The 57,671-nt window shown below is 48.4% G+C and carries 41 protein-coding genes (2 of these 41 running past the window's edge); 11 read left to right on the forward strand and 30 right to left on the reverse strand.

What is annotated here, in order from left to right; genetic code table 11:
* Positions 1 to 464 carry the 5' end (the start) of a glycosyltransferase family 2 protein gene (locus AC1S8V_RS24095; RefSeq protein WP_482071081.1) on the reverse strand. 532 nt of this gene lie to the left of the window's left edge, so the window shows 464 of its 996 coding nt (coding positions 1-464); its start codon is at positions 462 to 464; its stop codon lies off the left edge, out of view.
* A gap of 511 nt (positions 465 to 975) precedes the next feature.
* Entirely contained in the window at positions 976 to 1,164 is a 189-nt protein-coding gene (locus AC1S8V_RS24100; protein WP_482071082.1) for a hypothetical protein, read from the reverse strand.
* A gap of 33 nt (positions 1,165 to 1,197) precedes the next feature.
* Between AC1S8V_RS24100 and AC1S8V_RS24105 the strand changes: the two genes are divergently transcribed.
* The gene (locus tag AC1S8V_RS24105) at positions 1,198 to 2,763 is read left to right on the forward strand and encodes a M4 family metallopeptidase (RefSeq protein WP_482071083.1); all 1,566 of its coding nucleotides are present in this window, start codon (positions 1,198 to 1,200) and stop codon (positions 2,761 to 2,763) included.
* A gap of 181 nt (positions 2,764 to 2,944) precedes the next feature.
* Here AC1S8V_RS24105 and AC1S8V_RS24110 read toward each other — a convergent pair whose 3' ends face one another.
* On the reverse strand, positions 2,945 to 8,143 hold the full coding sequence (locus AC1S8V_RS24110) for a WIAG-tail domain (RefSeq protein ID WP_482071084.1): 5,199 nt from the start codon (positions 8,141 to 8,143) through the stop codon (positions 2,945 to 2,947).
* Between the two features lie 345 nt (positions 8,144 to 8,488).
* On the opposite strand from AC1S8V_RS24110, the gene AC1S8V_RS24115 reads away from it, so the two are divergent.
* Both AC1S8V_RS24115 and asd read left to right on the forward strand, forming a co-directional pair.
* A complete protein-coding gene (locus tag AC1S8V_RS24115) occupies positions 8,489 to 9,619 on the forward strand; it encodes a YheC/YheD family endospore coat-associated protein (RefSeq protein ID WP_482071085.1) in 1,131 nt (376 codons plus the stop codon).
* 85 nt (positions 9,620 to 9,704) lie between these two features.
* Entirely contained in the window at positions 9,705 to 10,496 is a 792-nt protein-coding gene (asd, locus tag AC1S8V_RS24120; RefSeq protein ID WP_336764666.1) for an archaetidylserine decarboxylase, read from the forward strand.
* 346 nt (positions 10,497 to 10,842) lie between these two features.
* Here asd and AC1S8V_RS24125 read toward each other — a convergent pair whose 3' ends face one another.
* On the reverse strand, positions 10,843 to 11,628 hold the full coding sequence (locus AC1S8V_RS24125) for an AraC family transcriptional regulator (protein ID WP_036605807.1): 786 nt from the start codon (positions 11,626 to 11,628) through the stop codon (positions 10,843 to 10,845).
* Between the two features lie 178 nt (positions 11,629 to 11,806).
* Positions 11,807 to 13,264, reverse strand: coding sequence for a MocR-like pyridoxine biosynthesis transcription factor PdxR (gene pdxR, locus AC1S8V_RS24130; RefSeq protein ID WP_482071086.1), 1,458 nt, complete (start codon positions 13,262 to 13,264; stop codon positions 11,807 to 11,809).
* Between the two features lie 156 nt (positions 13,265 to 13,420).
* Here pdxR and AC1S8V_RS24135 point away from each other — a divergent pair, with 156 nt between their 5' ends.
* The 3 genes from AC1S8V_RS24135 (at position 13,421) to AC1S8V_RS24145 (ending at position 15,903) form a co-directional block, all read left to right on the forward strand.
* Complete coding sequence (locus AC1S8V_RS24135; protein ID WP_482071087.1) at positions 13,421 to 14,038, forward strand: pyridoxamine 5'-phosphate oxidase family protein; 618 nt, start codon at positions 13,421 to 13,423, stop codon at positions 14,036 to 14,038.
* Between the two features lie 178 nt (positions 14,039 to 14,216).
* On the forward strand, positions 14,217 to 15,515 hold the full coding sequence (locus AC1S8V_RS24140) for an aminotransferase class I/II-fold pyridoxal phosphate-dependent enzyme (RefSeq protein WP_482074573.1): 1,299 nt from the start codon (positions 14,217 to 14,219) through the stop codon (positions 15,513 to 15,515).
* Between the two features lie 262 nt (positions 15,516 to 15,777).
* A complete protein-coding gene (locus AC1S8V_RS24145) occupies positions 15,778 to 15,903 on the forward strand; it encodes a YjcZ family sporulation protein (RefSeq protein WP_206759599.1) in 126 nt (41 codons plus the stop codon).
* Positions 15,904 to 16,073: 170 nt separating this feature from the next.
* On the opposite strand, the gene AC1S8V_RS24150 is transcribed toward AC1S8V_RS24145, so the two are convergent.
* The 5 genes from AC1S8V_RS24150 to AC1S8V_RS24170 form a co-directional block, all read right to left on the reverse strand.
* Positions 16,074 to 17,291, reverse strand: coding sequence for an ABC transporter permease (locus tag AC1S8V_RS24150; RefSeq protein WP_482071088.1), 1,218 nt, complete (start codon positions 17,289 to 17,291; stop codon positions 16,074 to 16,076).
* 2 nt (positions 17,292 to 17,293) lie between these two features.
* Positions 17,294 to 18,046: an ABC transporter ATP-binding protein gene (locus tag AC1S8V_RS24155; protein WP_062837910.1), complete on the reverse strand. Its 753-nt coding sequence runs from the start codon at positions 18,044 to 18,046 to the stop codon at positions 17,294 to 17,296.
* A 27-nt stretch (positions 18,047 to 18,073) separates the two neighbouring features.
* Positions 18,074 to 19,447, reverse strand: coding sequence for a DEAD/DEAH box helicase (locus AC1S8V_RS24160; RefSeq protein WP_482071089.1), 1,374 nt, complete (start codon positions 19,445 to 19,447; stop codon positions 18,074 to 18,076).
* Between the two features lie 212 nt (positions 19,448 to 19,659).
* Positions 19,660 to 20,433, reverse strand: coding sequence for an SDR family NAD(P)-dependent oxidoreductase (locus tag AC1S8V_RS24165; RefSeq protein ID WP_482071090.1), 774 nt, complete (start codon positions 20,431 to 20,433; stop codon positions 19,660 to 19,662).
* Between the two features lie 56 nt (positions 20,434 to 20,489).
* Positions 20,490 to 20,948, reverse strand: coding sequence for a chemotaxis protein CheX (locus AC1S8V_RS24170; RefSeq protein WP_036605799.1), 459 nt, complete (start codon positions 20,946 to 20,948; stop codon positions 20,490 to 20,492).
* Positions 20,949 to 21,405: 457 nt separating this feature from the next.
* Between AC1S8V_RS24170 and AC1S8V_RS24175 the strand changes: the two genes are divergently transcribed.
* Positions 21,406 to 22,308, forward strand: a complete 903-nt coding sequence (locus AC1S8V_RS24175) for a LysR family transcriptional regulator (RefSeq protein ID WP_482071091.1) — start codon at positions 21,406 to 21,408, stop codon at positions 22,306 to 22,308.
* Between the two features lie 30 nt (positions 22,309 to 22,338).
* The gene (locus AC1S8V_RS24180) at positions 22,339 to 23,148 is read left to right on the forward strand and encodes a histidinol-phosphatase (protein WP_482071092.1); all 810 of its coding nucleotides are present in this window, start codon (positions 22,339 to 22,341) and stop codon (positions 23,146 to 23,148) included.
* Between the two features lie 451 nt (positions 23,149 to 23,599).
* Here the strand turns inward: AC1S8V_RS24180 and AC1S8V_RS24185 are convergent, their stop codons facing one another.
* The 6 genes from AC1S8V_RS24185 to AC1S8V_RS24210 all read right to left on the reverse strand — a co-directional run bounded on the left by AC1S8V_RS24185 (position 23,600) and on the right by AC1S8V_RS24210 (position 30,034).
* Positions 23,600 to 24,232, reverse strand: a complete 633-nt coding sequence (locus tag AC1S8V_RS24185; RefSeq protein ID WP_482071093.1) for a GNAT family N-acetyltransferase — start codon at positions 24,230 to 24,232, stop codon at positions 23,600 to 23,602.
* Between the two features lie 166 nt (positions 24,233 to 24,398).
* Positions 24,399 to 25,130 (reverse strand): metallophosphoesterase family protein, encoded by a 732-nt coding sequence (locus tag AC1S8V_RS24190; protein ID WP_482071094.1) that lies wholly within the window; start codon positions 25,128 to 25,130, stop codon positions 24,399 to 24,401.
* Between the two features lie 60 nt (positions 25,131 to 25,190).
* Positions 25,191 to 26,165, reverse strand: a complete 975-nt coding sequence (locus AC1S8V_RS24195) for a metallophosphoesterase (protein WP_482071095.1) — start codon at positions 26,163 to 26,165, stop codon at positions 25,191 to 25,193.
* A 179-nt stretch (positions 26,166 to 26,344) separates the two neighbouring features.
* On the reverse strand, positions 26,345 to 27,109 hold the full coding sequence (sdhB, locus tag AC1S8V_RS24200; RefSeq protein WP_440112400.1) for a succinate dehydrogenase iron-sulfur subunit: 765 nt from the start codon (positions 27,107 to 27,109) through the stop codon (positions 26,345 to 26,347).
* A gap of 470 nt (positions 27,110 to 27,579) precedes the next feature.
* Positions 27,580 to 29,322, reverse strand: coding sequence for a succinate dehydrogenase flavoprotein subunit (sdhA, locus tag AC1S8V_RS24205; RefSeq protein WP_215075709.1), 1,743 nt, complete (start codon positions 29,320 to 29,322; stop codon positions 27,580 to 27,582).
* A 43-nt stretch (positions 29,323 to 29,365) separates the two neighbouring features.
* Positions 29,366 to 30,034: a succinate dehydrogenase cytochrome b558 subunit gene (locus tag AC1S8V_RS24210; RefSeq protein WP_482071096.1), complete on the reverse strand. Its 669-nt coding sequence runs from the start codon at positions 30,032 to 30,034 to the stop codon at positions 29,366 to 29,368.
* Between the two features lie 295 nt (positions 30,035 to 30,329).
* Between AC1S8V_RS24210 and AC1S8V_RS24215 the strand changes: the two genes are divergently transcribed.
* A complete protein-coding gene (locus tag AC1S8V_RS24215) occupies positions 30,330 to 31,253 on the forward strand; it encodes a LysR family transcriptional regulator (protein ID WP_482071097.1) in 924 nt (307 codons plus the stop codon).
* A 58-nt stretch (positions 31,254 to 31,311) separates the two neighbouring features.
* Here the strand turns inward: AC1S8V_RS24215 and AC1S8V_RS24220 are convergent, their stop codons facing one another.
* A complete protein-coding gene (locus tag AC1S8V_RS24220) occupies positions 31,312 to 31,983 on the reverse strand; it encodes a potassium channel family protein (RefSeq protein WP_482071098.1) in 672 nt (223 codons plus the stop codon).
* Positions 31,984 to 32,122: 139 nt separating this feature from the next.
* Complete coding sequence (locus AC1S8V_RS24225; RefSeq protein WP_482074574.1) at positions 32,123 to 33,442, reverse strand: TrkH family potassium uptake protein; 1,320 nt, start codon at positions 33,440 to 33,442, stop codon at positions 32,123 to 32,125.
* 442 nt (positions 33,443 to 33,884) lie between these two features.
* On the opposite strand from AC1S8V_RS24225, the gene AC1S8V_RS24230 reads away from it, so the two are divergent.
* Positions 33,885 to 35,582, forward strand: a complete 1,698-nt coding sequence (locus AC1S8V_RS24230) for a CPBP family glutamic-type intramembrane protease (RefSeq protein WP_482071099.1) — start codon at positions 33,885 to 33,887, stop codon at positions 35,580 to 35,582.
* Here the strand turns inward: AC1S8V_RS24230 and uvrC are convergent.
* Both uvrC and trxA read right to left on the reverse strand, forming a co-directional pair.
* A complete protein-coding gene (gene uvrC, locus AC1S8V_RS24235) occupies positions 35,551 to 37,638 on the reverse strand; it encodes an excinuclease ABC subunit UvrC (protein ID WP_482071100.1) in 2,088 nt (695 codons plus the stop codon). The genes AC1S8V_RS24230 and uvrC overlap by 32 nt on opposite strands.
* Before the next feature lie 342 nt (positions 37,639 to 37,980).
* Complete coding sequence (gene trxA, locus AC1S8V_RS24240) at positions 37,981 to 38,298, reverse strand: thioredoxin (RefSeq protein ID WP_017692451.1); 318 nt, start codon at positions 38,296 to 38,298, stop codon at positions 37,981 to 37,983.
* A gap of 263 nt (positions 38,299 to 38,561) precedes the next feature.
* Between trxA and AC1S8V_RS24245 the strand changes: the two genes are divergently transcribed.
* Positions 38,562 to 38,717 carry a hypothetical protein gene (locus tag AC1S8V_RS24245; RefSeq protein ID WP_017692450.1) on the forward strand — a complete coding sequence of 52 codons (156 nt, stop codon included), beginning with the start codon at positions 38,562 to 38,564 and terminating at the stop codon, positions 38,715 to 38,717.
* A 181-nt stretch (positions 38,718 to 38,898) separates the two neighbouring features.
* On the opposite strand, the gene dnaI is transcribed toward AC1S8V_RS24245, so the two are convergent.
* The 10 genes from dnaI to AC1S8V_RS24295 all read right to left on the reverse strand — a co-directional run.
* Complete coding sequence (dnaI, locus tag AC1S8V_RS24250; protein WP_076319793.1) at positions 38,899 to 39,849, reverse strand: primosomal protein DnaI; 951 nt, start codon at positions 39,847 to 39,849, stop codon at positions 38,899 to 38,901.
* A gap of 265 nt (positions 39,850 to 40,114) precedes the next feature.
* On the reverse strand, positions 40,115 to 42,898 hold the full coding sequence (locus AC1S8V_RS24255; protein WP_482071101.1) for an alpha-mannosidase: 2,784 nt from the start codon (positions 42,896 to 42,898) through the stop codon (positions 40,115 to 40,117).
* Positions 42,895 to 46,074 (reverse strand): beta-galactosidase, encoded by a 3,180-nt coding sequence (locus AC1S8V_RS24260; protein ID WP_482071102.1) that lies wholly within the window; start codon positions 46,072 to 46,074, stop codon positions 42,895 to 42,897. Before AC1S8V_RS24260 ends, AC1S8V_RS24255 begins: the two co-directional genes overlap by 4 nt.
* Complete coding sequence (locus tag AC1S8V_RS24265) at positions 46,071 to 47,390, reverse strand: glycoside hydrolase family 125 protein (protein WP_482071103.1); 1,320 nt, start codon at positions 47,388 to 47,390, stop codon at positions 46,071 to 46,073. Before AC1S8V_RS24265 ends, AC1S8V_RS24260 begins: the two co-directional genes overlap by 4 nt.
* A gap of 254 nt (positions 47,391 to 47,644) precedes the next feature.
* Positions 47,645 to 50,878 (reverse strand): alpha-mannosidase, encoded by a 3,234-nt coding sequence (locus tag AC1S8V_RS24270; protein WP_482071104.1) that lies wholly within the window; start codon positions 50,876 to 50,878, stop codon positions 47,645 to 47,647.
* 4 nt (positions 50,879 to 50,882) lie between these two features.
* Positions 50,883 to 53,240, reverse strand: a complete 2,358-nt coding sequence (locus AC1S8V_RS24275; RefSeq protein WP_482071105.1) for a glycoside hydrolase family 3 N-terminal domain-containing protein — start codon at positions 53,238 to 53,240, stop codon at positions 50,883 to 50,885.
* 32 nt (positions 53,241 to 53,272) lie between these two features.
* Positions 53,273 to 54,193, reverse strand: coding sequence for a carbohydrate ABC transporter permease (locus AC1S8V_RS24280; protein WP_062837930.1), 921 nt, complete (start codon positions 54,191 to 54,193; stop codon positions 53,273 to 53,275).
* A gap of 23 nt (positions 54,194 to 54,216) precedes the next feature.
* The gene (locus AC1S8V_RS24285) at positions 54,217 to 55,146 is read right to left on the reverse strand and encodes an ABC transporter permease (RefSeq protein ID WP_091037846.1); all 930 of its coding nucleotides are present in this window, start codon (positions 55,144 to 55,146) and stop codon (positions 54,217 to 54,219) included.
* Positions 55,147 to 55,223: 77 nt separating this feature from the next.
* The gene (locus AC1S8V_RS24290; RefSeq protein WP_482071106.1) at positions 55,224 to 56,696 is read right to left on the reverse strand and encodes an ABC transporter substrate-binding protein; all 1,473 of its coding nucleotides are present in this window, start codon (positions 56,694 to 56,696) and stop codon (positions 55,224 to 55,226) included.
* Between the two features lie 281 nt (positions 56,697 to 56,977).
* Positions 56,978 to 57,671: the end of a response regulator gene (locus tag AC1S8V_RS24295; RefSeq protein WP_482071107.1), read on the reverse strand. It continues 821 nt past the right edge of the window; only the last 694 of its 1,515 coding nucleotides appear in the window; its start codon lies beyond the right edge, outside the window; the stop codon is at positions 56,978 to 56,980.

The raw sequence follows: 57,671 nt of genomic DNA on the forward strand, positions 1-57,671 counted from the left end.
CCTCCATCATGCCCCAGCGCTTCTGCATACGTGATCACTCGTGCTCCAGCCCGTTTGGCTGCGTTAGCCGTACCGTCTGTCGAACCATTCACGATGACAAGCACTTCAGCGTCACGGCATATCCGCAGTGCCTCCCTAACGACTGCACCAATCGTTTTCTCCTCATTCATGGCAGGAATAATGACCGAGAGCATCGGCCACTGAGAATCGTCCCCGTGTGGAGAATCATCTCTCATGCCATGTTCAGTCCCATTTTCGGCTCCATTCTTAGCCCCATCCTTTGCCTGTGGCCTCTGGTGTCTGGATGGAATAACGAACGTATAGGCCTTTGTACCCCTTTTCTGTCCAGGCTTCCATCTTCGTTTCTTCAGCACTGTTTTTCTTCGTGTCACTTTTGATTGAGTTGCATAATGTGCTGTGGGACGGGTTTTACGCAACACTTTCACCTCCCGCATTTCAATCATCGGCATGCCAAGGGAGTACACGTTATTCTATGTATTCGTGGAGCAGTGGAAACGGCGTATGTCCTTGCACCAAGCAGGTTCTCTCTGTGTATACGAGGGTACAAGCCTTCCTTTTAGACAAAATACGTCAAAATATGTGAAAAACGCTACCTCTCCCCTACTTCAGACACAATTTTAGAAAAAAACCAAATTTGCATCTTTTCCAAAGTTTTACACTGTGATAACATACGTTCCAAGCAGTTTTATTTACAAAAATAACCTCGTAAGGAACAAAAGTTCCCAAATGGTCTCTTTTACTGTTTATTGACCTTAGGTTAATTTTGATGATGGCATTCGCAAAGCATATTTCAGTTGATTGCATTCTGATCTTGAGAGGAGTGATGCTGTTCAGAATATATTGCCATCGTCACTTACGTAAACCCGGCCTGAACAACCCGGTTTTCCGTGAACACACCTTCTACCTGCGCAATTGGACAACCTCCGGCTTCTGAAAGAGGAACACAATGGACGATTAAGCCTTCGGACTGAAATGAATAAACGGTAATCCTTTGGGTGGTTTTGTTACTTCCCGGGCCAAGGTCAAGCCGATTTCATTCCAATCGTTTCTTGTCTCATTCCACGCTTCAGGTTCAGCCCCACGCTCCGCGCTGCCCAAGTTGCAGACGGAATCCCAACCGAGATAGGCATGATATTTTTCCAAAAAAAAATAAGTTTAAGAATAGGAGAGTTTACGATGAAATTTGCCAAAGTTATGCCAACAATTCTTGGAGGAGCTCTTTTGCTCGCTTCCGTATCTTCTGCTACTGCAGCTCCATTGTCTGATCAATCCATTCCACTTCAGGCCCCTTATGCCTCAGAGGAGGGTATTCCATTGAACAGTGGAACAGATGACACCATCTTCAACTACCTTGGACAACAGGAACAATTCCTGAATTCCGATGTGAGATCCCAGCTCAAAATTGTTAAAAGAAACACAGATACATCTGGCGTAAGACACTTCCGCCTGAAACAGTATATTAAAGGCATCCCGGTCTATGGTGCAGAACAGACAATCCACCTGGACAAAACCGGAGCCGTGAGTTCCGCGCTTGGCGATCTTCCACCGATTGAAGAGCAAGCTATTCCGAATGATGGTGTAGCCGAGATCAGCGGAGAAGACGCAATCCGTATTGCAACCGAAGAAGCAACCTCCCGCATTGGAGAGCTTGGTGCCGCGGAAATAACGCCTCAAGCTGAATTGAACATCTATCATCATGAAGAAGACGGCCAGACTTACCTGGTTTACATTACGGAAGTTAACGTGCTTGAACCAGCCCCTCTGCGGACCAAGTATTTCGTAAATGCAGTGGATGGCAGTATCGTATCCCAGTTTGACCTCATTAACTTCGCCACCGGAACAGGTACAGGTGTGCTTGGTGATACCAAAACCCTGACAACCACCCAATCCGGCAGCACCTTCCAACTGAAAGATACCACTCGCGGCAATGGCATCCAAACGTACACGGCGAACAATCGCTCCACGCTGCCGGGTACCCTGCTCACGGATTCGGACAATGTATGGACCGATCGCGCAGGTGTAGATGCTCACGCTTATGCTGCTGCCACGTATGATTTCTACAAAAACAAATTCAACCGTAACGGGATTAATGGTAACGGATTGCTGATCAGATCCACCGTTCACTACGGCTCCAATTACAATAACGCCTTCTGGAACGGGACACAGATTGTCTTTGGTGACGGAGACGGAACAACTTTCCGATCCCTGTCTGGTGACCTCGATGTTGTGGGTCACGAATTGACGCATGGTGTTATTGAGTACACAGCCAATCTGGAATATCGCAATGAACCAGGTGCGCTGAACGAAGCATTTGCCGATATTATGGGCAATACGATCCAAAGTAAAAACTGGTTAATCGGTGATGATATCTACACACCTAACATTCCAGGGGATGCGCTGCGCTCCATGTCCAACCCTACACTGTATGGTCAACCTGACAAATACAGCGATCGCTACACAGGTACACAGGACAACGGCGGTGTCCATATCAACAGTGGTATTATTAACAAAGCCTATTTCCTTGCAGCTCAAGGCGGGACGCACAACGGTGTGACTGTAACCGGAATCGGACGGGATAAAGCTGTACAGATTTTCTACAGCACACTGGTGAACTACCTGACACCAACGTCCAAATTTGCCGCTGCCAAGACAGCAACCATTCAAGCAGCCAAAGATCTGTACGGAGCCAATTCCGCTGAAGCTACTGCCATTACCAAAGCATATCAAGCTGTAGGCCTGTAAATCTTACTTTAATCTTGTAAATCTTACTATAATGTAGATGAACTTATAATAAACTCATTTTAAATTGTAACGAAACGTTCAGACACCCCTCACCGTCCGAACGGATCAAGCTTAGTTCAACCAAAAGCGGTGTCCAGGACAACTATGGACACCGCTTTTGTCTTTTTACTGATATGCTGCACTATCCTTGCGAAGGCCCTGCCGCAATCCATGATAACAAGCCGTACGTATGCTTGCAGTCTGGAGTACGCGACACTTCAAGTACTGCTTCATCCTCACTCTGCGAGAGAAGGGATACCTGAAATCCCCGATCATTGCTCATGGCCACAATCACATAATGCTCTGAAGCAAATGATTCTTCAAAAACAACAGTTACCTCCGTGCAATCTTCACTCTCTGGCAGTACAAAAGCTTCCATCCCGAATTGTTGTACCACAGGTTGTTTGCTTACGCTGCGAACAGGTTGAAATGCCAGATGTTTGGCCTGAACTGCACCTGATTGCAGCTGGCTGCTGCCCACGGCATTATCACATAGATGCTCCTGTGTAATGGATTGTTCACTAAACATAAACTCCGTAGTTCCACCGATCTCCTGTGACAGTTCAAGCTGTGGTTGCTGAGCCTGAACAGCCTCCTCTGTCGTGTATGAAGCTGCCAATGGTACTCCATGCTGGTCTGTTGGGGATAGCAGCTCTTGTTGTTCCTTTAGACTGGCACTCGGCAATGCCTCGACGATTGCCTGCTGTGATAGCTGTACAGCCTCACTGTTTGCTTGAAGAAATGCTTCTTTCCTTTTGATCGCTGCCAGCTGTTCCAGCGTTTCTCCACTGAACTGACGAATCGCATTCCAGATCTCTACACTTAAATGGGCAGGACCAACAATTCCCGCATTCAAGTGATTGGAGGTAATGCTTTGGTCACCCAGTTTGCTGCCAGTTACACTGCCGTCAGCTAGTTTGGCGCTCGTTACGGATCCATTCTGCAGATGAATTCCGCTTACCAATTCCTCTTCCAGATGGACTGTGCGAATACTGTGTTCCTGAATATGATCAGCAAGGATCGTTCCATCCTGAATGTGCCCGGAATGTACACTTTTGTCTGCCAAGTGGATTGCCGATACCGTACCTTCAAGCAATTTATTGCCGTTTACACTGCCATCAGCCAGTTTCGCGCTCGTTATCGAACCATTGTGCAGGTGAATCGCACTTACCGATTCCGCTTTCAGGTGAGAGATCCCGATGCTACGCTCTTGAATATGGTCCGCATGAATGGCTTTCTCTTGGATATGGCGGGATTGCACACTACCATTTGCGATATGAAGATCTGACACCGCATTTTCAAGCAATTTGCTGCCGTTTACGCTGCCATCGGCCAGTTTGGCACTCGTTACAGATCCATTTTGGAGATGAACCGCACTTATTGCTTCCTCTTCCAGATGTGACGTGCCGATACTGTTCTCCTGAATATGGTCGGCAAGGATCGCGCCTTCCTGGATATGCCGGCTTTGCACACTTTCCGTTGCGATATGAATTCCCGATACGGTATCTTCAAGCAACTTGCTGCCGTTTATGCTGCCATCGGCCAGTTTGGCACTCGTTATAGCCCCATTTTGCAAATGGATTGCACTTACGGAATCTTCTTCCAGATGGATTGTGCCAATGCTGCGCTCCTGAATATGATCAGCATGGATGGCATCTGTCTGAATATGCCCGGATTGCACACTTTCCGCTGCGATATGAATCCCGGATATCGTACCTTCGAGCAACTTGCTGCCATTTATGCTGCCGTCGGCCAGTTTGGCACTCGTTACAGCCCCATTTTGCAAATGGATTGCACTTACCGACTCTTCTTCCAGATGTGCAGTGCCAATGCTGCGCTCTTGAATATGATTAGCAAGGATGGCTCCCTCCTGAATATGACGGGATTGCACACTATCCTCTGCAATGTGGATATCCGATACCGCACCTTCAAGCAACTTGCTTCCATTCACGCTGTCGTCAGCCAATTTGGCACTTGTTACGGACCCATTTTGCAGATGAATTGCACTTACTGCTTCCTCTTCCAGATGAGGTGTGCCGATGCTCCGCTCCTGAATATGGTCAGCAAGGATCGCTCCTTCTTGAATATGGCGGGACTGCACACTTTCGGATGCAATATGAATTCCCGATACCGCATCTTCGAGCAGCTTACTTCCAATTACGCTGCCATCAGCCAATTTGGCACTTGTTACGGACCCATTTTGCAGATGAATTGCACTTACCGCGTCCTCTTCCAAATGGAATGTGCCGATGCTCCGCTCCTGAATATGATCAGTATGGACGGCACCTTCCTGAATATGCCCGGAGTGCACACTTGCGGATGCAATATGGCTCCCTGATACCGTACCTTCGAGCAATTTGCTGCCGTTTATACTACCGTCCGCCAGCTTGGCATTTGTTACAGATCCATTTTGCAAATGGAACTCACTTACCGACTCCTCTTCAAGATGAGTTGTGCCAATACTGCTCTCTTGAATATGATCAGCATGGATGGCTCCCTCCTGGATATGACGGGACTGCACACTTTCGTCTGCAATGTGGATCGCATACACCGTTCCTGCGGCTAATTTGCTGCCATCAACACTACCACCGGCCAGTTTGGAGCGTGTTACAGATTCATCCTGCAATATAATCGTACTTACCGCTTCTTCTTCCAGATGTAACGTTCCGATGCTACGTTCATGGATATGATGAGGAAGAATCTCACCATCTTGAATATGACGGGAATGTACAGCTCCTTGCTGCAGGTGAACAGCACTCGTCGACTCTGCCTGAAGATGCAAACCACTGATCAAGCCTGGTTGAAGATGGGCTGCAGTGATGGATAAAGGTGCCAGATGGTCTGTTTCGACAGATCCAGGTGCCAAGTGATGGGATGTAATGACCTGTTCGGCAATATGCTCCTCATGAATAATGTCTGGCTTCAGATGCTGTGAGTTCACAACGTGATCACCCAAATGGTCAGACTTCACACTACGGTCGGCCAGATGCTCGGATTGCACAACGGATGGCTGAAGGTGCTCACTGCTTATGGCTGCCTTTTGCAACTCTGTCCCTGATACGGAATCTGCTGCCAAATGGTCCGCAGTGACCGACCCATGCCGCAGTTTGTTGCCTGTAATACTGCCATCGGCGAATAACTCCGGTGAACGTATTTCCTCCGACAAATGTTCCAGGGATACGGCATGCTGTTTCAGGTGATAGCCGCGTATGGTTCCTGCTGGAATATGTTTGGCATTAATGCTTTCAGCCATGATCTTGGAAGAAGTCACGCTGCCGTCGGCCAGTTTGGCTGACGTGACAGCAAAATCCGCCAGTTTATCCGTAGCAACACTTTCTGGTGAGAGCTTAGGAGAGGTAACCGAATGATCTGTCAGATGAGGCGGAAAAATGGACCCTCCGGCCAGCTGGGCCGAAGTTATACTACCGGGAGCTAATTTGTCCGTTGTGACCGCCGCCCTTGCAATGGCCTCTGTTTCAACACTGCCCGGTTGAAGGTGAGGGACACCCACGGTATGTTCTGTGAGGTGCTCCGATTTCACGGCATAAGGTCTCAGGGCCTCGGACCCCACGCTGCCTGGAGCCAGATGTGTACCCGTGACACCACCACCCGCAAGATGCGAGGATGCGACACTTCCCGGAGCGAGTGCTCTGCTACTAACCGATGCCGTTCCAAGTTTTTCTTCTGTCACACTTCCGTCTGCGAGCTTGACGTCTGTCACTGCAGCATCCTGTAACTCAAACGTACCCACCGCCGCCTCAGCCAGATGCCGCTCGGATACTACGCCATCTGCAAGCGCTTCTCCGGATACACTACCGGTTGACAGATGTGTTGCCTCGATGCTTCCACTTGCAATGTGAATGGAGTGAATTGCAGCATTGTCTACATGTACCGGCGTAATTCCCCGATTGACAATATGTTCCGCACGAATGGATCCTTTGGCAAGATGTTTCCCCTGCACAGCTTCATCTGCAATTTTGGAAGCAATGACACTTTGGTCTGAAATCTTTGAAGCCGTAATCGACTGTTCCAACAATTTTGCTGTTCCAACCGACTGGTCTGCGAGTTTACTGCTGGTTACCGCTCCCTCGGCCAAATGCTCACTGCCCACTTCACCTTTGCCTAGCTGCTCTTTCCCCACGGCCTGAGCGCGAATCTGGTTCGAACCGATTGAACCGTCCAACAAGTGTTTTCCACTGAGTGAACCCTCAGCCAAATGTCTGGTTTGTATGGATCCATCCTCAATCTGATCACTACCAATACTGCCCAAAGACAGTTGTGAACGACCGACAGCCCCTTCTGCCAGATGCTCCTGTTGAACTGCACCTGCCTGAATATGATGAGACTCAATGGAGTATTCATGGATTTTGCTGCCTGTGACAGCAGCTTCACGAATTTTGGATGTAGTCACCGCATCGTCGGCCAATTTGGACGTGTGCACAGCCCCTCCCGTGAGATGCCGTGTATCCACGCCGCTAATCGCAATTTTGTCTCCAGTTACAGAATGATTCTTGATTAAATCTTCCGTGACCAACATGCGGCTGAGATGTCTCGTGCCGATGGAACCATCGGCAATTTTGGCTGAATCGATGACCTGGTTGCCCAGCTTCTGCGAAGTAATACTGCCATCTCTGATTTTCTCACCAGCAATAGAAGCATTGCGTAACTTATGACCGGACACGGAGCCGTCAATGAGATGCTCATCGGATACAGACGCTTCTGCCAGTTTGGCAGAAACAATCGCCCCATCTGCAATGTGAATGCTGGTCACTGCATAATCCTGCAATGCTTCACTCCCGACCGCACCCGGTTTCAGCTTGGAGTCATCCACAGAGAACGGAGCCAGTTTGCTCTGCGTAACTGCAAAATCACTCAGATCATCTGAATAGATATAGTGTCCGGTATGACCCGGCATCTGGTTCTGGTTCAGGACCTCCAACCGGTCCTTGCCTGTTGTCTCCTCCTTGTTGGTGCTCTGCTCTTCTTCCAGAGCAAGCGGGGCCACGCTGCTGACCTGAATCTGCTTTTCCAGGCTATCTTGCGTCTCGACTGCCTTGCTATCAGACTCAACGAGTTCCGGATTACTGATTTTGGCTACGCTCTCTAGCTCTTCCAGCTCGTTCGTTGTAGCAGGTAGTTCTGTTGATTCGGATAGGGATTCTTCTGATGCCTGAATGGCCCTCGAATCCCGTTTATTTGTATTCAAGCGTTCTTCCCTATTCAGAGTGAAACCTGAGTTCATTGTGTCTGACCGGCGATTAGTCAGATCCAATTCCTTGAATTTCGGGCTCACATGCCGCAGTTTCGGCGTTAGAACCTTCTTTTTGCCTTTTTTACTCATGCAGCTTGCTCCTTCCTCTAACGTTCATCTCCGGCATCATATGCTCCCATATGGGCATCTGCCACTTTATTCATGACTTTTGCAGATTCCAGAGCACGGATGTACAGGCGTCAAGAGAGGAATGTTCAACGATCTTCGTGGAAATAGGCGTGTCAGGATGATAGAGGAAAGGCGGCTGTCCACGCCCCCGTCCCAGTCATGTCATAGGATATTGTGTCTAGGTCGTGTCTGACGATGCATCTACACACCGGTCTGCGTTATCGCGATGTCTGAGCCATGCGGTGACAGGCCGGCATTCCATGAATGGACGATTCATGTCGCGATAACATCGAAGGAGGAACGGTCATGCTCCAAGAAACGATCGGCATTATGTTCGATTCACGCATGTACCGGGGGATACCGGCCGGAAGGACCGGTCAGGAATCACTCGCAAATTATGAACAGGCAGCAGCCAGTTACGGATTAACTCCCTGCTTTTTGCGACTGGAAGATATTGATTCGAATCGGAAAACATGTCTTGCTTATGTAAAAAAGGACGGCAGATATGTTCGCGAGCGTATGCCATTGCCCTCTGTCATTCATAACCGATCACTCCAGCTTCGTCGGTCGGAACAGCATCAGATCACCAAGCTGATGTTGCAGGGTATTCAGGTATTCAACGTTCGCAACCGGTACCGCAAAGATCACATTCATGACATGCTTCATCAAGACCTCGCATTGAGAGAACACCTGCCCCATGCAGTTAAAGCTACGCCAGAGTCTCTGGCCTATATGATGGAACATTATGATGACCTCGTTATCAAACCGTGCAGCGGTAGTATCGGTCATGGCATTATGCGTGTCTTTCAGCAAGATGGACAGTGGAAGCTAACCTGTGAGACGAAGGCTTCACGAAAAGGATGGGCTACCTTCCGATTGAGCAAAGGACAGCTCCCTTCCTCCACCCTGCGGCGGATCTTTCGCCATGCCTACCTCATCGAAGAGCGTATTAAGTTGGTTCGTTATGAGGGCAGGCCAGTGGATCTGAGGGTATCCGTGCAGCGGGGTAGCGAGGGTCTGTGGGGAATTACAGGCATGTTTGCCAAAGCAGCTCCTGCCCACACGTTTGTTACCAACATCGCCCAGGGCGGTAGAGTCATGACGCTCGCGGAGGCACTTGGAACAGCAGAATCCGAATTCGACCTGGCTCGACTGGAACACAGAATCGGATTCGTTGCGCTCCGAATTGCCCAGACGCTGGCTTCCAGTTTGCCACATCTGGCTGACCTGGGTCTTGATCTCGGTGTAACTCGCAGCGGTCAGATTTATTTTATTGAATGCAATGGACGAGATCAGCGCTACGGTTTTCGTAAGGCCGGAATGTCGGAACATTGGAAGAGAACGTACAGCAAACCGATGGCCTATGGCCGTCTTCTGCTGGAACAGAATTCAAGGATCCCGAGACAACCGCAGACGTACGATAGGGGATTATATTGATTTCGTGTGCATTCTGTGTCAATATTATGCAGAACGGCCGGTCTTGCCGGCCTTGAAGTTCGCATTAACCCTAAGGGGGATATTCATGGCAAAAACGCTGTTGCGATTAATGACCGAGCTTTCTTCGCGCAAATGGATCTCCCGGACTGTGGGAGCCTTCTCCAAAAGCCGGGGAAGTAAGGCATTTATCCCTTATTTTGTCCGGACCTACGACATCCCTGTTCAGGAGGCCGAGAAAGACTGGAAGGAATACCGTTCACTGAACGATTTCTTTACCCGCAAATTGAAACCGGGCATGCGCCCGTTGGAACTTTCAGAGCATGCACTGATCAGCCCCGTAGATGCCAAGATTACGGCAGCCGGTCCGATATCTGCAGGGACACTCCTGAATGTTAAGGGACAAAATTATACACTTGCTGAATTATTAAACCATTCTCCCCATCTGGAGAAGTACAAGCACGGGTACGGGTTCGTCCTCTATCTCAGCCCTCGCGACTATCACCGCATTCATGCACCAGTCAGCGGTCGCAAAATAGAGAGCGAACACATCAAGGGCAAAGTTTATCCCGTGAATGATTTTGGCCTGACCCATATGAGATCCGTGCTTAGTCGAAATGAACGGCTCATTACGTATATCGCACACGATTACGGTGAAGTGGCGGTTGTCAAAGTAGGTGCAATGAACGTAAGTAGCATACAATATGCGAACACGGACACAAGTACCTGGGCACAAGGGGATGATCTGGCATATTTTGAATTCGGTTCCACTGTCGTTCTGCTGACGCAGAGTGGCACATTTGAACCGAAACCGGGCTTACAGCCAGGCGATTCCGTCAAAATGGGTGCATTGCTTGGTCGTTTGAAACCGAAGCAATAATGGGTCACACACCAATAAAGAGGATGGCGCAGCACCTGTAACCAGGTATTGCGCCATCCTCTTTATGCATTCATTTTCATCCATGTATACATGCAATACGAAGCTTTGCTCCGTCGTTATTGGTCTGCTGAGTTCTCCTCAAAACCATACATCTTGCAAGTCCTCTGCCGGTTTGAATCGGCGCAGACGGTTCCGGAAAATATTGCATCCCTTCGTTGAGCATCCCCGGTTGCGGACCCGACGTTTTCCGTTCATCACAAGTTCCCCCTTTTGGTCATCTGGAATGCTAGATCATTACCCTTGCTTCCCAGACTTGAAACGGTGTCATGTTCTTCCATTCACAATTTTAACGAATCTCGGACGGGCTTTTGCCTGTATACTGTTTGAACTGACGACTGAAGAAGAAAATATCCCGGTACCCCAGAGCATCAGCCACTTCGGTCACATTCATGCCAGTATGCACCAGCAGATGTTCTGCCCGTTCAATACGCATGCGGATAATATAAGATTGCACCGATGATCCGACCAGTTCCTTGAACTTGATCGAGAAATATCGGGGCGATAAGCCTGCTCGGGCAGCCAGATCTTCCACCCGATGCGTAATCCCCGGATGCTGACGCACATAATTGGCGACCTCCTGGATCACATCGGATAGCTGATTGCTTACTTTTTTCTCCACAGGTTCTTCCGTATCGGCGCGAAGCAAATGAATCATCAGCTGTTTCAGAATCAATCGACTCTCTTCATCACGTCCATACACATCCGATAAGAACAGTCTTACATAACGTGCCAGCAAATGCTCAAATTCCACGGTCTCCTGTACTTCACGATAAGACTGAGGAACATCAGCAACAGGCACGTCCACATCAAAATGAATATACGTCAGAACCAATGGTTTTTGCTTATTATGTGTTGCAGTAGGATGATCGCCTGGCCTGAACAGAAAACAACTACCCTTGCCAACTTCATACGACTGGTCATTCAGTACAAGCGTCCCTTCACCACTCCATACATAGAATAGATCATAGTTTTGCATCGGTTTTTCCCGTTTCTGCCACTTCCAGCCCGGTTCACAGACAATTTTGGCGACAGCGGGCAAAATAACAAATGATGACGGCGATGCCTGCAGCATGTCGCCACTCCCCCTTGATAGTTAATCTCTCTGCATATGGCATCTTGCTGATCTGAATCTCACTTCTTCAATCCAGGCCATATGTATTTCAGTATCTTGCATCACTTAATCCAAGTTGCTCATATATGATCTCTGCTCCTACAGGAGCGAAACGACTTATCCCATTATACAGCGGAATTCACCGAAACGAAAATGTGCACTTCTCCCAGGCTAGCCGCATTCGCCGAATTCCCTCTATCATCTCTTCTTTCTCCAGATGTGCAAAAGCGAAACAGACCGCCGGATGACCTGAAGTCAACCGGTATCGCTCTGCATCCCGGAACAGTATGCCATCCTCCTCAGCGAGCTTTTTAAACCGCTGATAACTGTCCATATCACCATTCCAGGTAGCGTAGATATGCAGTCCAGCATCACCAAGCTGCATCGTGAATGCCTCCGGCAACTGTAGCTGCATCTCTCGGACAAAAAAATCATGCCGTTCCCCGTATAACCGGGTTAACCTCCGTAAGTGCTTCAGGTAACCTCCTCTGGTCATAAATTTCGCCAGTGCGCGTTGCTCTAACAGCGCCGGAGGCACCGGTTCATACAGCGCCTTGGCGGCAATGAGAGGTTCTACCAGACCAGGTGGCAGTACGGCATAGCCAAGTCGGAACGAAGCAACCATCGTTTGTGAAAATGAACCAACGTAGATGACACGCTGTTCACGATCAAGCACTTTGAGGGGTTCAATGGGTCTTCCGCCCCATCGGAATTCACTATCATAATCATCTTCAATAATGACCGCATTCCGCTTCGAAGCCCAGTCAAGCAAGGCACGTCTTCTGTCCAAGCCCAGCACGGCTCCGGTTGGAAACTGCCGGGTAGGGGTGACAAATAACGTCTGTGCCTCCCATGACTGAGGAATAATGCCTGCGGTATCCACATCTGCCGGGATGATATTTCCACCACAGGATTGGACGGCATGGGCAATGCCCGGATACCCAGGGTTCTCCAATACAACTGCTGTATTCTCCGTAATCAGCAGTTGAGATAGCAGGGTGATACCTTGCATTGAACCGCTGAACAATACAATCTGAGATGATTCAGCCTGGATGCCACGTGTCCATCTGAGATGGGAGGCGATGGCCTCACGCAGTTCCGGATCACCGGCTGCACCACTAGGTTCTCGCCAACCACTGCGATGAACAGCAGCGAGTGCACTCTTCCACTCCGCCAGCGGGAAATGTTCTGCAGGCATACGCTGCATTTGAAAATTAATGACGGACGGCTTCGGTGAAGACATCTGAGTCCGCAGGACTTCGTGTTGCGTATTCAACATCTGTACTCGTTCACCCCAGGGAGACAGCCTGAGAACGGCTTCCTGTTTTTCATTTTCCTGAGTGGATAATGTTTCCGTTACAAATGTACCTCTTCCCCGATGTGCATGGACATAACCATCCGCAAGCAGCATGTCGTATACCTGAGCTACCGAACCACGTGACATCTCATATTGCCTTGCCAACTCACGGGTGGAAGGAAGTCTCGTGCCCCCCACCAATGTGCCTGCATGAATGGCATCACGTAACGCATGGTACAATGCCTCATACTTGTATCGATGCTGAAGTTCATAGGTATCCATCGGCAGCCACAATTCCATCGTGCACCTCTCTTCATCCTTCTTCATTCGTGACCCCTAACCAATTGGCCTACTAAAGTGAATGTAAATTGGATCTATTTCATTGTCAATGTATGAACTATTGTAATCCATAAGATATGGCGTTCTATTATACATTTCAATGATGGGGGAATACACATGAGACGGAAAGAATTCACAGTAGATGAAGAACAGGAGATTACCGAATTTCTGGATCAGTGCTCCTTCGGGTTTCTGGGAACGGTCAGTCCGGATGGACAACCACGGGTTACACCATTAAATTTCGTGTATATGGACGGTTGCTTTTATTTCCACGGCAGTCTTGCTGGCGAGAAGATGAAACAGATCAAACAGGATTCATCGGTCAGTTTCACGGTAGCTGAAGAGTTCTCCCTGATTCCATCCTATTTCAATGATCCCGAGCTTGCTTGTCCGGCGACTTCTTTCTTCAAAAGTGTCATGGCCTTCGGTCAGGCAGAACCGGTTAAAGATCTGGACATCAAAGGTAAGGTACTGCAACGATTCATGGAGAAACTCCAACCGCAAGGCGGATATGTGCCCATTGACGCTACTGACTCGCGTTACACAGGGAACCTCAAAGCTGTAGCCGTCATAAGAATCGTGCCAGAACGAATAAGCGCCAAGTTTAAATTCGGACAAAATCTCTCCAGTGAACGATTCGACCATATCAGTGGTCAGTTGGAACAGCGCAATGAAGGAAGAGATGCCGAAACTGCTGAAATGATGCGGAAATACTGTCCATTTCATCAGCAATAAGTTTCATTTTCTGAGGATTCATCCAAGGATAAATTCAGCTAATTCCCACCTCAAAACCCTCTGCAACAACGCGGTAAAGCGATATAACTGTCATGTTACGTAATTTCCGTGACGGGGCCATGTCAAGGTGATATAATGTTAGGCAGTTGAATCACAAAGACTTGGAAGGATGAAAAGAATGAATCCACTGGCTGAACAGTTGAACGAAAGTATTCAGACAGGCAGCAGTCACGTCTACTCCATGCTGTCACAGCTTGGCAAAGAAATTTATTTTCCTAAAGAGGGGATCTTGAGTCAATCTGCTGAAGCAGCAAGCTTGGCCAAGACCCATAATGCAACGATTGGTATCGCCCTGGAGGGTGGTGTGCCGATGCATCTTCCGGTTATTCAGGAGAAGCTCTCTGCATTCCAGCCGAAAGATCTGTACCCTTACGCTCCGCCTGCAGGCAAACCTGAACTGCGGACCGTCTGGAGAGACAAGATGCTGAAGGAAACGCCTTCGCTTGAAGGTAAAACGTTCGGTAACCCGATTGTAACCAATGCATTAACCCATGGACTAAGTATCGTAGCCGACCTGTTTGTCGATGAAGGGGACGCTGTCATATATCCGGATAAAAACTGGGAAAATTACGAGCTGACCTTCGGAATTCGTCGTCATGGCCAGTTGGTTCATTATCCCCTGTTCGATGATCAATTGAACTTCAACAGTGATGGTCTGCTTCAGGCTTTGCTTGATCAGAAGGACAAAGGTAAAGCAATTGTGCTGCTCAACTTCCCGAATAACCCTACAGGTTATACGCCTGGAGCCGAAGAAGCAGATGCGATTGTGAACACCATTCTTCAGGCAGCTGAAGCCGGCGTCAACGTGGTTGCCGTAACAGATGATGCTTATTTCGGACTGTTCTTCGAAGATTCCATTCACGAATCCCTGTTTGGCAAACTTGCCAACATTCATCCACGTGTATTGACTGTAAAAGTGGATGGTGCTACCAAGGAAGAATTCGTATGGGGCTTCCGTGTTGGATTCATCACGTATGCCCATGAAGATGCAGCCGTTCTGCACGCATTGGAACAGAAAACGCTGGGTATTATCCGGGCGACCATCTCCAGTGGCCCACATCCTTCCCAGACATTTGTCCTCGATGCGCTGAAAGCACCGGAGTTCGAAGGACAAAAACAGGAGAAATTCGAGATTATGAAGGGCCGTGCCAACAAGGTGAAGACCCTTCTCGATAGCGGAAAATATGGAGAAGCATGGGATTATTATCCATTCAACTCCGGTTACTTCATGTGCCTGAAGCTGAAAAAAGTTGGCGCTGAAGAACTTCGAAGCCATTTGCTGCACCAATACGGTGTGGGTACGATTGCACTGGGTGAATCGGATCTGCGAATTGCCTTCTCCTGTATTGAAGAATCCGGATTGGAAGATCTGTTTGCAACCATCTATCGTGGAGTTCAGGATTTGCAGACGACATAGATAATCAATCAGTAACGAAGTGAAATCATCTCATAGCTCAGGGAACAAGTTCATGTCTGAACCCTGAATGATATAAGAACCCTTTGTATACCAGCGACGTTGCATGTCTCAGGATATACGGAGGGTTCTTTCGTATTTTTACTGCCCAAAAGCTTCAATTTCTGGCTTTACCGGGCATCGGCCCAATCAGCCTAACCCCACGGCACATAATATACGATGTACGCAAGGGCGTGCCAAATAACAACTTGAAAGGGGAATGACCATGTCTGGAGTTGAAGATACAAGAGGCGGTTATGGATGCGGCGGTTACGGAGGATTTACTAACACAGGTGCCATTCTCGTTCTGTTCATCTTGCTCGTGATTATCACTAAATCGTTCCTCTGTTAGTCTACACGTTCTCTTCATACGCTCGAACAACATGATTAACTGCATGATTCCATTACAGCACAAAGAAGGGTATACCGGGATACAGCCCGGCATACCCTTCTTTTGTTATCTTTTGTACCACTCATTGTTGAACGCAATCTAATAATCTGAGCTAATCAGGTGTCCGATCGTTACTCGTCCTCTTCTTCCTTCAGCCATTTGTTCCCTTGCGAACGCCGCATGATAACAATCACCAGTATACCCAGAATAAGTGCCACTCCGGTGATGCTTAGTCCACTCACTCCAGCAACCAGCATAGGCAGCCACATGAGCAATGCAGCCAGTGCATGCAGGTGGAATATGAATCCCAACACCTGTGAACGACGGCTTTCTCCCGAGATCGGGTAGATCATGATCCAGAACGATTCACCATGACTGCGACGCAGCGCACCCAGCTGTACCCCTGCAAGCAACAGGAAGAACAGATACACGCCAACACCAAAGTAGCTGCCCGCTGTCCACCATGATAATAACATGCCAAGTACAACCAGGCGTAACACAATGGAAAACACTTCGGTTCGAATAAACGTTTTGGTAATGAGATAACGATAAGCTTTCCCCGCATTCCAGGGAAGACCGCTCCCCAACTTGCTAAGCCAGCGACGCGAACTTACCTTCTGTCCGGATGAAGGTACATCCACGAACCAGCCTAACGTCCGCATAACCCTGCCAGCCTGCCCCTGCTCCACCTGAATCAGACGTTCCCACGCTACCCGATGTTTCACCGGTATACGCAAGGCGACGATATAGACAACAGCCAGCAACAGCAGGAACCATACGCTGCGCTGCGGTGGCTGCCACAGCCATGCGCCAACAGCTAGCACTGCCAGAGACCATCGCAAGAGACGATACCCTCTTGATGCCCCAACCTGAACCATTCTTAGCTCTTGCCATGCTCCATAACTGGACAACCCTTTCCACAACAGCAGGAATACGATGAACCAGCCAAATGGCCGTGCATCCAGATCTGCTCTGACATAGAGGGGCCACAGAGTAACAAACACAAGTAACAAGCCCAGGCTCTTATAGATGACACCCCGAGCAAAGCTATTCTTCAAATATTCCTGCATCCGGTATTCCTGTGGTCGCAGGAACACGATATCTGCCGGAAGCAGATATGTACGATAACTGCTAAACAGCACCAGTGGTGCCAGTAGCAGCAATGCAATCCAGCGAATCGGGAATCCCGACGGAATGTTCTGAACAAACGATGTATACCAGGCGGAGAACGCAATGACGAGAAATAAAAAGACCATAGCTACACCGCTCTGGATCACATAACCCAGATAAGGAAGAATTCCATTCCAGAATCCTGTGCGTCTTTGCTTCCATAGCAGCTTGAGATCCATGCTCAATCCCTGCCTTGTACGAGGGAATAGAACATGTGCTCCAGCGTGGCATCCGATTCCCCGAATTGAGAGCGCAATTCATTCAGTGTCCCTTGAGCAATAACCTGCCCGCGATGCAGAACGATAAAACGGTCACAGTAGTTTTCAATCGTGGACAGAATATGTGAACTCAGCAGGATGGATGATCCCGAAGCTTTCATCTCCAGCATAAAATCAAGCAAGGAGCGAATACCCAATGGGTCCAGCCCCAGAAAAGGCTCATCGATGATGTACAGTGGCGGTCCGGCCACAAAAGCACACATGATCATGACCTTCTGTCTCATCCCCTTGGACAGGTGCGTCGACAGACTTGTACTTTTCTCATTCATGCGGAACAATGCCAGCAATTTCTCCGTACGTTGTTTGAAATCAGCCTCCGACACATTATACGCTCTTGCCGTAAACTCCAGATGCTCCATTACCGTCATCTCGTCATACAGTTCGGGTGATTCCGGTACAAATGCCATCGCCGATTGGTAGATCTGCGCATCCTCGTCCCGCTTCTTGCCCATCACTCGCACTTCACCCTGTTGAGGGGTCATCAAGCCGAGGATATGTTTCATGGTAGTACTTTTGCCAGCGCCGTTTAATCCGATCAGTCCGACCATCTCGCCACGTCCGACTTCCAGATCGATACCGTGAAGGACCGGCCGTTTGGCACTATAGCCTCCGCTTAACCCGCTGATTTGCAGAACAGGCGATTGAACGTTTTCCATCTATCCCTGCACCCCTTTCGTCAGATTCTATTCTTCGGAGCGTGGCGTTTTGTCTTTACTCCACTTGGGTGCTCCTTTGTTTTTACGATCCTGGTCGCGCTCTGTACGGCCTGTATTGCCAGTTGGTTTGCTACCTGCTGGACTCGAATTGGAGATTGTAGCTCTGGTTCCCCCATTACGACTTCCCTGACCTGGTTTGCGATCTCTGGACTGTCCTGGTTTTCTGGAGAACGAATGTCCCTCAGGCCGCGGGTCCGGACGCGGGTCAGCCTCCAGTACTTTACCGCCAAAGAGTACACGTTCTGGCAGTTCAATTCCGAGTTCGCGTGCGAATTTACGCATAATAAAGATCTGTGTTTCATCCACAATGGACAAAACGATACCCGAGCGTCCCATCCGGCCTGTACGGCCTGCACGGTGAACATAGTGCTCCGAGTCAAAGGCAGGGTCATAGTTAATGACCATCGGCAAGCCTTCGATATCCAGTCCTCTGGCAGCGACTTCGCTGGCGATCAGCAACTGAAGTTTACCATTACGGAAGGCAGACAACACATTGCTGCGGGTCACTTTGTCTGCATCACCATACAGTGCAGCAGCCGACAAACCCAGATGATTCATTTTTGCTTCCACTTCACCAATATCCTCGGTTGCATTCACAAATACGATTGCCCGATCCGGGTTATATTGTCTAACCAGACGACGCAGCATGTCAATTTTGTTGCGGTTCTCTTCTACAAAATAATAATGCTCAAGGCCCGCAGCCGTAGCGCGGTCCGGTTCAATCCCGATCTGCACAGGCTCCTTCATCTCACGCTGCGCGAGTCCAGCCGTATGCTCATCAATGGTTGCCGACAGGAAAATCAGCTGACGGTCCCTCAATGCGCTCTTGAGTACAAAGTTCACATCACTTACGCCGCCAAGCTGGAATACCTGATCCGCTTCATCAATGACAATAGTGGAAACGTTGTGCATTTTCAGTTTTTTGAGTGTAATCAATTCTTTCAGTCGTCCCGGTGTACCCACAACCAATTGCGGATGCTCACGCAACTTCTCGATCTGACGTTTAGCCGCTGCGCCACCAATCAGACCCAATACGCCGATTTTACGTTCTTCCGCATAACGCTGCGCTTCACGTACAATTTGCATCGCCAGCTCTTGCGTAGGTGCAATAATGAGCTTCTGTGTACCTTTGATATCCATTTTGATGGATTGTAACAGTGGCAGCAAATACGCCAGCGTTTTCCCTGTTCCCGTCTGGGATTTGGATACGACATCCCGGCCTTCCAGAATCACCGGTATCGTCTGAGCCTGTACAGGTGAAGGTTCGTTAATGCCATGTTTAGCCAAAACCGCCTCCAGATCCTGTTCCACGCCAATTGAAGCAAATGTTTGATTCGTCATGTATGTCCATCCTTTTAATTTATTCATTTTGATGCTAGCCCTGCTTGTACGGATATAACCGAAGCCTGTCATCACATTACCTTTCATTATATGCGAAAAAAGCCCGTGTACCAAATCTTATTCCAGAATTGTATGTATACACGCCAAAAAAAAGAAAAGCCCCTCGGCGGAGCCTTTCTTTCATTCCGTATATGATGCCCATTATTGCATTTTTACTTCTGATTCATTACACCGTGTGACAATCGATCTGCAAGACGTGGAAACAGCTGGTACAGCCACACGCCAGCAGAAGCAATTCTTGGCAGATTTACTTCTTCCTTGCGTTTCTTCATTGCCCGAATCATGTGACTGGCAACGTCTTCAGGTTTCAGCATCATCCAGCGTACATTGTTGACATAATTGCCGGATGGATCAGCCCGATGGAAAAATGGCGTATCAATCGGACCTGGATTAATCGTTGTCACCATAACTCCAGTCTTGCGGAGCTCCTGACGGAGGGCATTACTGAATCCGAGTACGGCATGTTTGGTAGCCGTGTATGAAACGGATTTGGCCGTACCGATTTTGCCAGCCATGGAGGCCACGTTCACAATCTGACCTTTGCCACGTTCCAGCATTTGTGGAAGCACTGCTTTGGTACAGCGGACAATACCCATGTAATTGACGTCCATCATCTCATCGAATTCCTGCACAGACATATCCGTCATCGCTGCGAATTTCCCGTAACCTGCGTTGTTCAGCAAAATGTCGATTCGTCCGTATTTATGCAATATCGCATCCACAGCTGCCTGAACCTGCTCACTATCCGTAACATCAAGCGTAAGCAATTCATGCTGCCCTTTCAGCGAGGCACCAATCTCTTCCAGCTTGTCCCGTGAACGGGCAGCCAGAATCGGGATGGCTCCTTCTTCTATCAGCATCTGTGCACAAAGCGCACCGATACCACTCGATGCACCTGTGATAAACACTACCTGATCTTTCAGCATACCCGACGTCCTCCCGTATTGAACACCTATTGCCTCTTGAGGCGTATGGTTCTATTCTACGAGATCATGACCTGAATATCCATCTCACCAATGCCGTCCATCAGCAAAGGAATGCTCAGTGCTTTCGTTGCACTAAATGTAGTCAGATGTTCGGACTTCATCACTTGTGGAGGTGTAATATCGACCACAACACCCTGGTTCGACAGGATGGTGCTGGCATTACCACTGATCATATTACCTAGTTCCGAAATCGCACTTTTGCTCATCTCATCCATTTCTGTAATGACAAAACCACCCATCATCGCAGATACAATTTTCAATGCAACTTGTTCATTGATTCCGAATACAATGTTTCCGCTAAGTTGTCCGGTCATTCCGATCACGATCCAGACATGGTCTGCAATATACTCTACATTCTTCACGCCAAGACTCCCGGTGGAAGGCGAAACCTGGATGAGCTGTTCGAATACGTTTCGTGCCGATTCCAGGAAAGGATTAATCACTTCCGCTTTCACTGTCTATGTCCCCCTCACACTGGGTTATTGGTCACACACCAAAAGTCCCATATTCAATAAATTTATTATACTTTATCACGTACAAGAATTCATTAAGAATTCGTTAAACCATGTGTACTATAATTTATCGTCATCCGTGGGGCAAATGTTTATAGCTGATTCTAGCGAATAAACAGAGCTTTTCCCTTCTTTTGAAGAAAGCTTTTCGATCATTGTGCGTGGCAAAAGGCATTTAGGACTTTATTACTGTTTTCTCACAACTGTTAAAAAAATCAAATTCTTGCATCCGCGTTTTTTTCACGGTCTCTTGAACTACTTTTATACCCGACAATCACCTTCATTGCTCTGCTGTCCTGAATCACCTATAATTTAAGATAACGGAACAATAACCAGTTACGGGATTTCATCGCACCAAACACTACATACCGAAGATACTTTGCCTGCAAGGAGGTCACCTATGAACATAAGCCAACTGGAGACACTAATTACCATTTCCAAAACGATGAGCTTTCGCAAAGCGGGGGAACTTCTGAACTTGACCCAACCTGCCGTCTCGGCCCAGATCAAAAGTCTGGAGGATGAATTCAGCACCGTTCTTGTGGATCGCAATCAACCCGTTACCCTGACAGACCGCGGACAGGTATTTCTGGAGCACGCTGAAAGGATTCTCGACATCGTTGATGAATTGAAACAGAAATTGTCCGATCTTGACGAAACGCCTCAGGGACGTATCGTGTTAGGCACAACAACTTCCATTGCTATTCAGATCTTGCCAAGGGTGTTATCCTATTTCCAAGATCAATTCCCGCTCATCAAAACCAGTATCCAATCCCTTCCTTCGTCACAGATCTATACCCAGGTCGAAAATGGTCTGGTTGATATTGGTATCGGTTATCTCACGGAGCGCAATCCCAACTTGAACACATCTGTGCTGTACTATGACACATTCGAACTCGTGGTATCTCCTTCCCATCCGCTGGCGAAGAAAAAACATGCTGCTGTGGATGTGCTCCGGAGTACCCCATTGATTCTGCTGTCTCCTGATACAGTAGGACGACGGTTTACGGAAACCATCTTCAAAAAGCATAATATTGAACCCAATATTGTAATGGAGTTATCAAGCAGCGAGGAAGTTAAACGGATGGTCGAAATTGATCTCGGGGCAGCTGTCATCTCCAAACAATCTGTTGCGCATGAGTTGCGTCAAGGTACATTGCGAATGATACCCTTAAGTGAGTTGGAGGTCAGTCACCCTGTTGGTGTCATCTATAAGTCCAGCAGATACCTCAACTCGGCAATGCAGCAATTCATAAGTGACCTCAAAGGCATGCCGGAAACCCAATTCATCAGTTCAGAATGACAATGAGCCATGAGAAAGGAAGGATTCCATATGAAATTTGATCTTCATACACATCATTTTCGTTGTGGTCACGCTGACGGCAACATACGCGACTATATAGAGGCAGGTATTGAGGCAGGACTTCAGGCCATCGGCATCTCGGATCATACGCCATACTTTGGCAGTGAGCTTGAGCAGGCGTTTCCCCGGATCGCAATGGGTAAGTCGGAATTGCAACATTATGTGGAAGAAGTCCTTGCTTTGAAAGAAGAGTACGCCGGTAAAATCGATGTGCTGCTCGGCATTGAATCCGACTACTTCCCTATTCATGCGGAATTGTACCGTACCACGCTGGGACAGTATCCGTTTGACTATATTATTGGTTCAGTTCACCATACCGAGGATGTGAGCATCTTCAACAAAACCCGGTGGAATGGACTGAGCGATGCTCGCAAAGTTGAAGTGAAAGAGAGATATTACTCATTGATCCGGCAATCGGCTCGCAGCGGTATGTTCCAGATCCTAGGACATATTGATGCGATGAAAGGAAACTATCCACCCTTCTCGGAAATTATCGCTGATCAGGCCATTGATGAAACGTTGCAAGTCATTGCAGAATCCAACGTAGCGATCGAAATTAACACTTCAGGCAAAACCAAGATCAGTGGTGGCTGGTATCCCTCAGATGCCATTCTGGAACGGGCTCATCATTACGGAGTAAAGGTGACCTTCGGATCGGACGCTCATAAACCGCAGCGGGTTGCAGACGAGCTGGATGACGTTCGTACACGTCTACTGGAGATCGGATTCACCGACTGGGTGTATTTCAAGCAGAAACAGATGCAGATTGTTTCACTGTAAACTAGAGCAAACACAAAGCCCCCCACAGCGCGCTTGTTCACGCCGTGGGGGGCTTTGTAGTGCCCTATATAAGCAAAGATAACTATATTTTACACAATAACGGAGAGGACAGAAATAACTTGAAGAAGCGAAGCGGTCGCCTAAAAGCTTTCTGAAAGAAAGCTGCATCGGAAGCATACGCTATCCCCGGATTTGCCCTTTTCAAAAGGGAATCAAAAAATCTGGGGATAACAGCGATCGGAAGGTTATTCTGTCATCGGAGTGTCTGTGTAAAAATTCCAAAAAAAATGAACCCGCTCGCGCGGATCCCAACAGCATTATCTATTATCAAAAAGGGGGTCATGAGATAAGTTTACCCCCTGTCTGTTAGAGTTCAATTGCAGCTATATTTCAATTGTGTAACAAATGATTGAAGTTCGATTCATTCACGTTCGACTACTCTTACTCTATGTCATTGCGGCTTGTCAGATACCAAGATTTGCAGGTCTTTTTCCTGAAGCGGTCTGACGTATTGTTCCCGGTACATACTGTACACTTTAACATCCATCAGGGATTCTGATCCCTCGTCATCCTCATCATGCAGTCCGAACGAGGGAAGACTCCGCTCATAGGACATCCCTATTTTGCTTAGCACCCGTTGTGAAGATACATTGGCCTCATAACAACGTGCCTCCACCCTCCACAGATGAAGATCGTCAAATCCAAACTGCAACAGCCGCTGTACCGCCTCGGTAGCCACACCGATGCCCCAACAGGATCTGTTCAGGATATAACCAATCTGTGCGGTACCATTCTGATCGTTCCAGTGCTGGAATGAGGTGATCCCAATCACCTGTTCCTTTCCTCTCCAGCAGATCCCATAATGTAACGAATCCAGCTTGGCGCTGCTGCTCCGTATCTGGTTCAACAACCTTCTCGCCCTGATCGGCGCGGGCTGGCTTCCCCTATTCACATATCGGATGACTTGAGGATCGGAAAATAGTTCCGATAATGTGCTGTAATCACTTTGACGCAATGATCGCAGGACAAGACGCTCTGTCCACAAAGCCGGCAGACCTTGAACCAGCATTTTTCGGGTAAGCATGACAATCGCTCCTTTTGCCTAACGGGCTTGAGTCCGGTAAGACAAGCATGCTCTGAAGGTGATCCGGCGTAATACCATTTGAACTGATCCACGAACTTTAGTATTAGCATTTTAGTATTACATATTGCATCATTCAACACCTTACGCTAAAGGGCCCAGATGCTGACTACTCCTGCAACCCGCGATATATCCCGGTACGTATCTCACGGATATAGAAATCCAATGCAGGAACATTCGCGGCCTGTGCAACCTGCACTTCTCGCTCAATATCATAAGGTACCCGCACAAATTGAACATTGAACGGGGTATTGTTATCGTTGCTGTCTTCACCCTCCAGAATACAGTAGGAAGCCTGGGGAAGATCGAGTGGATTACCGACACTGCCTGCATTAAACAGTAACTTGCCATTCATATACTGCAAGTACGCGTTATGCACATCCCCATAGCCTACAACATCTGCAACACCTTGCTCAGGCTCATCAGCTGGAGGATCAAACATGGCCAACCTCTTTTCAATCGCGTCCCACGGCTGTACACGATGGTATACACTTTGAGGTGAAGCGTGGACCAGACGGATGGTGCGACCACTCAGTTGAAATTGATGACTGAAGGGTAGGCTCGCCAAGTACGCCAATCGTTCCTCACCCAGCCGTTCTGCCTGCCACGTGAAATTCTCGCTGTCTTGGTTAACCGCAACCAGTTCATCCCAGTTGCCGCGGATGACAAGTTCGCACGTCTCTCTCACCTGATCCACAACTTGTACTGGTTCCGGTCCCTTGCCCACGAGGTCACCAAGACAAAAGATTCGCTCCACGCCACGACTTCGGATATCTTCTAGCACTGCTTCCCAGGCAGTCATGTTCCCATGAATGTCGGATACAATCGCAATTCGTTCCATCTGCATAACCTCCATTCATGTTAAAATCCTTTATGTTTTACGTTCATTTTCTATTCCTTTTTATGTGGTTAATCCTTTAAGCTCAAAAACCGTTAATTCTGGTCTGCATAGAAAACGAATAGGCAGTTGGGTCATGCCAAAACCACGATTCACATACACGGGCATCTGTGTCTGGGTGGAGTAATATACCCCCTCAACATCCGTGTAATACAAACCCTGAACATACTTGTGTGAACCTCGTGGTGTCGTCAGTGCCCCAATCCAGGGAAATCGTACCTGTCCACCATGGCTATGACCGGAAAGCTGCAACCCGAAACCGTAGGGAGTGGCAATGTCGGCATAATCCGGTTCATGCATAAGCAACAATTTCCACACATCATGATCCAGTTCCTTGATGGCTTGGGCAGGATCAGGCCTGCCTGTAAGTGCATCATCCAGACCAGCTATGGCCAGACGTTCGCCCCCTTGTTCAATCACCACATGTTCGTTCCGTAACAACGTGAATCCGGCTTCACGGAACATGGTTGCCACTTCATTCTGCTGCCCGCCCCGATAATCATGATTCCCCAAAACCGCAAATTTTCCATACTTGGCTTGCATAGAGGCCAATACCGGAATACATTCACGCATTGGCTCTGCTTCCCTCTCGACTATATCTCCGGTAAAACAGATCAGATCCGGTTGCTGCTCCTCAATCGTTGCTGCCAGCTTCTTCATCTCTTTCACTCCGGTATGAAAACCAAGATGGGCATCGCTGAACTGAACTACACGCAATCCGTCAAATGCCTTTGGAAACTTCGGAAGTTTCAGCTCCACTTGCTTGATTTCCAGACGACGCGGTTCCCAAAGCCACGCATAACCTCCTGTAAGCAAACTGGCACCCGCGGTCATCAAAACCATGCGCAATAAGAAACTTCGGCGAGAGGGATCATGATCCTTTTCTTCTCCAGGAAACACAGACTCTTCTGCACCTGGTGCCTTGTGCGAGCGCTGGGACGGCGAGTTGTTGCTACCCTGACGCGGTGTCTCTGCCATATCTCCCCCTCCTTCTACGCTCTATATCCATCCCCTTAGTATATCATATTCTGCATGGGTAGCCCGGTTCCTCTGCTTCATTACAAAAAGAAGCCGGGATCTCCGGCATGTTGCTGCACGGGATCACGACTTCTTCTAAGTTGCAGATTACACTTCTGCACATGCTATCTATGACGAGATTATACACCCAACCAGCGTTTGAACATATGCTTGGTCGTTTGTTTGTTCATTTCGGCAATGGAGGTTGTCAGTGGAATGCCTTTTGGACAGGATTGCACACAGTTCTGTGAGTTACCACAGCCCTCAATGCCTCCATCTTCCATCAACGCTTCCAGACGATCGTCGGCGTTCATCTCCCCTGTTGGGTGAGCGTTGAACAGACGCACTTGGGACAGTGCTGCTGGACCGATAAAGTCTGTTTTCTCATTGACGTTCGGGCATGCCTCCAGACATACACCGCATGTCATGCACTTGGACAGCTCATATGCCCACTGACGCTTCTTCTCCGGCATCCGTGGACCTGGACCGAGGTCATAGGTACCATCGATCGGAATCCATGCTTTTACGCGTTTCAGGGCGCTAAACATCCGGGTACGGTCGATGACCAGATCACGTACCACCGGGAATGTTTTCATTGGCTCGATACGAACGGGCTGTTCGAGCTTGTCGATCAGGGCTGCACACGCTTGGCGCGGTTTGCCGTTGATGACCATAGAGCAGGCACCACAGACTTCTTCGAGACAGTTGGAATCCCAGCAAACGGGAGCAATGGATTTTCCATCTGTATTAACCGGGTTCCGCTGAATCTCCATCAGGGCGCTGATCACATTCATGTTGGGACGGTACGGAAGCTCAAATTCTTCGTTATACGAAGATGACTCCGGGCTGTCCTGACGGGTGATGATAAACTTGACGGTTTTGTTGGCTGTAGCTGGTTCCGCCATATCGTTGTCCCCTCCTCTGGTGACGATGATTGTATTGCTGATGCGCAAAATGTTTTGGTGCACGGGAGACGCTTCGTCAGCGGAATGCCCCTCTGATCGCTGTTATCCCCGGATTTTTTTGATCAACCCTTCCCAGGGTTAAAATCCGGTGATAAAGGCGAGCGCTTCGCTTCTTCTGGGCATTTCCGCTTCCTCCGCTACGTCGTGCACGCAGGGTCACTTTGCTGGAAACTGCACTCCATTCATGCTGGATTGCGGTAATTTTTAGAATTTCAAGCCTCTCAAATATGTTGCTTGCTTGTGAATAGGCTTTTCGTTTTCTCAGTTGAGTGGTCCTCATAGTGTCACTTTACTGATAATTCCATCACGTTGATGGCAGTAACTTTGAAGAAGCTCTGCTTCTCCAAAGTTACTCCTGCCTTCACCGTTCAGGTGTTTAACTATTCATTGCATGAATAGTGTGATACTTCTTAATCCTTAGAGTAATCCCGGATACGTGGTGGGATCAAGGATACGTCTACCGGCTCGTACGAGATTTTCGGGCCTTCCTTCGACCAGCTTGCGATAGTCGTTTTCAGGAACTCTTCATCGTTACGTTCCGTGAATTCCGGTTTGTAATGCGCGCCGCGGCTTTCGTTACGCAGCAGTGCGCCGAGAGTCATCGCTTCTGCCAGTTCAATCATGTTCCACAGTTGGCGAGTGAACGCTGCACCCGGATTGTTCCAACCGGAGCTATCGTACATGTTGATTTTGCCGTAACGCTCTTTCAATTCCTTGATCTTGCCGATGGTGGCTTCAAGCTTGTCGTTGTAACGTACCACCGTCATGTTGGCTGTCATCCACTCGCCAAGCTCTTTATGAATGACATAGGCATTTTCCGTGCCCTGCATTTTCAAGATGCCTTCGTATTTGTCGCTTTGTTGTTTGGTGTGTTTCTCGAATACGGAAGATGGGATATCAGCGGACGACTTTTTGAGTCCTTTGATATATTCAGCCGCTTTCGGTCCAGCCACCATACCACCATAGATCGCGGATACCAGTGAGTTTGCACCCAGACGGTTCGCACCATGGTATTGATATTCACATTCACCAGCTGCGAACAGCCCCGGAATGTTGGTCATTTGATTGTAATCTACCCACATGCCGCCCATGGAATAATGGACTGCCGGGAAGATTTTCATCGGGATTTTACGCGGGTCATCACCCATGAACTTCTCATAGATCTCAATGATTCCGCCGAGTTTAACATCCAGTTCCTTCGGATCTTTGTGCGACAGGTCGAGATAAACCATGTTCTCACCGTTCACACCCAGACCCATGTCCACGCAGACGCTGAAGATTTCACGAGTCGCGATATCACGCGGAACCAAGTTACCGTAGGATGGATATTTTTCTTCAAGGAAGTACCAAGGCTTGCCGTCTTTGTAAGTCCAGATCCGTCCACCTTCACCGCGTGCGGATTCGGACATGAGACGCAGCTTGTCATCCCCTGGAATGGCTGTCGGGTGAATCTGAATGAACTCCCCGTTGGCGTAATTTACACCTTGCTGATACACGGCACTTGCCGCTGTACCTGTGTTGATGACCGAGTTTGTTGTTTTACCGAAGATGATACCCGGACCACCACTCGCCAGAATAACCGCTTCTGCAGGGAAGGTCTGTACTTTCATTGTTTTCAGATCCTGAGCTACGATCCCGCGACATACGCCTTCATCATCCAAAACTGCCTGCAGGAATTCCCAGTTCTCATATTTCGTAACCAGACCTGCTGCTTCCCAGCGACGTACCTGCTCGTCTAATGCATAGAGCAATTGTTGCCCTGTTGTCGCTCCGGCAAACGCCGTACGGTGATGCTTCGTGCCCCCGAAACGACGGAAATCAAGCAATCCTTCCGGTGTTCGGTTGAACATGACGCCCATCCGGTCCATCAGGTGAATAATGCCAGGTGCTGCTTCGCACATCGCTTTAACCGGAGGTTGGTTCGCGAGGAAGTCACCACCGTATACCGTATCGTCAAAGTGTACCCATGGGGAGTCACCCTCACCCTTGGTGTTTACCGCTCCGTTAATTCCGCCTTGTGCGCATACAGAGTGGGATCGTTTAACAGGAACCAGTGAAAATAAATGAACATGGACTCCGGCTTCAGCCGATTTGATCGCCGCCATCAAGCCTGCGAGACCGCCGCCCACAATAATTACATTCGTTGATGCCATTGCTGTTCACTCCCTTATAAGTCAGCATTTATACGCAAAATGCTTAAATTAGAACTGTTTTTACTGCGTCAATCATCGAAGTTGCTGTCTGGAAATCAATGCTCCGGAAAGCGAACAACGAAGCAATAAACATAATGGAAATAATACCGAACAAGCTCATGCACACGTAAGAAGATACACGCTGCGCACGCGGACCGACGGTAATCCCCCAGCTAACAAGAAACGACCACAGGCCGTTGGCAAAGTGATAGGATGCCGCAACCACACTGATCAGATATAGAATAAATGTTACCGGGTTCATCACGATGTCATGTATAACACCGCCAAGTTCTTCGTGGGTCACTGTACCCAGCGCAACCTGCACCCGAGTCTCCCATACATGCCAGATCACGAATACAAACGTAATGACACCACTGACCCGCTGCAACGTGTAACGCCAGTTGCGCTCATTGCCATAACGGCCCACGTTAGGCTTGGCCTGATAAGCAATATACAGACCATATACACCGTGATAGAACAACGGTAACCAGATGAGGAGCGTTTCCAAAACAATAACCAGTGGCAGACTGTTCAAGAATGCAACAGCACCGTCAAAAGCCTCTTTGCCGCCTTCAACTGCCGAGAAGTTCGTCACCAAATGCTCAACAAAAAACAAACTGAGCGGAATGACGCCAAGCAAGGAGTGCAGCTTTCTGGAGTAAAACCCTTTCATAAAATGTCGATCCCCTTTCGCTAAATACAACGTTTTCATAAATGATTTCACTTATCATGACACGAATCCTTTTCCATGAAAAGGTTCGACAAATTGTTCCGTTTTCCCCAGGTGTGAACAACTTGTGTCACGATTCATGTTACTCCTTTTTTTCTTATAAGGGAATTGCAATATAATTATTAAATGTTATAACCTATAGGTATAAGCAGTGAAACATTGGGTTTACAGGCTATACAACATGGAAAACGATTAAGCAAGGGCAAGAATCACGTTCATGGAAAAGAGGTCATTGTTCATGTTTGAGGAGTTAAATGCATTTGCAGCGGTCGTGGAGCAGTCCAGCTTGAACCGTGCATCCAAGTTACTGAATCTGTCCCAACCCGCACTCTCACGTAAAATTGCCAAATTGGAGGATGAACTCGGGGTTGCCCTGTTCCACCGCCGTGGCAAACGGCTGGAATTAACCAGTGTGGGCCAGTTCGCCTATACCTTCGCGGTAGAACAGAAGCAGCAGCAACAGAAATTCTTCACCATGCTCGCCCAGTACAAAGATGAAGAACAGAGCACCATTACACTCGGCGCCAGTCTGACGACCCTTCAAACCACGTTGCCACCTCTCGTCAATGCGTTTATGGAGAAACATCCGAATGCCGAACTGAAACTGTTGACGGGAAAAACACATGAGATTGTCTCTTTTGTGCGTGATAAAAAAGCCGATGTGGGCATTGTCGCTTCCTCCATCAGCGAAGTGGGTCTGAACTGCGTACCGCTCTTTGACGATCATCTGGAGCTGGTTGTACCGCTCACGCACCCCTTGTCCGGCAAGGAAGCCGGGATGGAACATTTGCAGGATCTGCCGATGATCACGTTCTCCAAGGGCACCTGGTACCGCAAATTAACGGACGACCTCTTCCAGCGCTGTACCGTGATGCCGGATATTCGCATGGAGATTGATTCTTTCGAAGCGATCATCCGACTTCTGCCTTCCGCCAAAGCCGCTGCTCTATTGCCCAAGTCATATCTTCGTCCACAATTGCTCGCGGACAATGATCTTGTTTCTGTTCATTTGCCTCAATTACAGCAGACCCGAAGAACAACTTGCATGATCTATGGGGAAAAGGAGGACCTCAGCGAGACCTCCAGACAATGGGTCAAGGAGACGGCTGCACTCTTTACAGCAAAGGCGCCATTGCCCTCACGGAGGACCACGACGCCTTAGCTTTGATCTGAATCAGCCGGGCTCCAACGCCTGGCTTCATTTTAACTCATCTTAATCATCAGCTCTCCTGGCTGATAACCTCTTCTTCAAATCGGTCGATATCTGCATTATTACCGATAATGACCATAATATCCCCCATCTGAAGCGAGTCCAGTGCTGTCGGAGCAATAATGACCCCGGCTTCTTTCTGTAACGCCACAATGCTGCAACCAAAGCGTACACGTGCATTCAGGGTCGAAAGTGTTTTGTTGTGCAGACAGGCGGGAACCTTCATCTCAACAATACTGTAATCATTGGATAATTCAATGTAATCCAGCAAGTTCGGGGTAACCAGCTGGTGGGCAACCCGAATGCCCATATCCCGCTCAGGATAAACGACCCGATCGATCCCCAGTTTATCCAATGCTCGTCCGTGAAGGACAGATATGGCCTTGGCCACAACCGTCTTGACACCCAGCTCTTTTAACAGGATCGCGGTGAGAATGCTCGTCTGAATATCATCCCCGATGGCTACGATACCACAATCAAAATTACGAATACCCAGGGAGCGCAGTACTTCCTCATCTGTGGCATCGGCTACAACGGCATGGGTGACCAAATCACTTATGTCTTCGACGACTTCTTCATTTTTATCGATCCCGAGCACCTCGTAGCCGAGTTCCATTAATTCTTGTGCCAGACTGGAGCCAAACCGTCCAAGCCCGATTACCGCAAACTGCTGTGTTTTCATTGTTCTTCACGAACCCCTTATCCAAATCAATTTCATTACTCACTAAAAATGGATTTATGTAACTAGATATAGACAAATTGAATCGTTTTGATCTATATCTAGCCCTGATTGAAGCAGCCAAAGGTATTATGAAATTGATTCATCCAATAATCATTTTGCCTTCCGGATACCTGTATAACTCTTTACCCTTTTTCTGCCCCAGTGCATACGCCAGTGTAATCGGGCCAAGCCTTCCTGCAAACATCGTAAAACAGATCAGGAGCTTGCCGATTGTAGTCAGCTTCAGCGTCAGTCCGAGCGATAATCCCACGGTACTAAAGGCCGATGTCGTTTCAAATAATATCATCAAAAAACTGCTATCTTCTGTAGTGCTCAGCAGCATTGTTACAACAATGATGAATAACAGCGCTAGCAATGTTACGGTAAGTGCCTTGTAAATCCGTTCCTGTACGAGCCGGTATCGGAAGAACACGATATCTTCCCGTCCACGTACCATGGCGATGACTGCTCCAGCCATAATCATAAATGTCGTCGTTTTGATTCCGCCTCCGGTTGAGCCTGGTGAAGCACCGATGAACATCAAAATAATGATGAAGAACTGCGTTGCCTGTCTGAGCCCGGCAATGTCTACCGTATTGGCCCCTGCTGTTCGGGGTGTAACCGACTGGAAAAATGAACCGAGAATTTTGCCACCCCAGTTCAGGCCACCGAGCGTACGGGGATTGCTGAATTCGAATACGAAAATAACAAGTGCACCAAACACAATCAATAATCCGGTCATTAGCAATACTACTTTAGAATGCAGGGAAAGCTTCCGCGTTTTGCGGTAATCCACCAGATCGGACAGCACCACAAAACCGATGCCGCCAGCAACAATCAGGAACATCGCCGTAAAATTCACCAATGGGTCATATACATACCCGGTCAGACTGCGGAAATCCCCAAACATATCAAAGCCCGCATTGTTGAACAACGAGATCGCATGCCAATATCCATAATAGATCGCCTGTCCGATCGGCATGTCAAATGACCAGCGAATCGCAAACAGTGTGCCACATATCCCTTCGAGAATAAGCGAGTAGATCACAACTTTACGAATCAGCCGGACGATGCCCTCCATCGTGCTCTGGTTCATCGCTTCCTGTAGAATCAACCGTTCTCTAAGCGAAATCCGCCGTTTGAACGCAAGGGCAACCAATGTGGACATCGTCATGAAGCCCAGTCCGCCAATCTGAATCAGAATCGCGATCACAACCTGACCCAGCACCGAGAAATGAGTCCCTGTATCCACCACAACCAAACCCGTGACACAGACCGCCGAAGTTGCAGTAAAAAGCGCATCAATAAATGCAAGGCTGTCACCGTTTCGGCTGGATGCCGGAAGCATTAACAACAGTGTGCCTACGAATATAATGCCGGCAAACCCTAACACAAGAATACGGGGTGGCGATAATCGCATCCATTGAACATTCAGTTTCACTTCAGTATCATCCACCTCTGCTAAAATGAAAATAACTCCACACCCCTTGGAGCCTTCTTCACTTGAAATACTGTTTCCAAACATTAAAATGTATGATTCAGATTAAAACGACATATATAATGAAGTTGGAATATTCTATTCGTTCCCTTGTTGGGCGAAAGACATGCGAATCGTTGCACATTTGCTTCAAAATTATAAGCGCTGCGGCGTTTACAGACAAAACGTTTTTTGTGTAAATCGGATCGAATTCAGCCAAAAAGGGAAAAACTCAGATATGGCGACGGATGGATCAGATTCTTTCGGTCCTTTTCATTCATTTTCAAGGATTTACAGCTGTTTTCGTTACATGATTGGCATTCGGTGCTTGGCCTGTGCTATGTTTACTTTAATATCCATATTAAATAAGGAGGAACACCATTACATGAATCCCTTAGGGCAGCCTTTGCTACTCAAGGCTAACTTCAAGCGTCTAGGGTTGCTTGCGGCGATCGGCCTGATTCTATTTTTTGTATTTCAGATCTTTCCTGCTACCTCATCGCAAACAACTGAAATTTCGTCCACATCTTTCATAACCAAGGAGCAGGCGACGCAATCCGCACGATCTTTCGCAGCTTCTGTGGATGACTATACACTGCCAAATGATGCCGGAAACACCCTGGTAACCTACCAGACACATTCCGATATCTACGGGTATATGGCCAAAACCAAACAACTCGACACATATAATCAGAAGTGGGAAACAACTTATCCTTACGATGTATACCGCGTTCGTTTGCCTGATCAGGACAAAGGCGGTTACCTCAATGTGGACGTACATATGAAAACAGGAAAAGTCGTCGGTTTCAAACGAGAACTGCCTTCTTCGCTCTATACCGCCATTGAGGCGGAGCAGGTCAGTGGACGAGTGACCACATCGCAAGTGCTTGCTGAAGGTAATATATCTCTGGACGAGAAACAACAGCTGACGGCTGATGTTCTAACCGAATTTGGCTATGAAGTGCCGACACTTCAACTGGAAACTCGCGATGGTGAAGCGGGACTGAAGTATACAGATTCTGCAAAAGCCATTGGAGACTCCAAGCTTGAACTGAACTTTACTTTTGAAGATGGTGCGGTACGATCGTTCGATCCTGGCTTCTCGGTCCCTGAATCCCATACCGATTATGTGAAAGCTCAAACGCGCCAAGCCAACTGGATGACCTATGGCGGCTATGCATTCCTGACCTTTGTTCTGGGTGTGCTGGCCATCATCTATAGCATTCTGACTCGAGTACATACGTCTTTCAAACGCGGGATCATTCTCTCGCTGATATATTTCGCAGCTTCGGTCATTGGTACGTTGAACATGATTCCACTTTTTCAGGCACAGGGTCTCTCCAGCTTCATGCTTGCGTTCCTCATGTTAATACAGACGGGGATTACGCTGGTTATGAGTGCAACGATCTATCTGTCCCTTGTTGCCGGTGACGGCATGTGGCGCAAAACAGGTCTGAATCCGTGGCCTCGCGCCAAAGAACCGGGATACGGGAAATATGTACTTCACAGCATGGTTGCTGGTTACCTGTGGGCCTTTATTCTGCTGGGTGTGCAATCCGTCCTGTTCTTCATTCTGGAGCGAAGCATCGGCACATGGTCAACAACGTCAGCAGATCAATCTACATTTAATATGACCTATGCCTGGCTCTTTCCGATTATGGCCTGGATGGCCGGTGTTGGTGAAGAAACCGTCTATCGACTGTTCGGTATTCGCATGATGCAGAAAATTGTGCGTAACACGTTTATTGCGTGTCTGATCCCAACCATCATTTGGGCACTTGGACACACATTGTATCCGATCTATCCAGTAATCACCCGTCCCATTGAGCTGATGGTGATTGGATTGCTGTTCAGTCTGATCATGCTGCGTCATGGCTTCATTGCCGTTGTATTCGCGCATGTGATCTTCGACAGCTTGCTGATGGGACTCAGCTTGGTCTTTATGGGCGATGCCCTGAATATGACTGCCGGACTCTTCTGGATTGTACTCCCGGCCATCGTTGGATATGTGGTCTACAAATTCAATCCAAAACAAAAAGAGAAGCCGTATGTTACGACTCCTCATCCCGAAGTGCTGCAATAATCTGATTTGCCAGTTTGTCACCAATAGATAGAGGCCGGAAGTCTTCGACGCTGGCCTCTTTTATTTTGCGCAAAGAGCCAAAATGCTTCAACAGCAGCTTACGCCGCTTCTCTCCGATCCCCGGAATAGCATCCAAGCGTGACGTTACCATCGATTTGCCACGCTGTTCCCGGTGGAACGAGATCGCAAAACGGTGAACCTCTTCCTGTATCCGCTGCAACAGGTAAAATTCCTGACTATCCCGAGGCAGGGAGATGACTTCCGGTGGATTACCGATCATCAACTGTGAAGTCTTATGCTTCGCATCCTTCATCAGACCACATACCGGAATAAATAGCCCCAGCTCATTTTCCAGAATATCAACCGCAGCCGAGATCTGTCCTTTACCGCCATCGACCACAATCAGGTCAGGCTGAGTCAGGTTTTCTTTCAATACCCGCTCGTAACGGCGACGGATGACCTCTCTCATCGTTTCATAATCATCCGGTCCTTCAACCGAACGGACCTTGTACTTCCGATATTCCTTCTTATCCGGTTTACCATCCGTAAATACGATCATGGCTGATACCGGGTTCGTCCCCTGGATGTTCGAGTTATCAAACGCTTCAATACGGTGAAGCTGATCCAGTCCAATAAAGCGTCCCAGTCCTTCCGCGGCTTTCGATGTCCGTTCTTCATTTCGCTCAATCAGGCGGAACTTCTCTTCCAATGCCACACGTGCGTTATCCACGGCCATGGTGATCATCTGACGTTTCAATCCACGTTGCGGGATGAGCACTTTGATCTCCAACCACTCCTGCAACGCAGCGGCAACCTGAGTTGGGTCTTCCAGACCTGAAGGGAGTTTCTCCGTTGGTTCAGTTGTATCCGTTGCAGGAACATCCATTTGCATACTGTCAGGTTGCTCACCTTCTGCCTCAGCGGAACCTCCGTAAGCTGCACGAGTCTCGGCAACCAATGGTTCGGAAGCAATACTTTGCTCCATTTGTCCCGTCTGTTCGAACTCTACCGTAACTGCGGCAGGTACCGATCCATCAGCAACAGATGCCGTATCCACACTGTCGTCACCCGTTTCCAGATCCTTGGGCATTTCCGGCAACAAAATTTCTTGTGGCAATGCCGGATTATCGCTGTAGTACTGTGTTACGTAGGACATGAAGTCACTGTACGCCTCACCATAAAACGGGAAAGTTGAGACGTGGCGTTCGATCATTTTTCCCTGACGCATATATAGAATCTGGACACACATCCAGCCTTTATCAACGGCAAAACCAAACACATCACGATCTCTGGCATCGGCCATCGTAATTTTCTGTTTTTCCATCATCGCATCGATGGCGATTACTTGGTCGCGCAGTTCCTTGGCACGTTCAAAATAAAGGTCTTCCGCAGCTTCCTGCATCTTACGCTGCAAATCCTTCTTAATCTCTTCGTGACCACCGCTCAGAAATGAACCAATCTCTTGCGAAATCTTGTCGTACTGCTCCTTCTCCACTTCCTTCACACAAGGGGCAAGACACTGTCCCATGTGATAGTACAGGCACACTTCTTTGGGCATTACACCACATTTGCGCAGTGGATACATGCGATCAAGCAGTTTTTTCGTTTGGTGTGCCGCATACGAGTTTGGATAAGGTCCGAAGTATTTGGCTTTATCTTTCAGCACACGCCGGGTTACTTCCAGCCGGGGGTGCTTTTCATTCGTAATTTTAAGATACGGGAATGTCTTGTCATCCTTGAGCAATACGTTGTAACGCGGCATATGTTTCTTGATCAGGTTACACTCCAGAATGAGTGCTTCCATGTTACTGCCCGTCACGATATATTCGAAATCACGGATTTCTGACACCAGACGCTGGGTCTTTCCGTTATGACTGCCGATAAAATAAGAGCGTACGCGGTTTTTCAGGACTTTAGCCTTACCAACATAGATAATCGTGCCTTCACTGTTCTTCATCAGGTAACATCCAGACATATCTGGCAGCAAAGCGAGCTTGTGGCGAATCTGCTCCAGTGCCTTCTCCTGATCCTGCAAATCATTCATGAATTGGTCCATAATTCGGTGAATCCTCCTTCCCGAAAAAGCTGAAATCCTCACCTTACATGAGTTACTCCGATGACAGAATGACCTTTCGATCGCTGTTATCCCCAGATTTTTTCGATTCCCTTTTTTTAAGGGGAAAATCCGGTGATAGCGCATGCTTCCGAAGTAGCTTTCTTTCAGAAAGCTTTTAGGCGAACGCTTCGCTTCTACAGCTCATTTCTGTCCTCTCCGTTATCATGTAAATTTCCAGTTTCATTTTATATAAATAGTATACTTTATATTGTCCTATATAAAGGTATTCGACGCAAAACGCCCCCGGCATGTAAACCGGAGGCGTATGTGTAAGCCTGTAAATTATTGGTGTTTTGCGATAATTCCTTTGAGCGCATCTTTCGAGTTCAGACCAACCACTTTATCCACCGGTTGACCATCTTTGAAGAAGATCAATGTTGGAATGCTCATTACGCCAAAGCGGGAAGCAGATTCCGGATTTTCATCCACGTTAACTTTAGCAATTTTCACTGCATCGCCAACTTCTGTGGACAGCTCTTCCAGGATTGGAGCGAGCATTTTACAAGGACCACACCAAGGCGCCCAGAAATCAACAAGAACCGTTCCTTCGCCTTCTACTTCAGCGTTGAAGGATTGATCGGATACGTTAACAATAGCCATGAAATTGTCCTCCTTATATATACTTACGGTTTATTTTAACCAGTAACGTCGTGAACGACACTTCCAGTATAACACAGGTACGTCAAACTTGTGAATTGAACGCCGCAATGTTCATCTTCCCAACATCAAATCTTCACAATTACAGGATGTGGCATACCAACTGCAAAATCTTTACAAACGCTTTCTTTTCCAAGTATACTAAAATTACTCCGGGTTTCAGCCCCCATACGGGCAAGCTGTATTCCCCATAAGGAGGCAATAACATGGATGCAAATGTGCGGATCAGCGACCCGCGTGAACATGTGAACGAGGAACCCCGCAACGATCTATTTGATCTGATCGCGGGTGTTGCCGGCATGGCCGGCCTGATGACAGTGATCTTTTTCGGTATGGTTATCTTCAAATTCCTCACCGAATAGGACGCTTCCACAGGCTCACGCAGGACCAGAAAAGCCCGGTTTTCGCAACAATGCGAAAGCCAGGCTTTTTTTGGGACTACTTTAGCTTTTGATTGCAATCAACTCAGCTTCTAAATCAAAAGCTCCACCGATAATTTGAAGATTAACCTTGTCCAGAACCATTTCGTTCAATTAGATCGGTTTAACGTTTGCCACGCTGATTCTCACCCCGAACGGAGATGACATCCACAAATGGACGAATCCGGTCCATGAGACGCTGGCCTTTATTCATTTCCTCGCCGTCCCGATTGGTGAAGCTAAGATGTTTTTCAAGCCCATCCAGATTGTAATTGGACGTATAGAACGTTGGTTTGCGATTCATCCGATAGTTTAGAATGGACCCCATCACATGATCCCGAACCCATGGGTTCAGATTTTCTGCCCCAATATCGTCAAAGATGAGCAGATCACAACTTTTCAGAATATCCGTCATTTCCTTCAGCTTCTGCCCTTCACTGATCATGGATTTCAGATCCTCCACAAAGTCAGGCATATAGATAATGACACCCGTGTGGCCTGCAACCGCCAGTTCATGCAGCAGATAACACATCAGAAACGTCTTGCCTGTCCCGAATGTCCCTTCCAGGAACAGTCCTTGCGGTGATAATCCGTTCTCCTTGGTCTCTCTAATATACCGAAGCACCTGATTCACTGCCGGAGCACGCATCCGATCCTTGCCCATAATCTCCACGTCGTTGTATCCGGCACTGAGCGCACGCTCGTCCACATAAAAACTGCGAATGCGTTGCTTAATGATATGTTCATTTTGCCGGGCGATATGTTTGGAACAAGGCGCTTTTATATCTATGATTTCGGGTTTACCGTTAAAATGTTCTACTTCCAGTTTGCAAAAGTGGCCCTGAAAATCGTTAGGACAGTTGTCGAGTCCCGGACAATTCGCACAGTTCTTAGAGTCTTTGGCGTACTGAAACAGCTTGCTCAGATCGGTCATGAGCTGTGCATCTTGCAGTTCAGGATGACCTGCGCGGAATTCGCGTACGTACGGATTTTCCATCAATTCCGCCGCAATCCGCCGCGATTGCTCACGAAAGGCAGGGTTCAGCTGCTGAAGCAGTCCTCCCAAGGATTCCATGGCTTCAAGCCCCCTTAATGTTTCAATATAGAATGAACAATTGAAGTGTACCCATCGCCACCTTGATGGCATAGGAACTTTCGATCATTAGCAATTCTACTGTTCATTCTATAGAAAAACAACCAATAACTCAACAGATACATCTGGTAAATAGCGTAACTCTTCCGCCACCGTACGTAATGCCTGGTCCATAGTACACTTGCAATCCTGTACCTTTTAGTTTGTGTTCAAAAAGTCTGTTTTTCGACTTTTTAAACAACTTCTATCAGCGGCGCAAGCCGACAGTAACAATCTCGCATGAACCTGTCTGTATGTTCCATTCCTTGTTGGCAAATGATAATGTCGATGCCTCTTCTATGTTGTGGGCATGAAGCCTTTCGCCCTCTTCCTCCAGGATGTTGCTTTTGTATGCCGTTTCGAATGGCTGTGGAATCGCTTGTGATGTTGCAAGCTTCAACGTGGCAGAGTCGGTGGTCATATTGAACCAGCGGAGCATCACATAGCCGGAATCCTCATTTACCTTGAGTGAAGAAAATGCTAAACCGTCTCCTTGCCATGCAAACGGTGTGTTGCTAGGTGTCAGATAACCCGGGTGTATTTCGGTTTGTGCCAGCGTCCAAGGAACTTGGAACTGATACGCCTCAATATATGCACCTGACGCTGCACCATTCCCATCGTGGGGAATGATCTCGATCTGAAATGTATGTTCACCCAGGCATTGTGCTTCAGGTGTCGGGAACAAGCCCCAATCTCCAAGTTCGCCAACAGCACGAAGTAGCGTAACCGCAATGGTATTGCGTCCATCCTGAAGGACTTCATATTCATTCAGACCCAGATTGGCCACGACCAATCCTGCATCTTTTTCACTCACATCTACAAAACTCTGTTGATGCTGTGTATTGCTTGGATTTTGCCACTCCGGTGCAGGCTTGTTATCACGCGTTGCAATTTCGAACATGGAATCCACATGATGAACAGCAGATACGAGATTCGTTGGGAAAAGAGCACGTACCCGATGATCCTTCGCCTGATTGTTGAAGGTTGTTTCCACTTGTACTCCTTTTCCATTACGACTGAGGGATACAACCGTGCGAATCTGGAGCGGAATCATCTTCGTTGAACGCTGGGCTTTGCGATGCGGATAATAAATCAGTTCTCGCTGTTCCTGATCTAGCATCTCATCCGCTGACTCCGGTATTTCCCAATGATGAATCACTTCAAACGAGGCCAAGTATGATGTATCCTCAAGGACCCGAATCTCGGCCTGAAGCGCTTGTGTTGTCAATGCAACTTCATTCTCTGGTTGTTTGAACATGTATTCATTACCGATATCACCCACATTTTCGTACACGCCAAGGTCCTTATAAGTCCGGCCTGTTCGTTTGTCTGTGAGTGTGAATGAACCGTTGTCTGCAATCGTGACGATCAAATGTTGATTTTCCATGCCACGTTCACCACGCAACAGCGTAGTCGTTTTCGACGGAGTACCACTCTTAGCATCATCCGTAATGTTGATCAATGCATAGGTTTTCAGGCCAAATGCAGCTACATTTTCTGTTTCAAAACGAATACTTACTCGCCGACAACTATACGGCTGGCGGAAGCGATCATCCGGCAGATCATAGCCAAATTGCAGACCCAGATCCTCCACCGTACATGGAATGTGATTACCCTCTTCATCTACCAGTATGCGATCTGACAGGTCAACGGCTTTCATCTGCGTCGCCATCTCTTCCAACGTATGTCCATCCCGGAAATACAACCGAGCCGCGTCCAGTTCCATTTGAACTACACCGCTGCGTTCCCAACCCGTTGTATTAAACACCACAACAGGTCGAGCCTGCTCGCCATAACGTGCAAAGATGGAGGTATCGACGGCTGCGGCAATCTGGCTGGTGCTCTCTTCAATTAAAGCCTCTGCCACATGACGGCTCTTATCAAACCGTGTCACCATCTCGCGATGTACCTCATCCACACTGCATCCACAGATGCTGTCATGCGGGTGATTTTGCATCAGCGTTTTCCAGGCATATGTCAGTTGATCATGTGGATAGGCATGTCCAAGCAGATAGGCATAGGATGCCAGTGGTTCAGCCACTTTTTCAAGCATGGTCTGGCCCAGCTGGTTCATCTGCTTCAGATACACACGAGCCGAGGCCGTGTTCACCAGAGTTCCCCAGCCATCGGTACGCTGGCTGCGTAGTTCGCCTTTGACCGTGGACAACTCATGTTCAGCCGATGCTCTCAGGGCGGTCAGATAGTCAGGGAAGTTCGAGTGAACGAACTCAATATCGGGATATAATTGCTCAGCCATGCGAATCGCTTCCGGCAGGTCTCTCTGAATCGGTTGGTGATCACATCCGTTCATGTATAACAGCTCATTGGTAGATGCATATTTCTCGGCATCTGCCAGCTTGGTTTCCCAGAACTTGCGGGCCGAAGCCTCATCTACCGGAACTTCATTTCCGTTGGAATACCAGTTTGCGAACAATACGCCGAGCACTTTTGATCCGTCTGGCCCTTCCCACATCAGCTCCGAGAAGCTTGATTCATATCCGGCATCCGATACTGTATTATTGAAGCCTGTAGGCTTCACACCACGACCAAAGAATACATTATCAATGCCGGATTGCTGCATCAGCTGCGGAGTCTGTCCGACCAATCCGAATGTATCTGGAAAGTAACCAATTTTCGAAGGTATGCCGTAACGCTTGGCGTCCTTATGTCCAACCTGCATGTTGCGCACATTGGCTTCTCCACTCGTCAGAAAGGCATCCTGCAAAATGTACCATGGCCCAATCACAATCCGTCCATTGCGGATATGTTTCTCCAGTCGTTCCTTCTGCTCCGGGCGAACCTGAAGATAGTCATCGATGATAATCGTTTGTCCATCCAAATAAAAGCTTTTGTAGTCTGGTCCCTCATCAAGCTGATCCAACAGTGAATCGACGAGCTGAATGAGCCGCATATGATGTTTCTCATAAGGCAAATACCATTCCCGATCCCAGTGGGTATGCGAAATAATATGTGCTCTCTTTTTCTTGGTCATCGTGTGATCCCACCTCTTTCCTCTTGTTGTACAATCTCAACCTCATCAGGGCGATACACCGCAGTCAGCTTTCCGGAAGCATCCGTGGCAAACAGCACCGAACGATTTTTCTCCAATTGGAACGAGTACGATACACCTGTACGTTGATCTCTCACATGAACTTCATGGTTCAAGGCAAACTCCGATACAAATACATACAGATTCCCTTTTGGAAAACTCAGCTTCCGGCCGTAGATCCCTGCGATATCTCCGCCAGATATCCATTCCAACTCCTGTTCGATGCCCGAAATTTCGGTTGCATAACGATATAATTCAGCAAGTGGCTCATCCCGTCCGTTCAACTCAAGCGGTAGTGGGGTCCAGATTAATTTCCCTTTACCCAAAGGCAAAACGGTTACTTCATCTCCTGTACCATTACCCCCATGAAGCAACGTTTCCTTTGCCACCTCGGCGATACGACGCCGTCCATAGGTCACCCGGTGATTCACTCCGTTAATATTCAGCAGTTCTTCCCGCTGCACGTTACCCAGACTGCGTTTGCCTACAATATGATCTGCCCGGTCAGTTGCCTTCCAGTATGCATCCAGCCCCAGCGGTCCAGTGATGAGCAGACTTGTACCTTCCTTCTCCGCAAACGTGAGCAATTGTTGAAGTGCATCGCTGTCCATATTGTGCGGACTCGGTACGATAATCAGTTTCGGTGGCTGCTGCTCCAGCGCTTCCAGATGATACTCGGATAACGCACGGAACGGTAGCTTCAGATCATAGGACATCACCCGAGTCAGCTTCGTTGTGGCATCATAGGCCAGGGCACGGTTAGAGAAGTCATTGGAATACGGGAACACCACTGCAATATCCTCCAGCTCACGGTCTTCAAAGAGATCACGAATGCCACTCATGAATCGGCCAAAATCATAAGATACATCCGCCTCCGGTTTCTCCGTACCATCTGCACGCAGGGCTCCGATATGAGACTCATTGGCATTATCCATATAGAAATTGGTGTTCCAGATCCATTGCACCGCTCCTGCGCCGCCTGTCGAGAAAGCATAGGCGTACTTGCGTTCGAGAATGCCACGAAGCTCTTCTTCCGTACGTTTAGCTCGTCCATCCGGGGTTTCCACATACATGATGCCCGTCTCCTGAATGAGATTTGGCTTATGAGGCGTTTTGGCGAAAATGCCGTCCCAGATCAGGTCATCGTTTAACCACCAGGAATGCACCGTTGTATAATCCACTTCACGTTCATAGAAGAACGGCGAAGGACGCTGTGCACCAAGGGCTTCGTCCTGTCCCACAGTGACCAGATGATCCGGTACCAGATGCTTGATCGTACCTACAAGCTCTCTGGCCCATATATTGTGCATCTCCATGGAGAAGAGGCAGTAATCAAGCCAGCGCGTTCCTTTTTTGGCCTTGTGCATGTCCTGTACATCAAAATTAATCTCTTCCGGCTCCGGAATGACCGCGGCTGCAAAGTTGGGAAGCTGCTTCGGTGACATGTTCCATGCCTCCTGCAACGCTTCAATCGTCTCATGACGCTGCTGAAGCCAATTGACAAAAGCCTGCTGTTCATATGAATCCCTCGCCGAGCGTGGGCCAGCTGAGAAGATACGCACCGGATCAAACATCGATGGCTCATTAATCAGATCCCAGTCCACATGTGTTGTATGCGTGTGACGACTGACGATGCTGCGGATGAAACGTTTCTGTGCTTCAACACTCTGCGGGTCCAAATACGGATTCGTGCCTTCCCATGTCTCCGGTGTAAAGGAGAAGAAGGTGAACGTGACCTGCAAGCCGTGCCGTTTCGCCGTTAAAATAAATGCATCAATGGCACGGAGCACATCCTCCGCCATATGACCGTCCACCTGCATCATATTGCGATAGGCGGTCCAGATTCCCGTCCGAATCCAGTTGATTCCTGCTTTCGCCATCTGAGCCATGTCCCGATCCCAGACATCCGCATTCGGCAGAAACAGAAATTTCCGTGCCACATCAGAGGTCATGTAGGTCATGCCTACAACAGGCAGAGGACGTCCGTCTTTTATAAAATAGTCCCTGCTGCGGGTAATGACTTCCCCTTCTGCCAGCAATGCTGCATCCTGTCCCCAGAAGCCTTGACGCAAGGTCCGAACTTCCCCGTCAGGTGCTTGTGCGCGGCACACGATCCGATACAGCTCACTTTCAATGGAGACCGGGAGAAGTATGCGTTCGAAACGCTGCTCACCGGAAAGTTCCATCTCCAGTCGATGGCTCCATACCTTCTCCGTCATGCCACTTGTGCGATCTTCATGCTCGACCGTTATGTCAAACGTCCACAGCTCGGACTCGGTAAGTCTGCTGCCTGCTCGCTGTAAAATCTGGCCTTGAAGTGTGAGTACAGCCCGCTCATCTGGCTCATACGAAGCATAATTCGTTTTCAGGGATAACTCAGTTACACCTTGTGCACAGAATTGCGCCCACTTCACAATCTCGTCAGCACCATCCTGCGTCCAGAATGAGGTGGTCAGTGGCAGATGCACAAACATCCAGCGTGAACCAACGAAAGTCCCACGGGAGTTTTCCCACAGAACGACCGGAGCGGCAACACTGCGTCCATCCTTACTCATGCCACGAAGTAATGGGTAAATCTGCGTACTCATCGGTCCTGATGAACCCATCTGGTGAGGCAGATCACTGGTTTTGGTTGTATGTGGAACCAGATTCCATGTATCTGCCTTCTCGAACAGTCCCTCTTTCCCAGCAAGAAGCGGGATCTGTTCCGAAGAAGTGTACGATTGCACATTGGCAGAAGATACGTTCAGTGCCTCATGAATATAGAGTTCCTGGTGATACGCGGTCTGCTCTGACTCTACAACCCATGCCCCATTCTCATATCGAACCGGACGTTTAAAGGGTGCGCCCCCCACACTGATCAGGCTTCCGCCCTGGTGCAGGTAAGCTGCAATCTCCGTCCAAGCGGATTTGGGGAAATAGGGTGCATGCAGATTCACTAGACATCCTTCACCTGCTGTGGTCTTCAAAACCTCTGCAAGTTCTTCAGCGTTTACAACGGTGATCTCTTCGACTGCTTTCCATGCATTCAGAGCCTGCTCAGTTGGAAAAGCACCTTCCATCGGAAACGCAGGATCAGCGAAGATAATCAACTTTTTATCATTAGGTTGGATACTCATAACAGGCCATCCTTCACGGATCTATAGACCAACTGAGAGAACAGGCTGTTGGACCATGCAAACCATTTTCTTGTAAAAATCGTTGGATCATCGGCGTGAAAGCCTTCATGCATATAGCCTGTATCTGCATCCGTTGCTTCGAGCATGCGAATAATCTCCAGTTTCTCTTCGGCAGACTGCGCAGTCAGTCCTTGCATGGACAATCCCATATGCCAGATATAATTCGGCGGGGTGTGCGGACTTCCGATCCCTTTGGCAACCTTGCCCTCATAATAGAACGGGTTCTCTTTGCTCAGAGCGAAACGGCGCGTATTCTGGTAAATCGGATCATCCGCTGTGACGTAACCCAGATATGGAATGGACATGAGTCCCGGTGTACCCGCATCGTCCATGAGACAGTGGTTGCCATAACCATCCGTCTCGTACGCATAGATCGGTCCAAATTCCGGATGACGATAAATACCATACAACTGAATGCCGTGATCCACGTCCTGCTCCAGATCCTTCAATTCCTGCAAAAATTCCATATCCCGGAACACCCACTCGGCAAACTCCTGCATCTGACGCAGAGCGACAACCGCGAACATATTGCCAGGGATATTGTAGTGGAAATCACAGGCATCATCACTGGAACGGAAGCCGGACCAGATCATACCCGTGTAGTTGACTGGCATACCCTTTCCGTGATTGCGCAGGGAATCTGTTGGGATACCGTTATTGCGAGTGAAGCGATATGGAGATTGTTCCATGTGATGCTGTTCGACTTTGAACAGGTCCACAATTTTACGCATCGCTGCTTTGAAGCTTGAATCGAAAATATCGGTCAGTTCGGTTTCCTTCCAATATAAATAAGCTAGCCGCACAACGAAACATAATGAATCGATCTCAAATTTGCGCTCCCACACCCAAGGTGACATCTCGGTCTCGTCCGTGGTGTTCCAATGCCAGTCGTTCGCCGTCTCATTGAAGGCATTAGCATATGGATCGATATGAATATACTGGATATGACGCTTGATCAACCCGCCAATAATGCGCTGCAAATCCTCGTCTTCCTTTGCAAACGGAATGTAATGTACCACCTGCTCCACGGAATCACGCAGCCAGGAAGCCGGAATATCTCCCGTGATGACAAAAGTCGTACCGTCCTCCATCAACTTGGTTGTTGTTTCGATAGTGTTAGGGAAGCAGTTTTTGAATAATTGAAGCAGCTTGGGTCGGTGAGCTAGTTTCTGTTCTGCTTCTTCGAGCACGGCCTGAATGGATTGTGGCAAAGCAACGGGCGGCATGGGTATTTTGGGTAATCTGAACTGTTCCATGGATGAGTGCAACTCCTTAAACAAATTGAATGGTGTAGCTATACAAGATAAACCCATTAACTGTGCACTGGGACACTACGATTGCAGTACCATCTTCCGATCGCTGTTATCCCCAGATTTTTTTGATTCCCTTCTCTAAAGGGAAAATCCGGGGATAAAGGCGAACGCTTCGCTTCTCCATCTGGTTCTGCACTCTCCGTTATGTGTACATGTTTAAGTTCATCTTATATAGCTCAAAAATATTTCAAAAAGGTTTACCGCAGTAGCACGGTTTGTATTTCGTAAGGTTTAAAAGATAGTGTAATCTGGCCATTGGTATGGGCCAGTGGTTTGATGGGTTCTTCCAGTGCGTTGGAGTGATATGCCTGCTCAAAGGCATGCGGCCATTGCAACGTGATGTTTTCGCGTTTGCCTGACGATTCATAGAAACGAAGTACGGTGCCGTGTCCATCCTCTGCCAATTTGACGGTATCCAGAATGACATGGTTACTATCAAAATCAATCCATGCTCCGGTTGCTGGGCGTACAGGGGCGGCATTAGCAGTTGCATCTGCGGTTGGAGCTACCTCAGTCCCTGTGCTTTGCTGTACTTCTTCCCTCTGCTGTACCTGCTGTACCTGCTCTATCTGCTGCTCTTGTTGTATCTGACCCTTTTGTTGCACTTGTTTCACCTGCTGTACCGTCACTTCATGATTCAGCTCGGCGGCCTGACGTACGGTGTGTGCTTTTCTCCAGTCTCCGTCGTGTGGATACAAAGAGTAGGTGAATTCATGTTCTCCCAGATCGGCTGTGCGATCTGGCCATTTGGGTGCACGCAGCAAGGACAAACGAATGGTACTTCCCTGCACGTCATACCCGTATTTGCAGTCATTGAGCAGGCTCACGCCGTATCCATATTCGGATACATCCGCGAACCGATGTCCACAGACTTCATACTGAGCTTGTTCCCAGCTTGTGTTGCGATGTGTTGGACGTTCCAGTGCGCCAAATGGAATCTCAAATGTAGCTTTGGAGGTCACCACATCAATGGGGAAACCGACTTTCAGAAGCTTGTGATCTTCATGCCAGTTCACCTGTGTCTGGAAGTCGATTCGCCGTGAGTCATGATAAAAGACGATATCCTGCGTAATCACCGATTGATGGAGCTTCCATCGGAAGCGCAGGACATCCTTCGTTGTACCCGCCAGCACCAGCTTTTTCTCCAACAGTTCCACTTCGCCAGCAATCTGTTCCTCATAACGACTGTCGATATCCCATGCATCCCATAATGTCGGACGGTCGTGGAAGAAGTGAAGTTGATTGCCACGTTCACCCGGCTTCAACATCTCACGCTCCGCGGTTTTATCCCACAGACGGGTGATCTCCCCACGTTCATTGAACTGCACATGATAAAAGGCGGTATCCCATGTATCATTAAAGGTTGGTTGTGCGGCAAGGTTCTTCATTTCCCGTACATTCGTTTCCCTTGTATTTTCCGGTACCAGCCAAATCGTCTTATATCCAAACGCCGGAATGTCTGTCACGAGAATAGACATGCTGCCATCCTCCCGATCCATCCGCAAGCGCTGGCCTTTTTCATCGATGCCGTAGCAATCCAAGCCATCCTGCACAGGAAGTTGAACGACTGCACTCCGTTTCCAGCCCAGGCTGTTGAATACAACATAGGCTACTGAACCTTCTGGTCCCTCTGTGTTGATACCCGTTGTCAATGCTGCAGTGCCTTGATCCAGTCCGGTTCTGCCTAATTCAAATACCTGTACATATTCCTCATTCGAAGTGACGTAGGACTCCGTAATCGCCGATCCCGGTATAATATCGTGGAATTGATTCAGCAAAATTAATTTCCAGCCTTCATGCAGATTCGAACGCACTTCAGCTTCTGCATCTGCCTCCATATCTGGCAGAGCGAGTGTATTCCACAACTCAGCTTCACGATATAGAACTTCCGCTTTCCGATTGTTACGTTTGTTGCGTGCATGTGTCGTGTAGGTTCCCCGATGTAACTCCAGGTACAGATCACCATGCCACTTCGGAAGTACAGGTTGCTCCTTTTCAATTCCGGCAAAGAAAGCTCCCGCCGTACTATAACGGCTCGCAGGCTGTCCTACCATTAGTTCTGCGCGATCCACATACTCCAGCATCTCGCGTGTTACCCCACCGCCGCCATCTCCGTGTCCGTATAGAAGCATATGCTCCGGATGCGCTGCTTTCTCACGATAGGACTGCCAGTGATCATGAATGTCCTTTGGCAGCGTGTGCTCGTTAACACCATGATTGAGGTAAGACAGAATTGGTGTGCCGTCAATCCCCACCCAGTGAAACAGATCATATGGAAACACATTTGTGTCATTCCATCCGAGCTTTGTTGTCATGAAATATTCCACATTGCCATGCTTCAAAATCTGCGGGAGGGAGGCACAGTACCCGAACGTATCCGGCAGCCATTCAATCTGTGATGTCTTGCCAAACTCCTCCATATAGAAACGCTGACCATATAACATCTGGCGAATCAGGGACTCCCCACTCGGGATGTTCAGATCCGGCTCAACCCACATGCCGCCCACCAGCTCCCAGCGACCTTCTACAATCCGCTGCTTCACCCGCGCGTACAGCTCAGGATCATGCTCCTTCAGAAACGCATATAGTAAGGGTTGGCTCTGGGAATAAACATAGTCGGGATATTCATTCATAAGTGCATCCACGGTGGAGAAGGTACGGCTCGTTTTGCGTACCGTCTCGCGTACAGGCCACAGCCACGCAATATCAATATGGGACTGTCCCACCATATGCTCCAGACCTTCCGCGTTGCCACCAATCTCACGTACATGATGCTTCAGATTATTCTCAATCTGACGAATACCCTCTCCATGCTCAATCTCTTCTACTGACATGCCTACAAATTGATCCATCGCACGATACACCAGTTCTAACAGGCGAACCCGCCTGAAGTCACTTTCCGGCAGCAGCACAGCCGAATCACGTACAATGATGACCGTATACATGAGACTACGAACCGCTTCATTTGGTCTCACCAGCAGGCTCGTAATTAATGTGATTGGCGGCTGAATAACCGCCTGCTGATTCAACGGGTCTACGGGTTCAGGTACCGGATCGAACATCTCGATCTCTAGTTCCGGATTAGTTCCAACTTTGGACGGATCAAGCGTTACGTAGGTATGATTGCGGTCCAAACCCTGATAGGAGTGTCCATTCACCCGTAGTAAACCTTCTCCCCCCGTTTCAAATACAAGGCCATAAGGCGCTTGCTGCCATGTAGCAGGGATCTCCAAACGTGTTCTAAAAAAATAAGTCGTTCCCTGTTTGCTTGGAAAACGCTCAAAATCTTGCCCTTCCGGGTACTCACCCTGATCCTCATACTGTCCTGGCACATGATAATAAGCACGGGTAATGTCCCAACTGCGCAGCTGCAATTGCTCCAGCCACTGATGTTCGGACAACTCGCGAATAAATCGTCTGATACGTTCCAACGTCTTACGCCTCCCTTACGGTCAGTTCGGCCATTTGCGTATCGTTAACGCTGCTGCCGATATGAATGTGGAATTGACCTGGTTCTACGACAGGCTTCAGGTTGCGTCCGATATACTGCAGCTGTTCTGCCCCGATTCTGAATTCCACGGTCTGCGTCTCTCCTGGCTCCAGGCTCACTTTTGCAAACCCCTTCAGCTCCTTGGCTGGACGAGTCAGCGAACTAACTACGTCGAATATATACAGTTGTACAACTTCTGCACCTGCATAACGGCCGGTGTTGGTCACATTCACCGATACGGTAACTGAATCACCGGCTGTCATGGACGAAGAACTCAGCTTCGGTTCACTGTACTCAAATGTGGTATAGCTAAGTCCGTATCCAAATGCATAACGTGGCTCCAGATCCTCTTCGAGGTATCGCTTGCCCCGGGAACGTTTGCCGTTATAGTAGATCGGTAATTGACCAACATGCTTCGGAATGGAGATCGTCAATTTACCCGACGGATTCACATCGCCAAATAGAATATCTGCAATGGCATGCCCGCCCTCTTGGCCCGGGTACCACGCCTCCAAAATTGCATTGGCATGTTCATCCACCCAAGGTTCAGTGATGGGACGACCATTAATGTAGACAACGACAAGCTTCTTGCCGAGCTTATGAATCTCCTGAATGAGTTCCAGCTGTACTCCGGCAAGCCCCAATGTCATACGGTCGATGCCTTCGCCGCACTCCATATCATTCCAGGAGTTATCGGACACATTGGAAGCACCCGTCTTCAGATCGATTGTTCCTTCTCCAAAGTCACGTGCACTGGAGCCGCCAACCACCATAATGACTGTATCTGCCTGGCTGGCAACTTCGATGGCTCTCTCGAATCCTTCCTTCGAATCCCCTTTGATCCGGCAGCCTGGAGCATAGAGCACCTGATCTGTATCGCTGTCACCAGTCAAAGGACCAACAGAACTCTTCTCCGTTTGCCCATCCACATGATTAGCCAGCTTACTGCGAACACCATCCAGCACTGTTGCCACTTTGGACTTAGGTTGTGGTGATGTGTAATCACCCAGTTGATTGTACGCTTGATCTGCATTTGGGCCGATTACGGCAATTCGCCCAGTTGTTGCTATGGATAGAGGTAGCGTTTCAGCCTCATTTTTGAGAAGCACAACACCTTCCGCCGCCAACTGGCGTGCCAGCTGAACATGTGCTTCACTGCCAATCACTTCTGCTGCGCGATCAGCATCCACATAAGGCTGTTCGAATAAGCCCAGTCTGAACTTCAACGCCAGCACACGAGAGACCGCCTGATCCAGAACCTGCACATCAAGCTTGCCTTCTGCCACCGCCTGCACCAGGTATTGCCCGAACATCTCACCGGACATTTCCATATCGATACCTGCCTCAATGGCCTGTACGGAAGCTTCCAGTCCATCTGATGCGACATCATGCCCACTTGCCAGCATATTGATCGCACCACAATCCGTAATGACAAGACCGTCAAAGCCCCACTCTTTACGCAAAACATCTTCCAACAATTCCGTATTTACCGTGCAAGGCGTACCATCAATTTCGTTATACGCCGGCATGATGGAAGCCGCGCCAGCTTCTACCGCCTTACGGAATGGATACAGATCCACTTCCAGCAGTTCGCGCCAGCCCATATGCACAGGACCCGCATTGCGCCCACCTTCCGAGCTGCCGTAACCGACAAAATGTTTCAGCGTTGCCGCTACTGTATCCCCACGGTCAAGACTTTCACCCTGAAGTCCTTCCACGGAAGCAACTGCCAGTTCTCCAATGAGAAACGGATCTTCACCGAAGCATTCCTCGGTACGTCCCCAGCGCGGATCACGCACAACATCCAGTACTGGAGAATAGGTGACCGCACCACCTTGGGCACGTGTCTCACGCGCCACTGCCCGGCACATCTCCCGGTACAAATCCACATTCCAAGTGCTCCCCAATAAAAGGGGGACGGGATAGACCGTTCCGTCAATAGCCATATGACCATGCGAGCACTCTTCCCCAATCAGGATGGGAATCCCCAGTCTGGAATGCTCCACCGCATAGCGTTGAATCAGGTTAACCGCCTCAGCGCCTTCTCTGGCGGATAGTCCAATTTCCAGCGTAACGCCAGTCCAGGGATCTGCACGAAGCGCACCATAGAGGGAGCCGATGCCCCCATTTTCCACTTGCTGCTTAAAGGATTCATTTAACGCGATGTTCCCTTGATCATTCGTATAGGTCTGCCAGCCAAATGGCTGAGTAAGTTGGCCTACCTTTTCTTCCGTAGTCATCAGGCTAAGCAGGTGCTGTACCCGTTCCTCTACGGATTTGCTGTGGTCCTTGTAAGTCATCATCTGCATCTCTCCAATCCTATAGCGTGATCCGGCTATTCTTTGACCGCGCCCACCGTCAGACCCTGTACGAAATAACGCTGGAAGAACGGATAAGCGAATATAATCGGCAACGTAGCAAGCACAACCATCGCCATTCGGGACGTATCCTGCGGAATGGACTGCATGGCTGCCAGACTCATCGAACTGTTAGCAGAGTTCTGCTGGATAAACTGGATGCTCGACTCAATCCGCATCAGCATGGATTGCAGCGGTACCAGATTGGGATTATCGATGTATAACAACGCATTGAACCAATCATTCCAGTAACCGAGTGTACTGAACAACCCGATGGTTGCGAGTCCCGGCAAGGAGAGTGGAATCACGATTTTCATAAAGGTATAAAACTCACCGGCGCCATCAATTTTCGCCGATTCAATGACTGCATCCGGCACACTGGTGGAGTAAAATGTACGCAGGATCATAATATAGAAGGCATTCATCGCCAGCGGCAGAATCAGTGCCCATAACGTATCTTTCAACCCAAGCAGCTGGGATACGACCATATAGGTTGGAATCATCCCGCCGTTGAATAACATAGTCAGAATCGCAAAGATGGAGAAAAATCTCCGATATCTGAAGCTCTTACGGGAAATCGCATACGCATACAGCGACATGAGAATCAGACTGATGATGGTACCAAGTACCGTCACTAGAATGGTAACTCCATAAGCCCGTAGCAGCGTGTCCCCACTCTGCCAGACAAACTGATATGCCGCGAGACTCCATTCTGCCGGAATCAGACGATACCCGTCACGGGCCAGTGCCTTCTCGTCCGTAAACGAGATAATGACTACAAATATAAAAGGAAATACACAGATCAGAGCGAATAGACCGGCGATGATGTTCATAATCACGTTCCAGCCGCTGGATACGTGGTGGAAGTCGCGTTTTTTAACGAGCCCTGCTTGAGCCATAGTGGTTCACTCCTTTCCCTGTCCTAGAATAGGCTGCTGTCTTTATCGATTTTGCGGACCACATAGTTGGAGATAATAACAAGCACAAAACCCACGACGGATTGATACAATCCCGCAGCCGTACTCATCCCGATCTCACCACTAGTTTTCAAACCACGATACACATAAGTATCAATAACATTCGTCACGGAATAGAGCGTACCCGAATCCCTTGGCACCTGATAGAACAGTCCAAAGTCGGCATAGAAAATGCGGCCTACAGCCAGCAAGGTCATAATCGTAATGATCGGCGACAGCAACGGAATCGTAATATTACGAATCTGCTGCCACTTACTTGCTCCATCGATCATGGCTGCTTCATAGAGCGATTTATCAATCCCCAGAATGGAAGCCAGATAAACAACGCTGCTATAACCGATGGTTTTCCATAACGCTACGAACACCAGAATATAAGGCCAATATTTCGCCTCGGAGTACCACTGAATCGGTTCCATCCCGAACCAGCCGATAATTTGATTCAACATCCCCCGATCCATGCTCAAGAAGCTGAATGCGAAGTAACCAACGATAACCCAGGATAGAAAATAGGGCAGAAACATGCCGGTTTGATATAGTTTGGCGAGTCGTTTATTCACTAGTTCCGAGAGCAGGATTGCCAATGCCACAGCGAAAACCAGTCCCAGGAAGATAATGGCGATGTTATAAAAGAGGGTGTTGCGTGTAATTAGCCATGCGTCACTTGTGCTGAACAGGAATTTGAAATTGTCCCAACCTACCCATTCGCTCTTCATCAGACTTGCCCAGAACCCTTCACGGCTGAAACGATATTCCTTAAAGGCAGCCACTGTACCCACGAGTGGCAAGTAGGAGAAGAAGAAGAACCAGATGGCGCCTGGCAGCACCATGAGCAGCATGACTCGGTTTCTAATCAGGTTTTTCAAAAATGTAGTCATTGTCGATATCCTCCTTCAGGCTTGAATAAAAAAGGACCGGACGCGTTAAGCAGCCGCCCGATCCTTACGATGTACCGTTACTTGTTTTCCGCTCTCCAGGCATCCAGCTGGCTTTGGGCTTCAGCCATTACTTTCTCCAGTCCGGCTTGATTGAACTTCTCAATCACTTGATCCAGATTGGCTGCAGGGTCCAGTGTACCTGTCATCAGTGCTGCCCAGTATTGCTCTTTGACATTCTGCACTGCTGTCAGTTCAGAAGATACGTTACTTGAGTCAAAGTTAAAGCTCAGAATTGGGGAATTTACGCCCTCTGCATTAAACTTCTTGAACTCATCCCATTTGTTGTCCGGGTCATTGCTGTTCAGATAGAGCAGCATGTTGTTCCCAAGGGAGTATGAAGGCATATCGTAGTTTTTCGATTCAGGCAGATTTTCCATATGCGTGTCATCCACTTTTTTGTAGTGTGTGCCCTCGATACCTGAATCCACCATATTGCGCAGCACAGGATCTGTATTCAGCAGGTTCAGAAACTCCATCGCTTTCTCTGGATATTCCGAGTTGGCCGAGATGGCCATAATGGAGCCTTGTACAGATGTATTCGTTATAATTGCTTCACTTGCAGGTGTTGAAACGACTTGATAACCGTAACTAGCAGACCATTGATTGTCCGCAAGCGGCTGTGTCTGTGCACGATCCAGGAACCAGTTGCCCGATGTTGTCAGATCATTGGTGGAACCTGTTGTTGCCGCTTCTGCCGATACATAACCGGCCTTGTAGTATTTGTGCATTGTGGTAAGTGCTTCTTTCATTTCAGGCGTTTCCAGTATGTTTACAAGCTTATAATCTGTCGTATCCAACTTGATTGCCATCGGCAGATTCTGAATGACATAGTCATATGGCACGTAAGGAACATAGTTTTTATCCATGGCAAAAGGTGTTACACTCGCCTCGTTTTCCTTGATCGTTTTCAGTAAAGGCTCCAGACTGTCTAACGTACGGACGCCAGAGATGTCCAGCTTGTATTTATCAACCAGCATTTGGTTAAAGCGCCATACCTCTTGTTGAGGCAGCTCTTTGTTGGCTGGAATTCCGTAATTGTGTCCGTCTACCTTCGAACCGCTGAGGAACGCAGGATCAATGGTCTTGGTGAGATCCTGACCGTACTCCGTCAGCAAATCATCCAGTTCGAGGAATGCGCCTTTTCTGGCATTTTGTACATAGTCGAATCCACCAGATGAAGTGAACAGAATGTCCATTGGCTCACCGGAAGCTACGTTGACCTGCATCTTCTGCGGGTAGTCACCCCAGTCAACCATCTTCATCGTCACCGTGGCATTCATTTTCTCTTTGGTATACTTGCTGACTTCTTCCATCACTTTATTGACGTCTTTCTGGGGGGTACCGATGGTATACCAGATCAACTCGACCGCGTCATCTCCCGATCCCCCGGATTCTGAAGCATTTTTGCTTCCTCCACAGGCACTAAGAACAAGTGTAACGGCCATTAACAATGCAAGAACGAGTGAGAAGCGTTTTCTTTGTTTACTCATTTCTTTGATCCTCCCTTTTCGTGTTCTCTTAGTCTCTACAAACTAACTGCTTTAACCTTATCGAATGAAAGCATTTACAAAAAGAAGATAAACTTAAGTTTTCGAGGTACAAATTAAAGAGAAATTGTCCGTGAGGATTAATTTTACCCCTGTTTCGATAAATCGCTTACATGAAAGAGACATGCCGGGTAACCTATGGCACGAATCTCATTACATGCCATTCTTGTTCCCAGTATGTCTCTTGTATTTTAGTCCGCAGTACTAATTCTCCAGCCACAACATCACCCAAACACCTTGAAATCAGTCGGTGAAATCCCCACATATTTGCGGAACTGCTTATAGAAATACCCTGTCTCCCAATACCCTACATTTCGGGCGATCTCATGTACCTTCAGATTGGAATTACGCAATTGCTCCTTCGCACGTTCAATCCGGTATTTGTTGATGTATTCGGCAAACGTCTCCCCGGTCTCCTTATGGAACAATTGTCCCAAATACACCGGATGCAGATGATAGTGGGCTCCCAGCAGCTTCAGGGAGAGCTCTTCTGCGTAATGTTTGTCGATATGTTGCAGCACTTGGTTCACAATCGGATTCTTCAAATCCTGCAATAGGGATTGAATGGTCTGCGACCCAACCTGCTGAAGTGCCCGCACGAGTTCATCAAAAGTGTCACTGTCCAGTACAAGTTGAAGCCCTTGTTGGTATATGGCAGACTCATCCGAATGTTTGATGCTCTCCAGTTCCATTTTGAAGCGAATTACAACTTCCAATGCGGTATTCTGCAGCTCCCCAGGCGTAAGCCCATCGCGATGTTGTTCAAAATCCATACGAATCCGGTCGGCAAGTTGTTCTGTGTTCCGGGACAAAATAAGTTTGGCATACTCCCTCCAATCGATGAAGAAGGATGCCGTGGAACTTCCACGTCTTTCCAATATGGCGTGGTTGATCACTTTAAGGTCGGGATAGATCATC

Source organism: Paenibacillus sp. B46(2026), from assembly GCF_056786355.1.

Excerpts from the sequence above, each read along its gene's own strand:
- AC1S8V_RS24105 (WP_482071083.1), top strand. The coding sequence starts at position 1,198 with ATGAAATTTGCCAAAGTTATGCCAACAATTCTTGGAGGAGCTCTTTTG.
- AC1S8V_RS24110 (WP_482071084.1), bottom strand. The coding sequence starts at position 8,143 with ATGAGTAAAAAAGGCAAAAAGAAGGTTCTAACGCCGAAACTGCGGCAT.
- AC1S8V_RS24115 (WP_482071085.1), top strand. The coding sequence starts at position 8,489 with ATGCTCCAAGAAACGATCGGCATTATGTTCGATTCACGCATGTACCGG.
- asd (WP_336764666.1), top strand. The coding sequence starts at position 9,705 with ATGGCAAAAACGCTGTTGCGATTAATGACCGAGCTTTCTTCGCGCAAA.
- AC1S8V_RS24125 (WP_036605807.1), bottom strand. The coding sequence starts at position 11,628 with ATGCTGCAGGCATCGCCGTCATCATTTGTTATTTTGCCCGCTGTCGCC.
- pdxR (WP_482071086.1), bottom strand. The coding sequence starts at position 13,264 with ATGGAATTGTGGCTGCCGATGGATACCTATGAACTTCAGCATCGATAC.
- AC1S8V_RS24135 (WP_482071087.1), top strand. The coding sequence starts at position 13,421 with ATGAGACGGAAAGAATTCACAGTAGATGAAGAACAGGAGATTACCGAA.
- AC1S8V_RS24140 (WP_482074573.1), top strand. The coding sequence starts at position 14,217 with ATGAATCCACTGGCTGAACAGTTGAACGAAAGTATTCAGACAGGCAGC.
- AC1S8V_RS24145 (WP_206759599.1), top strand. The coding sequence starts at position 15,778 with ATGTCTGGAGTTGAAGATACAAGAGGCGGTTATGGATGCGGCGGTTAC.
- AC1S8V_RS24150 (WP_482071088.1), bottom strand. The coding sequence starts at position 17,291 with ATGGATCTCAAGCTGCTATGGAAGCAAAGACGCACAGGATTCTGGAAT.
- AC1S8V_RS24155 (WP_062837910.1), bottom strand. The coding sequence starts at position 18,046 with ATGGAAAACGTTCAATCGCCTGTTCTGCAAATCAGCGGGTTAAGCGGA.
- AC1S8V_RS24160 (WP_482071089.1), bottom strand. The coding sequence starts at position 19,447 with ATGACGAATCAAACATTTGCTTCAATTGGCGTGGAACAGGATCTGGAG.
- AC1S8V_RS24165 (WP_482071090.1), bottom strand. The coding sequence starts at position 20,433 with ATGCTGAAAGATCAGGTAGTGTTTATCACAGGTGCATCGAGTGGTATC.
- AC1S8V_RS24175 (WP_482071091.1), top strand. The coding sequence starts at position 21,406 with ATGAACATAAGCCAACTGGAGACACTAATTACCATTTCCAAAACGATG.
- AC1S8V_RS24180 (WP_482071092.1), top strand. The coding sequence starts at position 22,339 with ATGAAATTTGATCTTCATACACATCATTTTCGTTGTGGTCACGCTGAC.
- AC1S8V_RS24185 (WP_482071093.1), bottom strand. The coding sequence starts at position 24,232 with ATGCTTACCCGAAAAATGCTGGTTCAAGGTCTGCCGGCTTTGTGGACA.
- AC1S8V_RS24190 (WP_482071094.1), bottom strand. The coding sequence starts at position 25,130 with ATGGAACGAATTGCGATTGTATCCGACATTCATGGGAACATGACTGCC.
- AC1S8V_RS24195 (WP_482071095.1), bottom strand. The coding sequence starts at position 26,165 with ATGGCAGAGACACCGCGTCAGGGTAGCAACAACTCGCCGTCCCAGCGC.
- sdhB (WP_440112400.1), bottom strand. The coding sequence starts at position 27,109 with ATGGCGGAACCAGCTACAGCCAACAAAACCGTCAAGTTTATCATCACC.
- sdhA (WP_215075709.1), bottom strand. The coding sequence starts at position 29,322 with ATGGCATCAACGAATGTAATTATTGTGGGCGGCGGTCTCGCAGGCTTG.
- AC1S8V_RS24210 (WP_482071096.1), bottom strand. The coding sequence starts at position 30,034 with ATGAAAGGGTTTTACTCCAGAAAGCTGCACTCCTTGCTTGGCGTCATT.
- AC1S8V_RS24215 (WP_482071097.1), top strand. The coding sequence starts at position 30,330 with ATGTTTGAGGAGTTAAATGCATTTGCAGCGGTCGTGGAGCAGTCCAGC.
- AC1S8V_RS24220 (WP_482071098.1), bottom strand. The coding sequence starts at position 31,983 with ATGAAAACACAGCAGTTTGCGGTAATCGGGCTTGGACGGTTTGGCTCC.
- AC1S8V_RS24225 (WP_482074574.1), bottom strand. The coding sequence starts at position 33,442 with ATGCGATTATCGCCACCCCGTATTCTTGTGTTAGGGTTTGCCGGCATT.
- AC1S8V_RS24230 (WP_482071099.1), top strand. The coding sequence starts at position 33,885 with ATGAATCCCTTAGGGCAGCCTTTGCTACTCAAGGCTAACTTCAAGCGT.
- uvrC (WP_482071100.1), bottom strand. The coding sequence starts at position 37,638 with ATGGACCAATTCATGAATGATTTGCAGGATCAGGAGAAGGCACTGGAG.
- trxA (WP_017692451.1), bottom strand. The coding sequence starts at position 38,298 with ATGGCTATTGTTAACGTATCCGATCAATCCTTCAACGCTGAAGTAGAA.
- AC1S8V_RS24245 (WP_017692450.1), top strand. The coding sequence starts at position 38,562 with ATGGATGCAAATGTGCGGATCAGCGACCCGCGTGAACATGTGAACGAG.
- dnaI (WP_076319793.1), bottom strand. The coding sequence starts at position 39,849 with ATGGAATCCTTGGGAGGACTGCTTCAGCAGCTGAACCCTGCCTTTCGT.
- AC1S8V_RS24255 (WP_482071101.1), bottom strand. The coding sequence starts at position 42,898 with ATGACCAAGAAAAAGAGAGCACATATTATTTCGCATACCCACTGGGAT.
- AC1S8V_RS24260 (WP_482071102.1), bottom strand. The coding sequence starts at position 46,074 with ATGAGTATCCAACCTAATGATAAAAAGTTGATTATCTTCGCTGATCCT.
- AC1S8V_RS24265 (WP_482071103.1), bottom strand. The coding sequence starts at position 47,390 with ATGGAACAGTTCAGATTACCCAAAATACCCATGCCGCCCGTTGCTTTG.
- AC1S8V_RS24275 (WP_482071105.1), bottom strand. The coding sequence starts at position 53,240 with ATGATGACTTACAAGGACCACAGCAAATCCGTAGAGGAACGGGTACAG.
- AC1S8V_RS24280 (WP_062837930.1), bottom strand. The coding sequence starts at position 54,193 with ATGGCTCAAGCAGGGCTCGTTAAAAAACGCGACTTCCACCACGTATCC.
- AC1S8V_RS24285 (WP_091037846.1), bottom strand. The coding sequence starts at position 55,146 with ATGACTACATTTTTGAAAAACCTGATTAGAAACCGAGTCATGCTGCTC.
- AC1S8V_RS24290 (WP_482071106.1), bottom strand. The coding sequence starts at position 56,696 with ATGAGTAAACAAAGAAAACGCTTCTCACTCGTTCTTGCATTGTTAATG.